This is a genomic window from Palleniella muris (assembly GCF_004792655.1).
GTDB classification, from domain to species: Bacteria; Bacteroidota; Bacteroidia; order Bacteroidales; family Bacteroidaceae; genus Prevotella; species Prevotella muris_A.
The window spans coordinates 173,014-230,684 of sequence record NZ_SRZC01000002.1; the positions used below are offsets into that span (position 1 = coordinate 173,014).

At 44.6% G+C, this 57,671-nt stretch carries 56 protein-coding genes (2 of these 56 only partly in view); 31 read left to right on the forward strand and 25 right to left on the reverse strand.

Annotation, left to right across the window (positions count from 1 at the left end):
* The 12 genes from E5358_RS01780 to E5358_RS01835 form a co-directional block, all read right to left on the reverse strand.
* Positions 1 to 1,016: the 5' portion of an AAA family ATPase gene (locus E5358_RS01780; protein ID WP_123407895.1), read on the reverse strand. Its footprint begins 88 nt before the window's first position; only the first 1,016 of its 1,104 coding nucleotides appear in the window; the start codon lies at positions 1,014 to 1,016; its stop codon lies off the left edge, out of view.
* Positions 1,013 to 1,465: a helix-turn-helix domain-containing protein gene (locus E5358_RS01785; RefSeq protein ID WP_160247610.1), complete on the reverse strand. Its 453-nt coding sequence runs from the start codon at positions 1,463 to 1,465 to the stop codon at positions 1,013 to 1,015. Before E5358_RS01785 ends, E5358_RS01780 begins: the two co-directional genes overlap by 4 nt.
* 15 nt (positions 1,466 to 1,480) lie before the next feature.
* On the reverse strand, positions 1,481 to 1,819 hold the full coding sequence (locus E5358_RS01790; RefSeq protein WP_123407900.1) for a helix-turn-helix domain-containing protein: 339 nt from the start codon (positions 1,817 to 1,819) through the stop codon (positions 1,481 to 1,483).
* A gap of 161 nt (positions 1,820 to 1,980) precedes the next feature.
* Positions 1,981 to 2,709, reverse strand: coding sequence for a hypothetical protein (locus tag E5358_RS01795; protein WP_135938645.1), 729 nt, complete (start codon positions 2,707 to 2,709; stop codon positions 1,981 to 1,983).
* 164 nt (positions 2,710 to 2,873) lie between these two features.
* Complete coding sequence (locus E5358_RS01800; protein ID WP_123407904.1) at positions 2,874 to 3,491, reverse strand: CatB-related O-acetyltransferase; 618 nt, start codon at positions 3,489 to 3,491, stop codon at positions 2,874 to 2,876.
* Positions 3,488 to 4,792, reverse strand: a complete 1,305-nt coding sequence (locus E5358_RS01805) for an MATE family efflux transporter (protein ID WP_123407906.1) — start codon at positions 4,790 to 4,792, stop codon at positions 3,488 to 3,490. Before E5358_RS01805 ends, E5358_RS01800 begins: the two co-directional genes overlap by 4 nt.
* A gap of 337 nt (positions 4,793 to 5,129) precedes the next feature.
* Complete coding sequence (locus E5358_RS01810; protein ID WP_123407910.1) at positions 5,130 to 5,609, reverse strand: META domain-containing protein; 480 nt, start codon at positions 5,607 to 5,609, stop codon at positions 5,130 to 5,132.
* Positions 5,610 to 5,611: 2 nt separating this feature from the next.
* Complete coding sequence (locus tag E5358_RS01815; protein WP_123407912.1) at positions 5,612 to 5,956, reverse strand: DUF3795 domain-containing protein; 345 nt, start codon at positions 5,954 to 5,956, stop codon at positions 5,612 to 5,614.
* Between the two features lie 9 nt (positions 5,957 to 5,965).
* Positions 5,966 to 6,856: an AraC family transcriptional regulator gene (locus E5358_RS01820; RefSeq protein ID WP_168354563.1), complete on the reverse strand. Its 891-nt coding sequence runs from the start codon at positions 6,854 to 6,856 to the stop codon at positions 5,966 to 5,968.
* 122 nt (positions 6,857 to 6,978) lie between these two features.
* On the reverse strand, positions 6,979 to 7,260 hold the full coding sequence (locus E5358_RS01825; protein WP_123407916.1) for a zinc ribbon domain-containing protein: 282 nt from the start codon (positions 7,258 to 7,260) through the stop codon (positions 6,979 to 6,981).
* 374 nt (positions 7,261 to 7,634) lie between these two features.
* On the reverse strand, positions 7,635 to 8,753 hold the full coding sequence (locus E5358_RS01830; protein ID WP_275441031.1) for a site-specific integrase: 1,119 nt from the start codon (positions 8,751 to 8,753) through the stop codon (positions 7,635 to 7,637).
* Positions 8,754 to 8,786: 33 nt separating this feature from the next.
* Positions 8,787 to 9,917, reverse strand: coding sequence for a site-specific integrase (locus E5358_RS01835; protein ID WP_123406177.1), 1,131 nt, complete (start codon positions 9,915 to 9,917; stop codon positions 8,787 to 8,789).
* Between the two features lie 164 nt (positions 9,918 to 10,081).
* Between E5358_RS01835 and E5358_RS01840 the strand changes: the two genes are divergently transcribed.
* The 8 genes from E5358_RS01840 (at position 10,082) to E5358_RS01875 (ending at position 15,928) form a co-directional block, all read left to right on the forward strand.
* Positions 10,082 to 10,393, forward strand: a complete 312-nt coding sequence (locus E5358_RS01840; protein WP_277821132.1) for a tyrosine-type recombinase/integrase — start codon at positions 10,082 to 10,084, stop codon at positions 10,391 to 10,393.
* A 148-nt stretch (positions 10,394 to 10,541) separates the two neighbouring features.
* Positions 10,542 to 10,862, forward strand: coding sequence for a helix-turn-helix domain-containing protein (locus E5358_RS01845; protein ID WP_135938646.1), 321 nt, complete (start codon positions 10,542 to 10,544; stop codon positions 10,860 to 10,862).
* Between the two features lie 11 nt (positions 10,863 to 10,873).
* On the forward strand, positions 10,874 to 11,188 hold the full coding sequence (locus tag E5358_RS01850; protein WP_018710021.1) for a hypothetical protein: 315 nt from the start codon (positions 10,874 to 10,876) through the stop codon (positions 11,186 to 11,188).
* A 37-nt stretch (positions 11,189 to 11,225) separates the two neighbouring features.
* Complete coding sequence (locus tag E5358_RS01855) at positions 11,226 to 12,476, forward strand: site-specific integrase (RefSeq protein WP_135938647.1); 1,251 nt, start codon at positions 11,226 to 11,228, stop codon at positions 12,474 to 12,476.
* 67 nt (positions 12,477 to 12,543) lie between these two features.
* Positions 12,544 to 13,371: a hypothetical protein gene (locus E5358_RS01860; protein ID WP_135938648.1), complete on the forward strand. Its 828-nt coding sequence runs from the start codon at positions 12,544 to 12,546 to the stop codon at positions 13,369 to 13,371.
* Between the two features lie 288 nt (positions 13,372 to 13,659).
* On the forward strand, positions 13,660 to 14,058 hold the full coding sequence (locus tag E5358_RS01865) for a plasmid mobilization protein (protein ID WP_005812832.1): 399 nt from the start codon (positions 13,660 to 13,662) through the stop codon (positions 14,056 to 14,058).
* The gene (locus tag E5358_RS01870; protein ID WP_135938649.1) at positions 14,055 to 15,293 is read left to right on the forward strand and encodes a hypothetical protein; all 1,239 of its coding nucleotides are present in this window, start codon (positions 14,055 to 14,057) and stop codon (positions 15,291 to 15,293) included. The genes E5358_RS01865 and E5358_RS01870 overlap by 4 nt, the downstream gene beginning before the upstream one ends.
* A 17-nt stretch (positions 15,294 to 15,310) precedes the next feature.
* Positions 15,311 to 15,928 (forward strand): hypothetical protein, encoded by a 618-nt coding sequence (locus tag E5358_RS01875; RefSeq protein WP_135938650.1) that lies wholly within the window; start codon positions 15,311 to 15,313, stop codon positions 15,926 to 15,928.
* Positions 15,929 to 16,049: 121 nt separating this feature from the next.
* On the opposite strand, the gene E5358_RS01880 is transcribed toward E5358_RS01875, so the two are convergent.
* The 5 genes from E5358_RS01880 to E5358_RS01900 form a co-directional block, all read right to left on the reverse strand.
* Positions 16,050 to 16,901 carry a hypothetical protein gene (locus E5358_RS01880; protein ID WP_277821126.1) on the reverse strand — a complete coding sequence of 284 codons (852 nt, stop codon included), beginning with the start codon at positions 16,899 to 16,901 and terminating at the stop codon, positions 16,050 to 16,052.
* Positions 16,902 to 17,002: 101 nt separating this feature from the next.
* Positions 17,003 to 18,046: a hypothetical protein gene (locus E5358_RS01885; protein WP_135938652.1), complete on the reverse strand. Its 1,044-nt coding sequence runs from the start codon at positions 18,044 to 18,046 to the stop codon at positions 17,003 to 17,005.
* 29 nt (positions 18,047 to 18,075) lie between these two features.
* Positions 18,076 to 19,158, reverse strand: coding sequence for an HpaII family restriction endonuclease (locus E5358_RS01890; protein ID WP_135938653.1), 1,083 nt, complete (start codon positions 19,156 to 19,158; stop codon positions 18,076 to 18,078).
* Positions 19,139 to 20,482 carry a DNA cytosine methyltransferase gene (locus tag E5358_RS01895; protein WP_135938654.1) on the reverse strand — a complete coding sequence of 448 codons (1,344 nt, stop codon included), beginning with the start codon at positions 20,480 to 20,482 and terminating at the stop codon, positions 19,139 to 19,141. The genes E5358_RS01890 and E5358_RS01895 overlap by 20 nt, the downstream gene beginning before the upstream one ends.
* A 1-nt stretch (position 20,483) precedes the next feature.
* On the reverse strand, positions 20,484 to 20,708 hold the full coding sequence (locus E5358_RS01900) for a helix-turn-helix transcriptional regulator (protein WP_135938655.1): 225 nt from the start codon (positions 20,706 to 20,708) through the stop codon (positions 20,484 to 20,486).
* Between the two features lie 271 nt (positions 20,709 to 20,979).
* On the opposite strand from E5358_RS01900, the gene E5358_RS01905 reads away from it, so the two are divergent.
* The 22 genes from E5358_RS01905 to E5358_RS02010 all read left to right on the forward strand — a co-directional run bounded on the left by E5358_RS01905 (position 20,980) and on the right by E5358_RS02010 (position 42,477).
* On the forward strand, positions 20,980 to 21,126 hold the full coding sequence (locus tag E5358_RS01905) for a DUF4134 family protein (RefSeq protein WP_277821133.1): 147 nt from the start codon (positions 20,980 to 20,982) through the stop codon (positions 21,124 to 21,126).
* A gap of 4 nt (positions 21,127 to 21,130) precedes the next feature.
* On the forward strand, positions 21,131 to 21,430 hold the full coding sequence (locus tag E5358_RS01910) for a DUF4133 domain-containing protein (protein WP_123482801.1): 300 nt from the start codon (positions 21,131 to 21,133) through the stop codon (positions 21,428 to 21,430).
* Between the two features lie 3 nt (positions 21,431 to 21,433).
* Complete coding sequence (locus E5358_RS01915; protein ID WP_135938656.1) at positions 21,434 to 22,900, forward strand: hypothetical protein; 1,467 nt, start codon at positions 21,434 to 21,436, stop codon at positions 22,898 to 22,900.
* A 5-nt stretch (positions 22,901 to 22,905) separates the two neighbouring features.
* Positions 22,906 to 25,473 (forward strand): TraG family conjugative transposon ATPase, encoded by a 2,568-nt coding sequence (locus E5358_RS01920; RefSeq protein ID WP_123482799.1) that lies wholly within the window; start codon positions 22,906 to 22,908, stop codon positions 25,471 to 25,473.
* Between the two features lie 12 nt (positions 25,474 to 25,485).
* Positions 25,486 to 25,788: a hypothetical protein gene (locus tag E5358_RS01925; protein ID WP_094399110.1), complete on the forward strand. Its 303-nt coding sequence runs from the start codon at positions 25,486 to 25,488 to the stop codon at positions 25,786 to 25,788.
* Between the two features lie 20 nt (positions 25,789 to 25,808).
* On the forward strand, positions 25,809 to 28,343 hold the full coding sequence (locus E5358_RS01930; protein ID WP_135938657.1) for a hypothetical protein: 2,535 nt from the start codon (positions 25,809 to 25,811) through the stop codon (positions 28,341 to 28,343).
* Complete coding sequence (locus E5358_RS01935; protein WP_123482797.1) at positions 28,340 to 29,080, forward strand: hypothetical protein; 741 nt, start codon at positions 28,340 to 28,342, stop codon at positions 29,078 to 29,080. Before E5358_RS01930 ends, E5358_RS01935 begins: the two co-directional genes overlap by 4 nt.
* The gene (locus E5358_RS01940; protein ID WP_123482796.1) at positions 29,077 to 29,808 is read left to right on the forward strand and encodes a DUF5045 domain-containing protein; all 732 of its coding nucleotides are present in this window, start codon (positions 29,077 to 29,079) and stop codon (positions 29,806 to 29,808) included. Before E5358_RS01935 ends, E5358_RS01940 begins: the two co-directional genes overlap by 4 nt.
* A gap of 43 nt (positions 29,809 to 29,851) precedes the next feature.
* A complete protein-coding gene (locus tag E5358_RS01945; protein ID WP_094399102.1) occupies positions 29,852 to 30,982 on the forward strand; it encodes a hypothetical protein in 1,131 nt (376 codons plus the stop codon).
* A 41-nt stretch (positions 30,983 to 31,023) separates the two neighbouring features.
* Positions 31,024 to 31,638, forward strand: a complete 615-nt coding sequence (gene traK / locus E5358_RS01950) for a conjugative transposon protein TraK (protein ID WP_094399101.1) — start codon at positions 31,024 to 31,026, stop codon at positions 31,636 to 31,638.
* A 2-nt stretch (positions 31,639 to 31,640) separates the two neighbouring features.
* A complete protein-coding gene (locus E5358_RS01955) occupies positions 31,641 to 32,012 on the forward strand; it encodes a hypothetical protein (RefSeq protein ID WP_094399100.1) in 372 nt (123 codons plus the stop codon).
* A complete protein-coding gene (traM, locus tag E5358_RS01960; protein WP_123482795.1) occupies positions 31,981 to 33,204 on the forward strand; it encodes a conjugative transposon protein TraM in 1,224 nt (407 codons plus the stop codon). Before E5358_RS01955 ends, traM begins: the two co-directional genes overlap by 32 nt.
* 4 nt (positions 33,205 to 33,208) lie before the next feature.
* Positions 33,209 to 34,003 (forward strand): DNA-methyltransferase, encoded by a 795-nt coding sequence (locus E5358_RS01965; protein WP_123482817.1) that lies wholly within the window; start codon positions 33,209 to 33,211, stop codon positions 34,001 to 34,003.
* 5 nt (positions 34,004 to 34,008) lie between these two features.
* A complete protein-coding gene (traN, locus tag E5358_RS01970) occupies positions 34,009 to 34,848 on the forward strand; it encodes a conjugative transposon protein TraN (protein ID WP_123482816.1) in 840 nt (279 codons plus the stop codon).
* A gap of 18 nt (positions 34,849 to 34,866) precedes the next feature.
* Positions 34,867 to 35,358: a hypothetical protein gene (locus tag E5358_RS01975; protein ID WP_260403742.1), complete on the forward strand. Its 492-nt coding sequence runs from the start codon at positions 34,867 to 34,869 to the stop codon at positions 35,356 to 35,358.
* Positions 35,359 to 35,493: 135 nt separating this feature from the next.
* A complete protein-coding gene (locus E5358_RS01980) occupies positions 35,494 to 36,153 on the forward strand; it encodes an Lcl C-terminal domain-containing protein (RefSeq protein ID WP_123482815.1) in 660 nt (219 codons plus the stop codon).
* Positions 36,154 to 36,166: 13 nt separating this feature from the next.
* Positions 36,167 to 36,940: a hypothetical protein gene (locus tag E5358_RS01985; protein ID WP_135938659.1), complete on the forward strand. Its 774-nt coding sequence runs from the start codon at positions 36,167 to 36,169 to the stop codon at positions 36,938 to 36,940.
* Between the two features lie 3 nt (positions 36,941 to 36,943).
* A complete protein-coding gene (locus tag E5358_RS01990) occupies positions 36,944 to 39,130 on the forward strand; it encodes a type IV secretory system conjugative DNA transfer family protein (RefSeq protein ID WP_123482792.1) in 2,187 nt (728 codons plus the stop codon).
* On the forward strand, positions 39,120 to 39,641 hold the full coding sequence (locus E5358_RS01995) for a glycoside hydrolase family protein (RefSeq protein WP_123482791.1): 522 nt from the start codon (positions 39,120 to 39,122) through the stop codon (positions 39,639 to 39,641). Before E5358_RS01990 ends, E5358_RS01995 begins: the two co-directional genes overlap by 11 nt.
* A 222-nt stretch (positions 39,642 to 39,863) precedes the next feature.
* Positions 39,864 to 40,469 carry a TetR/AcrR family transcriptional regulator gene (locus tag E5358_RS02000; protein WP_123482790.1) on the forward strand — a complete coding sequence of 202 codons (606 nt, stop codon included), beginning with the start codon at positions 39,864 to 39,866 and terminating at the stop codon, positions 40,467 to 40,469.
* 79 nt (positions 40,470 to 40,548) lie between these two features.
* Positions 40,549 to 41,685, forward strand: a complete 1,137-nt coding sequence (locus E5358_RS02005) for a beta-ketoacyl-ACP synthase III (RefSeq protein WP_123482789.1) — start codon at positions 40,549 to 40,551, stop codon at positions 41,683 to 41,685.
* A gap of 285 nt (positions 41,686 to 41,970) precedes the next feature.
* Positions 41,971 to 42,477 carry a hypothetical protein gene (locus E5358_RS02010; RefSeq protein ID WP_123482788.1) on the forward strand — a complete coding sequence of 169 codons (507 nt, stop codon included), beginning with the start codon at positions 41,971 to 41,973 and terminating at the stop codon, positions 42,475 to 42,477.
* Between the two features lie 661 nt (positions 42,478 to 43,138).
* On the opposite strand, the gene E5358_RS02020 is transcribed toward E5358_RS02010, so the two are convergent.
* From E5358_RS02020 to E5358_RS02045, 8 genes are all read right to left on the reverse strand, one after another.
* Positions 43,139 to 45,328 carry a peptidase domain-containing ABC transporter gene (locus E5358_RS02020; RefSeq protein ID WP_123482786.1) on the reverse strand — a complete coding sequence of 730 codons (2,190 nt, stop codon included), beginning with the start codon at positions 45,326 to 45,328 and terminating at the stop codon, positions 43,139 to 43,141.
* The gene (locus E5358_RS02025; protein ID WP_123482785.1) at positions 45,325 to 47,640 is read right to left on the reverse strand and encodes a TonB-dependent receptor; all 2,316 of its coding nucleotides are present in this window, start codon (positions 47,638 to 47,640) and stop codon (positions 45,325 to 45,327) included. Before E5358_RS02025 ends, E5358_RS02020 begins: the two co-directional genes overlap by 4 nt.
* Positions 47,641 to 47,648: 8 nt before the next feature.
* Complete coding sequence (locus tag E5358_RS02030) at positions 47,649 to 48,956, reverse strand: radical SAM/SPASM domain-containing protein (RefSeq protein WP_123482784.1); 1,308 nt, start codon at positions 48,954 to 48,956, stop codon at positions 47,649 to 47,651.
* Positions 48,957 to 49,023: 67 nt separating this feature from the next.
* The gene (locus tag E5358_RS15015; RefSeq protein WP_160246868.1) at positions 49,024 to 49,185 is read right to left on the reverse strand and encodes a hypothetical protein; all 162 of its coding nucleotides are present in this window, start codon (positions 49,183 to 49,185) and stop codon (positions 49,024 to 49,026) included.
* A gap of 17 nt (positions 49,186 to 49,202) precedes the next feature.
* Positions 49,203 to 49,364 carry a hypothetical protein gene (locus tag E5358_RS15020; protein ID WP_160246869.1) on the reverse strand — a complete coding sequence of 54 codons (162 nt, stop codon included), beginning with the start codon at positions 49,362 to 49,364 and terminating at the stop codon, positions 49,203 to 49,205.
* Positions 49,365 to 49,827: 463 nt separating this feature from the next.
* Positions 49,828 to 51,141, reverse strand: a complete 1,314-nt coding sequence (locus E5358_RS02035; protein WP_160246870.1) for a BSAP5b family pore-forming toxin — start codon at positions 51,139 to 51,141, stop codon at positions 49,828 to 49,830.
* A gap of 82 nt (positions 51,142 to 51,223) precedes the next feature.
* Positions 51,224 to 51,589 (reverse strand): hypothetical protein, encoded by a 366-nt coding sequence (locus E5358_RS02040; RefSeq protein ID WP_123482781.1) that lies wholly within the window; start codon positions 51,587 to 51,589, stop codon positions 51,224 to 51,226.
* Positions 51,590 to 52,318: 729 nt separating this feature from the next.
* A complete protein-coding gene (locus E5358_RS02045) occupies positions 52,319 to 54,403 on the reverse strand; it encodes a hypothetical protein (RefSeq protein ID WP_277821127.1) in 2,085 nt (694 codons plus the stop codon).
* A 432-nt stretch (positions 54,404 to 54,835) separates the two neighbouring features.
* Here E5358_RS02045 and E5358_RS02050 point away from each other — a divergent pair, with 432 nt between their 5' ends.
* On the forward strand, positions 54,836 to 57,671 hold the 5' portion of the coding sequence (locus tag E5358_RS02050) for a T9SS type A sorting domain-containing protein (RefSeq protein ID WP_123482778.1). Its footprint extends 140 nt past the window's final position; the window shows 2,836 of its 2,976 coding nt (coding positions 1-2,836); it begins with the start codon at positions 54,836 to 54,838; its stop codon lies off the right edge, out of view.

A 57,671-nucleotide genomic window follows, 5' to 3' on the forward strand; every position in this document is an offset into this window, starting at 1 on the left:
AACCACATCACAAACGAGGTGCGTCCGCGCCTGTAGCCGGTTTCCGCATACATTTCCCGCAATTTGCCGACCAACGCATTGTAGCCTTTTACCGGACCTTCGGCAAATACCTTGTCAAGAATCTCCTTGTGCTGCGATACGGTGATATTCTCGAATGTCACCCGTTCCTCTTCATCGCTGCTGAATCCCGGTATATCCTCCGGCAAACCGTCTTCATTGATACGGAAGGCAAAGTTTGAGAACTCCTTTTCCCTGGTTATCATCGGACGGACTTCGCTCACATCAGGATTTATCTCGCTTTTAATAATTTTCATCACGGTCTCCGCCTTGTTGTTGAGTTCCGTTCCGATATGACCTCTCGTGTTGTCATCGCTCTTGTTAAGGTGCAAGACAGTATGAATGTGGATATTGTACATGTTGGTCCACCGCATGAGGTCGTTGATTATCTCAACGGACTCTCCGGGAGAATTGATGTCATTGATAAGGTCACGGATGCCGTCGATAACAACGAAACCGATCTTGTCATCAACTTCCAGAGCGGAGTCTATGATATTACGGCGTTGCTGTGGCGTGAACTCCCTGAGCATAAGGAAATCCAATGACGACACTTCACAATCAGAGGGCAGTCCGGACATTCTGAGTATGCGGTGAAGCACCTTGAAACAATGCACGCGACTTTGCTCTGTATCTATATACAGCACCTTTGTCTTGCCTTCGGGCAGTTTAGCACGATAATGCAGCACTTCTTTCCCTGAAATCAATGCAGCGACTATCGCACTCACATTGAATGTCTTTCTTGATTTCGGCTTGCCTACGGACGCGCTGAAATTGCCTACTGTTGCCACCGTGATCTCATCGACCGTCAGTATCTCCGGAGGAAAGACATAGCGGTCTGTGGCACGGATGCGGACGTATTCAAGGAATTTCTTGAACTTATCCCGGTTGGCTTTTTCCTGTGGCGTCAGCTCCTTCTTTGCCGGAAATATCCTGTCGAATGGGATTTCTTCTATCTTCATTTCCCGGTCCCTTTCTTGGCTTTACGGTTTCCTTTGGATAAATCCGCCATGGTTTCGGCTGCCGCCCTGCGGTTCATCTCATGTTTGGAGTAGATGACATTGCGACGAAGCACGTCATCAAGTTCCTTGCGCTCGATATAGATGAACTTGCCACGGGGCTTGAAATGGGTTATCTCCCTGTTGGAAGTCATAAGATATATCTGGCTTTTTGATACCCCGATATATTCCGCCGCTTCTTCGACGGTAAGCATCTCACGGCACATGAAGAGCTTTGACTCCAGTTCCTTGAAATGCTCGAATATCTCACCGAGGTCGCCATAACGCTCCATGAACGCACAGATGGACTCGATACGCTGTACCGCCTCGTCAACAGTGCTTTCTCCCATTTTGGAGAGCAGATGGCTCACGTTTTCCACCCGTTGGAGAGTGGATATAAATTCTGATGTCATAACCATTTCCTCCCTTTAATAATAGCACTCATGTTGTGGTTCTGTCTCATTGATGAGGGCTGTTTCAGTCTCGATGTCCATGCGGGACTTCACCCATCTGTCAAGATCTTCCTTGTTGAAGAAAATGCGTCCGTTGGTCGGACGGCTGTGAGGAATGTCATATTTGCGCACCAGTTTATACAGGTGGCTCGGGGTGATGCCAAGATACAAGGCTGCATCCTCTACCGTAAACGTGCCCTTCAGATGGAAAAGCATCCCTATGAGCTGGTCAACACGCGACAACAATTTGTCGAGCTTGACGGAACACCGTTCTCCCCATTGGAAGTCAGTGACAGTTTGCTGTTGTTCATTCATTGTTTCTTTGCTTTTTTGATTCTACATTCAGAGCCGTCGCCCCACATGTTGAAAGCTTTCGACTGCAAAGGAACAATACAAACGGGTATTGAAAGCAATATTTTGAATGACACTTGCAAAGTCTCACTCAAAATATCACTATCACTTAAAGATTTGACCGTTTATTGGACATATTTCTCACGAATATGCTTCATAAGGATGTCTATGTCATCCTTATGGGTGAATATGCCGTTACTCCTTGCACGGCTTAGTGCGGAAGAGTAATTTGAACGAGACTGTGGCTTGTTCTTTCCTTGCAGCAGGATGGAGCCGCTGCGTCCGAGGACTGTCTGCCAACGGTGGTTAATCAGGTTCATGGCACTGAGACAGTCGAAGAAATAGGAAATGCACATGAGATTTCCCGCAACCAACGGCATGTCCAGCGTACCGCTCATAAGGTCGTTCATCTCCTGTACCGTGACTTTCCTCTGGAAGAAACCGGCACCATTGGCACAATCGGCAAGCAATGGCATATCTTCGGCTCTGATTACACAGGACAGCTTCAGTTCCGGCACTTGTCCGATATATGTCGTTTTGAATGTTACATGATCGGGATTTTCGTCATCATGACTTTCGGTATAGACAAGGACTATCATCTTATCTATGTCCGAGACATCCAGGGAAGGTTCGGAAAAGAACCGTTTTACAAGATCGGCCCTTTCCTGCAAGAGGATACCAATGGCTCCCATTGCCTTGCGGTGAATGTTGTTGCCGGCTGCATCTTTTTCATCGGTATAATGATGACCGTCGAGGAACTGCATAGCGAACACTCTCGGTGTCATTACACCTGTGACCACATAGTTCTGATACTCCCTGTGCGCTTCCAGCAACAGTTGGCGCAGGTAGTCCAATCCTGCATTACGATTAACGGACTGTCTGGAAAACTCTTTTCCTGTAAAAAAAAATAAAGAGCTTCCGGATGAGTGTATTTACTTCCATACTTAGGATGCTTTACCGATAGAACGGCGCGACTGTTTCCCCGTAAAAGGGAACAATCACGCCGTTTCCATTCTGTTTATAATTGATTCCAGTTGCCATCCATTATGTATGGTAACTTGTTCTTGATTTCTTCCATCGGCCAGTCCCACCATTTCAAAGCCTGCATCCGCTTTATTATTTTAGGACTGAACCGTTTTCGTATCTCCTTGGCCGGAACACCACCCACAATAGTATAGGGCGGCACGTCTTTCGTCACAACCGCTCTTGTGCCAATTATAGCTCCGTCACCGATATGGACACCAGCCATAATTACGGCTTCATAGCCTATCCACACGTCATTGCCAATCACGATGTCGCCTTTGTTGTCCCAAGCGGAGGCCACATCTGCCTTGTTCAATTCCCAGTCTTCATAGAACAGCGGGAATGTATAAGTGGACAACGATTTCAGTCTATGATTGGCACAGTTGAACAGGAACTTTGCTCCACACGCAATAGAGCAAAACTTGCCTATTATCAGCCGTTCATGGTTAATGGGGTAATGATACAACACGTTGTTATGCTCAAACAGGCGAGGATCTGATACAAAATCATTGTATATGGTGTAATCGCCAACCTCAATGGACGGATCGTTGATTACGGCATTAAGATAGACGGTTTGATTGTCGCCGGTACGGGGATATATCTTAGTCATCATAAGTTCGTATTTTTAGTTCTGTCGTTCTTTAGATAAAAGATGGACTGAATGCCAAGCAATGTCACAAACAGGTATTCCATCAGCCAATAAGTTGCCAGCGTTACATTGCAATGGCTTAATCCCCATAACCCCAACAGATAAACAATAATAGTGCTCACATGAAAGACAAACACCGCCCGTGTCGCCCCGGTTCCTACCACTGCGTTCAGATAGACATAGCTGGGCAGTGCAAGGAAATAGTCGAACAGCATGACGGCAAACGGCAGGCATGCGGCCTGCACAATGACAGGGCTATCCGTATAGGCTCCAATGACAAACCTGTGGAAAAGCAATGCGAGTATAATGAGGGGAATACCTATTGCATATCCCAGACGGGTGATTCTGCGGCAAAGAGGAAAAACAGCATCCCTTTCACCAGCTCCAATCAAATTGCTCACCAAAGAGCCGGTAACCGCCGATAACGCATTGACAATAACTGCAAATAGGGTGGAAACACTCCTTACAATATTGGAAATGGCCAATTCTGTCTCACCAAGACGCTCGATAGCCAGAAAGAAAACAAACCAGGCGGCCACACTTGTAAAGAACTGCAACATGCTCCATATCGAAACAGAAAATACCTCTTTCAGTATCTTTACATCAATACGCCAGTACAAGCCATACGCCTTTTTGTCAATATGCCGATACATATATACGGACAATATAGCCAGTGAACACAATTCTGCAAATGAGGATGCGATGGCAGCTCCGGATATTCCCATGTCAAAGCCGAATATCAGAAGCCAGTTCGTCGGGATGTTTACCAATACAGCCATGAAGGCTGCCACATTCAACGCTTTTGTCTTTGTGATACCCACCAAGAAGGAACGTAAGGCGAGGAAGGGGAAAGAGAACAGCAATCCCCACATACGCCAATCCAAATAACGGATAACCGCATGATAGATGTCTTCAGAAATTATCAGGTGCTTCAGCAAAATTGGAGAAAGAGTCTTGGACACCAGACAGACGGTCACTGCAAACATCGACAGGAAGAACAGTCCTTGAATGAACGCTTTCCCGGTTTCCTCATACCTCTGTTCTCCGTTACGACGGCCTATTACCACTTGCAACCCCATGCTGAATCCGAGACCAAGCATATAGATTGCCCAAAACCAAATTCCGGCAAGGGCGGATGCACCAAGTTCCACATCACCTACATGCCCGAGAAACAGGGCATCGGTAATGTTTATCAGTTGTTCGATAAGGATGCTCATCATTACAGGAAAAGCGATGAGCCAAATTTTCTTATATGTATAATTCATTTGTTCAAATCAATATGACACAATATGCCATGCCGCTTTACGCAGCGCGACAATCCTATAATTATTTGATAAGGGATAATGACAAAACAATAATTGACAAGTTTAAGAATATAAACCTGTCTATTGCTGAATAGCAATCAGATGTGCTATTCGTTGAGCGTAGCTATATGCACAACTGCCATTTCATATTGTTGAACAACTTTTCTTTTCTATGTTAGTTCTACAAAGGTAGCCCTTTTCCCTTAGAATCTATCCTAAGACTGCCTACGCCTCATGTTTTACACATATTATTTAGTCATATTTTACACATTTTAATCAAAATATCAACCTATGAGGCTTAATTTCCTATTTTGCTAAACACAGCCAAAGTCCTTCCATCACCATTCTGAAGGAACAGGAAACCTGGAGTCACTGTGTACTTTTTTATTCTCGGCAAGATGATTTTCATATCAATCTCTATGGTCATATCGTCACATGCCATTTCCGTCCATGCCATATTTTGGAATGACAGGAGAGAATCATCAACAGCAAAGTCCCCTGAAATGGAATTACAATCCGTCTTGCAGGAGAATGTACCGGTATCAAGAAACTGGAGCTGGCAACTTTTGTCACTTTTTACTTTAGCCAAAAACATGGATGAATATTCAACCGGATTATATTTTTCAAGCTGCCAACACCCATAGATGCTTCCAGAGACAATCTGCGTCAAATCAGATTCCATGCTACTGCCATCGCTATCTTTCACAGTGCGCTGTCCGCATGATACGATGAGCAGTGTCAATGCCAACATCATAAATAAACCCTTGCTCTTTTTCATGCTTATTTCTTTTTGATGGTTTGACTTTTACGCATGGACATTTCATCGGCATAAGCCTGTTCTCCATGTTCTTTGATATAGCGGATGCAGGCGGGCCTATCCGACTTAAACAGAAAGGCGAAAACCTTTGCTATCCAATTTGAAAACACTTTGCACTCTTGAACATTACGGGAACACTCGGCACAGGTGTTGAACTTGTTTGCCATACAGCACGAGCGGATTTTGCACCAGGTCGCTTTGTCGTTTTGTTTACATCCGGGACATTTCCCGTTTAGGAACTTGCGGCAAGCTCCGCAGTATAGACCGCAAGCGGCGACATGTCGCGTATCGGTTGTTACATTTTTCATAAGTCTAATTTATATATTACATTTTGATATTACAGGAACACATATATCCACCGTCAGCTTCTTATCCGGATGTTCTTCGGGATTATTCATATAAATCTCAAAGGCCAGCCCGCAACACTTACTGCCGTATTCATCTATCAAGTGGAACATACATTCCCATGCGTGATGAATCTCATCCCATGTGATTTCAAACTTCCCCACAGCGTATTGTCCGGCAGGAATGGTGTATGAGCTAATTTCTCCGTCGGTCTTCATAGGTTCCTTGACTACCAGACAAGCATCTGAAATGAGCTTCCCTTCTTCTGTCACACTCGGATTGTTATGATAGATGGATATTAAACGGGAATCGTGCATCGTGACCAATCCCTTGGAGTACGCCCAACGCATCAGCTTCTCAAATGCCTGTTGCATGTTTGAGTATGCACCATAATGGCGGCAATACACCACATGGATAGCATCCAAACGCTTGATCTCGAAACTGCAGTTCATGTTTATGCCTCCTATCTTGAATGTTTTTTGTGTGCAAAAATAGTGGGAATAGGAACGGCTTTGTGGACTCATTATGTGTTCTAATGTACGTTTCTTGCTATTCTCCTGTAGCCACTTGCTCCTGTAGGCCTCTGCGGTCATGCCAAAATGCTTCTTGAAATTGCGGCAGAAAACATTGACGGAGTTAAAGCCACATTCAAAAGCAATGTTCATGATGGGCTTTTCCACATCGTTCCGCAGCTGTATCGTCGCAAGTTCCAAACGCCGGCGCATGACATATTTAGCCAACGATTTGCCCATTGCCGCCGTAAATATACGGTGAAAATGGTACGTTGACAGATAGGTGTTCTGCGCCAATGATTTAATATCAAGGTCTTCGTTTATATGGGCATTGATATAATCAAGGACCATATTCACTTGCTTTGTATATTTGGCATAATCACTCATTGCGTATCGTCATTTATCACAATGGGAATAGATGTCCGTACTCATTTCCGAAACAGAGATATTCCCAAAGTGTTGTCGTTATTATCTCATGGACATTTTCTCCAGCGTTTGAGGGTTGGATAAAACTGTCGAAGCCAATCCTTCATCTCTTTCACGGTCATGTTTGTTCCTGACCACTCGTTTATCTCATCAGTGAACTGGGCACTGTGCTCGACCATCTGCTCCATAGTCATCTCTTGAGTGAACTTGCCATCTTTGTAGCAATCGAGACAGTAATCCTCATTGGGACTACCGTCAGCGTTTGTTCCTTTGTACTCGCCAGTCGGTGGCATTGGCATTCCACAGCTTTGACAAAATTTCTGTTCCATATCCTATATTATTTCTATTAAATGATTTAGCCGGCAAAATTAGTGAGAATATACTTTTTCCTGTGGACACATATTGTGCTTCAATGTACGTTTCTTGCTATCTTATTGCCGTTTTTTGCTTCAATGCGTTTTGGTCGCTATTCTATATGGCACAACGGGCATTAACTTCGGATGTAGTTATTATGGCAACCGTATTTATGCGAATGGTGGAGGATTATACCAAGCACCAAGCCACATATCTACAATGAACCGTCAGACACCTCAGTCGGTATAAATATATATGCCCCTTGACTGACTGACCTCAATGGCCCGCCCGCAATTTTTCGGTTAGTCGCTCTAAATATATACACCCTTTGACCGACTGACCTGTTTTGCTATTCAAATACGCCATCGAACAAAGAAACCGCCTCGTCTTTCTTTGTGTTGATAATCCGGGCATAACGCTGGGTGTGGCGGATGGTGGTGTGCCCGAGCAGCTGGCTGGTCGTGTAAATATCTATACCCGCAGTAAGACAGAGTGTTGCAAAGCTGTGCCTCCCCGCGTGAAAAGTGATGTCCTTTGTGATTCCGGCGTTCTTCATCCATGTGCCGAGGGTCTGACCGTAACTTCTTGTAAGCCGGGGGAACACCTTGTCTTCCGCCGTGGCATTCTCCGGTCGTTCGGGCAGCCATTTCCGGGCATTCATGTTCAGCGGCAGAAACAGTTCGACACCGGTCTTGTATTGGATAATCTCAACCTGCCAATGGGTAGCGGTCTTCACTATGTCTTTCCAATGTAGGCTCATGATGTCATAGATGCGGAGTCCGCTGAAGCAGGAGAACAAAAACGCGCCCTTGATGTCCTCTCTGTGGCATGGGGTAGCGATAAGCCGTTTGATTTCCTCGACCGTCAGATACTCACGCTTGTGCTCCTTGATGGACAGCGAAGATCTGGTTATACCTTTGAACGGGCTTTTGGGTATCACACTTTCACGTACTGCGTAATTCAAAGCAGCCCTGACATAGCACAGGTATAAGAACACTGTGCTTTTCGTTATTTTTTTTCGGTCTGTATTAAGAGCGGAACGGCTGGCAAGGTGTTCCATAAAGCCCGTAATGAATTCCTTATCCACATCACCAAGTGTGATTTCGGAATCATAACTGGCAACTTCTTCTACAGAACGGTCAAGCCATCTCTTCGATGATTCTGCACAGCTTTTCTTTGCGTTCTCGGCATAGATTCCCATCCATGAACAGAACGGCATTCTGGCTTTATGAGACTTATCTTTTATGCCTGCAATACGGTTGGTAAGGTCAAGTATCATTTCTTCCTTGATGGCATTGGCCTGCGCAAGGGTGTTGGCGTTCATGATCTTTGACGACATGTCTGTCTCAGGCACAAGATACAGCTTGAGAAAGTTGTACGTTCGCTTCCCATTATGGTATATATCCAAATATAATGAGCGGTTGCCGTTTTTCAACACCTGCTCGCGGAGCCTTATTGGTTCCTTCATTACTACTTGTTTCTTCGGTCTGCCCATTGTCTTTTAATCGAATAGTTTGTCAATCATGTAAACCGCATCCACTTTCTTCTTGTCGATAATTTTAGCATATACTTGGGTCGTTTCTACATCCGAGTGTCCCAACAACTGGCTTGTGGTATAAAGATCCGCACCCATTGTAAGTGTCATCGTCGCAAAAGCGTGGCGGCTCACGTGGTAGGACACCCGTTTGGTAATGCCGGCCTTTGATGTCCATGTCTTCAGCACATGGTCACAATCACTCAATGTGGGGACGTCGAAGACGGAATCGTCTGTATTTCCTTTTTCTTCCGGCATGAATTTCTGTGCCTGTTGACTCAAGGGTAGGTAGATGACCTTCCCGGTCTTTTGCTGGCGCAGTTCCAGATGGACTTTACCATTTTCTTCGATTACGTCTTTCCAGCGTAATCCTTTGACATCACTGTAACGCAGTCCACAAAAACACGAAAACAAAAACGCGGTCTTTACTCTTGGGCTTCTACATGGAGTATTGATGAGCGTCTGTACTTCTTCGATGGTGAGATACTCACGCTTTCTACATTCTCCTTGTATAGATGCCCAGTCAAATGAAAGCAGCGGATTGTCACCAAGGATTTCCAAGTCCACGGCATAATTAAGAGCGGCACGTATGTATCCACAGTAACCGGCTATTGTTTTTTTCGCCAATGGCTTTTTCGTTGTTCTTGCCTTGCGTGTTTCCAAATATTCTATGAATCCCTGCAAGAAATCCTTGTCAACCTCGTAGAGCTTTATACGAGGATTGTGAGCCTTCAGGCAAACCGACACGGCGTGTACATGGTCAACAAGGGAATTGCGTCCTTTTTTTCTTCCAAATTCAGCATATTCATTGAGCCAGTCGATAAGCGGCATTTTGGCTTTGTCCGAGAGAACCGCCATTGGCTTCTTGTTGGTGATGTCAAGAATACGCTGTGCTTTGATGGCATTGGCGGCTTTGAGCGTATTGGCATTTCTCTCCTTTGCCTCCTGCGATATTTCAGGGACGAGGAAGAGCTTGAGAAATTCATACCTCCGTTTACGGTCGGTATAAATATCCAAATAGATAGACTGGTTACCGTCCTTAAGCTGCTTGAAGCGGATGCGGACAGGTACCGATTCGGACTTTTTTGTTCTTGCCATTAATTGTCAATGCTTTATTCGTGTGCAAAGGTATAAAAAATAGCCCAAAATGACTAACAAAAAAGTAACATAATTGACCGAAATAACAAAAAATAACCATCCCGTCTTTAGAAATAAAGCAAAATCAGACATCCGCAAACCATTGTAAATAAAGGCTTTTATTCATACTTGCTTATAAATCCTCGCTCACAAATTCACCTTTTCACTTTACACGTCATACCTTTGGCACGTTGATCCAAGCGGCTACTGGTGACATCGAGACCACCAAGAAACTCATGGGTCACAAGTCGCTCAAATCAACCGCAGTCTATGCAGACGTGCTGACTGAAGAAAAGGTCAAGGCTATCTCCAATACCAAGACGGTATTCAGGAGTCGCAAGCCACACACCGAGAACAAGAAGATTCCACGAACCAAGCGAACGGCAGCGACCAACACGCACCCTCGCAAGGTCATAGATATACAGGATAACGAATAACGGCTAACGAGCCGATTCAGGATAACAACCAGTTTCATTTCATCAAAAGCAGTGCCCTGATTCAAGGTAGTGGTTTCCGCTACCTTTAGGGGCTTGCTATCTCAAAACCAAGCATTCAGGATAACGTAAACAATTAAATATCAAGATTATGAATAAGACTATTGACAACGAGACTCTTCTTTTGAAGGTAGAGTCATTTGAGCATCGCATCGAGGTTCTGGAGAACACTCTCAGCGCAGCCAAGGAGGTATTGACACTTGAAGAAGCAGCCCTTTTCATGGGTATATCAAAGAGCAGTCTCTACAAGATGACCCATCGACATGAGCTTCCTTTCTTCCGTCCAAACGGCAAACTCATCTACTTTGAGAAGGCTGAACTTCTGAAGTGGATGCGTCAGAACCGCAACATGTCAGAGGCTGAGACCAAGGAGGCAGCAGCCCAGAAGCTGAACGAACTCGCCAACCACTAATCAATGAGTATATGAATCAGGATTTCAACCAACAGCAGTACAACGACAAACTGGCTCAGGTAGCCAGCCTTGCCGTTACCTATGCCAAGGATGGCACAGGCTATCACAGTATGAAGGATGCTTTCAATGAACTGTGCGAGTTGTCTCATGCCAACAAGGGCATAGACCAAGAGAACACTATCGGCAGACGAACCCTGCTTGTGCAGAGTGTCTGCATCAAGGCTATCCATGCGCTCACTCCATACCAGAACGAGCGACTTGAACAGCAGCTGAAGGACATTGCTTCGGACTATCCCGAGCATCGTCACCTGCATTTCCGCAGATAGTTTCTTCTTTCCCTTTTGTCATATCATAGACATATCAATGAGAGTTACCGCTTACATACGTCAGAAAGATACATCGAAGAACGACCTCGACAGCCGTGCTTCGGTGTACTTCCGTGTCCGTGACAAAGGGCTTGATGTCAAGTGCGCAAGCGAACTTCAGATCAATCCCAATCACTGGAGCCAAGAACGACAGGGCTACAAGAGCCGTGTCAATCTTGTGGATGACGATACCAGAAACCTCTTTGACTCACAGGTCAAGGAGATTACAGGTATCATAACCAGGGAATACTATATCGGAGCAAACTCCGACTGGCTCAGACGACTGATATTTGCCTATCACCACCCCAATGCCTATTGCATGGGCAGTGGCATGGAGGTAAGCAAATCCTTTGTCATCTGGGCAGAGAGATACCTTCAGAACAAACATTTTGGCAAGCATCAGGAGTGTAACACCCGATGCCTGATTGACAAGGTTACTCGCTTTGAGGATGAACACAAACACCCGATGAACATTGACAGCATGACTGCCGATGATCTTCGTGCGTTTGCGGATTTCCTGTCTTCTGACTATGACATATCTATGAATACCATCGTCACTAACATGACCTTGTTGCGTACCGTCTGCAACTGGGTACGAAAGCAGGGAGTCACAAACAATGACCCCTTCTTTGGATATGACATGCCCAAGGCTCTCTATGGCACTCCATATTTCCTGACCATTCAGGAGCGTGACCAAGTTCTGGATGCAGACCTAACGGATGATGCAGAACTTGCTGAGTATCGTGATATGTTCGTGTTTCAATGTATGGTCGGATGCCGTCATAGTGATCTTGTGACCTTCACCCCCAAGAACATTATTGACGGTGTTCTGGAATATATCCCCATCAAGACCAAAGGCAAGTCTGGTGACGTTGTAAGGGTTCCTCTTATCCCCAAGGCTATGGCTATCCTTGATGGCCATGACCATGGTGATGATGAACCAATCTTCCCCAAGCATTATAACTTCAAGTTCAACGATGCTATCCGTAGAATCTTGAAGCGTGCCAAGGTAAATCGTGTTGTCACTGTGATTAACCCTAAGACACGGCTTGAAGAGAAGAAGCCAATCTCTGATGTGGCTACCTCTCATCTTGCACGAAGGACTTTTATCGGTAATCTTTACCGCATGGTCAAAGACCCTGATTTGGTTGCTTCTATGTCAGGTCATGCCAAAGGCAGCGTTGCTTTTGCCCGATACCGAGTCATTGATGATGACATGAAGAAATCCCTGGTTGAACTTATCCAGTGATTATCTTCTTTTTGATGGCAAATTCCTTTTCCCTTTATTAGGTTACATTTTTCAAATATCATAGACTATGGACGATAAAAAGTTACATCGTTGCTTCACTTTCTCAGAAGAGCAGTTGAAGCATCTTCGAAGCAAGAAGTACAAGATTGACCGTATGGAATGCTTCATGTCGCTTGTGGATCTTGCTGAGCCAGTTCCAAAACTTGTGCAAATCAGCAAGACCAAGCAAGTAGAAATCTTGGCAGGTCAGGTTATGGTTGACAATACCCAACTTGCCAAACTCTGGGATAAAGACCGCAAGACGGTTCCAAAGCTGTTGGATGCTATGGAGGCTGTTGGCATTTTCTCTTCACAGGAAGTGGAAGATAACCGCATCTACACCCTTCATTGTCTCTCAGGTTGGTACGTTGATGCCAAGTTCGTGTCAAATACCTTTGCCCTGAAGCGCAACAATGACAGCACGGCAATCATCCATGCGGAAGTTCCTGCCTGCAAGGTCATCATCACTGAGGATCCTGATGACAAGAAGAAGGACAAGGAAGGTTCTGCTTCGGGCAGTGACAAATCCAAGGACTCTGCCGAGGGCAACAATCCTCAGACAACTGGCAATGTGTCGCACCAATCACCACAATCTAATGATAGTGGCAATGTGGGTAAGTCTGGAGCAGATAGCAACAAGTCACCATCACCTCCTGAAAACAATTCCCCTCAGTCTGCTGACAGCCCTTCGCCCCAAGGTGAAGTCGATGGCAAGCAGAATGAAGGGAAGGTGAACGAGCAGACTCCACCAAACCAAGGAGGACAGCAGCCACAACAGCCTAACGGCAATCAGAGACCGCCTTTCAACGGCTATCAGAAGCCTAACGGCTACTACAACCAGAACGGCAACAAATAGCCGTCTGAGGACTCAGGAATGCGACCTGCATCGCCAAACCATCCCAAAGGACGTTTACCGATACAGAACGACACGGCAAGCCGAAACGACCTTCTAAGCCCTGACGGGAACTTAGCAGGTAAAAGGACCGATTTTTAAGAGGTACTTTTCGAGAAATCCTTTTGTACTACATTATTTGTGACCAAATTTATGCAGTCCTAAAAGTTTCTCGGGCTACTCGCAGGCTCGCAGACCTATGTCCTTCTTTTTAACTGATTTATTTTCATCCCTTTAATCATATTCAAAGATATGGCTAAGAAAAAGAAGATTATCAAGAAGACACCCACAAGGGTGCATTCCTTCCGCTGTACCGATAAGGACTGGAAGGAACTGAAAAAACTCGCTAAGGAATGTGGTATGAGCATAGGCAAGTATCTCGTTGAGACTGGCAAGAAGCATCACCCACGTCAGCGACTCACTCCAGAGGAAAGCAAAGCCCTGAACTCTCTGACTGAGGCACGTACCGACTTGATAAAAGTCCGCAGTAAGTTGCACGATGCTTCACCCGAGGAAAAGCAAAAGATGTTCAGATCTCCAAAGTTCATGAAGTGGTGGATTGAAGCCGTTGAACGACTCATCAAACACTGGTATAGCATTGAAGACAACCTTACTTCTCCTGTACTGACCAAAGTTCAAGAAGACGAATGATCATACTCGCACGACCAGTAGCCTATGGCGGCAATGCCGCAAGGTACGCAATGGAAAAGGAGGATGCAACTGTGGTCAAGGTAAACCACATGCCTGACTATCTCGATGCCACCGAAATTTGGTATCGAATGAAGCATCACTGCCAGTTGCATCAACAGGACAGGACTGTTGGGCGAAAGTTGACTCGTTTCATGACCACGTTTGTAATTTCACCATCCAAGGAAGAGTCTGAGAACTTCACCATGGATGACTGGGCGAACCTCGCTGATGAAGGTTTGGAAGCTCTGGATTCAGTCGGACTTTTACCCAAGGGCATGAAGAAGGAGGTCAAGACCAATTTCCGCAATTCCATGAATGTCGCTGCCCTGCATCGGGATTCCAAGTCAGGAACCCTGCACCTGCATCTTGACTGTTGCCGTGTGGATAATGATGGCAAGACCAATGATGTTCACGATGTTCACATCAGAGCAATCAAGGCTGCGGAGATTATCAACGCAAGGCATGGCTGGGAGCAACCTCAGGAGGTTCGTGATATGCGAAAGGATGAGATTGCGGAGTTTTGCGAATATACCCTTCAGAAGATGGATAGTTTCGACATTGATCGATACTTCAATTTGCTTCGCATGAAGGGTTATGATGTCAAGCCCAAGTATGACAATACCAATGGCAAACTTGTGGGCTATACCATCGGCAAGAATGCCTCAGTGTTCAAGGCTTCTGCCATCGGTCGAAAGTTCATGGTATCACAGCTTGAAGCCACTTGGAAGAAGATGCATCCCAAGCCTACTCAGGTCAAGATGCGACCTGCTTCACCTTCCATCACTCCGGCTCGCCCTGCTCGCCCAGTTGCTCAAACAACGAAACCTACCCAGTCCAATTCTAAGCCATTGCCTGTTGCTACCAAGACTGCTTTCAGTTTCAACGTTGGCGGTGAAATGAAGAGAATCTGGATTCCGAACACGGTCAAGGACATCTTCCTCAATGAGGTTCAGGTTCCTGATTCTGATATGACTGCATCAAGAGAGGACATTTCTCATGTAGGTATGCTTCTCTTCCTTGATATGATTGATGCAGCAACAACCGTGTCCGAATCTTGTGGCGGTGGTGGTTCTGCTACTTCCTCTGGTTGGGGTAAGGATGATGACGAAGACGAGCGTGAGCGGGCTCGCCGTTGCCTCCAGATGGCTCATGCCATGTGCAAGCCACCGCAGAAAAGACGTTCATTCCACCGTTAGACAAATCCCACATATCAATGAGAAGAACAAAACATGTAGAAGAACTCATCGAAGATGACGAGCAGAAGCCTGACTTCGATGATATGATGAACGAAGTCCAGGAAGAGATTGAAGAGCATGATGCCGAGGATGCTGTTGTCAGTCGTGCGCCTGAACTCAGGCAGTTGAGTGAGAACATTGACAAAGCGACCAACACTTGGATCAATGCAACTCTTCAACTGGAGTCTGCCATCCGTAAGTACAATTCGGCTCAGACTGCCCTTGGCAATGCCGTTGACACTATCAGTGGTAAGGTTGATACAATCAACACGCACATCGACAATGTGCTGAAGGAAGCCCCAACCAAGTTGCAGGTTTCAGTCAGAGTCAAAGATGAAGACTGGAAGAAGATTCAGGAAATGCACACCAAGCAACAACAGTGGATGACCACTCAGATGCAGAAGCATATCCGTGAGGTCAATCAAATGTTTTATGAAGAACGTAGAAGGGTTCAGGAAAGGTACAAGGAGTACGATGGAACCTACCTCGGACACTATGTGCAGTATTTCTTCTGGTTCTTCTTTGTCCTTGGACTCGTTATCTTTGGCTTGGCTATCTTCCTGATACTCGATAGCAACTACCACTGGACGAAGTAATCTAATGTTCCCAACATGGCTTGTGGGATTCATTTTGGGAACAACAAACCCACTGACAATCGGCATTTATGCTGAAAATCAGTGGGTCTGCTTATTCAGTTGTCAATCTTGAAAAGATGAATTATAAGAAAGATGCAGCTTTGTTATAACCTGTTACATCAAGTTTGAAGAGGTATGTGTCAGGGGTAGAATATGCATGTCTCTCCCTTACAGAAACAGTAATAACGCCTCCCTTATTGAGTATTTTCTTCATAGTCTCTTTATTTTCTGATGACCACGAAGACATTTGACCTGATTCTTCACCATTATACAAAGTCATTTCATGAACTTCACCTTCGGAATCCTTAATTCTATAATCATATGAATCATCTGATTTAACTACACTTGAGCTATATTCAATCAACTTAAATGAGAAGTCTCCAGTTTTTTCCATAAATAGAACCGCAGTCATTTTAGAATTAGTTGTTGCCGAATTACTAAAGACTCCGCTTCCCATTAAGACAAGGTATTTAGAAGCACCTTCTTCTCCAAACTCATCCTTATATGATTTCATTTCCCATGAGCCAGTTCCTGTTGGAACAGGAATTGAAAAACTCTCTCCTTCACTATTTCCAGCCTCACGTCCATTTCCGTTAACGTAGATTGCAGCAAGATAACGAAGACCTGGCTCATAATCAAGAGTCTCATAAATTGTGCCTTTCTTTTCCTTATTATACTTATCCTGTGAAACAAACACACCATCCTCTTCTTTGGCAATCTCTTGATAAGATTCATAGTTTTTGCCGTTTGAAGAAATGAAGATATACTCACAACGATCCTTTATTTCATTACCAAGACCATTCTTTGCGGCAAAATCAACATGAATGATACACAAAGAATCATCAGAATAAACTGTTTCTAAATTGGACAATTTTACACTCTCTGGATCCTTGGCCATTTCTTTGAATGTTTTTTCCATTTGATCCTTAGCCATTGATTCCAACTTGGATTTCTGGCTACATGAACAAAGTGCAAGTACACAAAGTACGATAGCAGTAATTAGATTTAATTTCCTCATAATGTTATATTTATTTGTTAATTTTGTATTGCTGTTAACTTGTTGCCTTCAAAATACAAGTAACTTCCTCCATAAACCCATTGTTCGTGTGTTCCCCAAGAACCGATGGATTTGTTTATGTCATCAGGATAGCCCCAAGATTCTTCACACATTGCCTTAGTCATTCCAATTCTAACCTTTCCTTCAAGAATCAGGTTTGCATTAGCAGCACCAAATTTCTTGGTCAGTTCAGTTTTCCTTTTTGCTTTATTGGCAGCCGTGATTGCTTTAACATTATCATAGTATGATTTGATTTGGAATCTTCCACATACATATGGAAGGGCTTCATCAAGCAATGTCTTATAAGGTTTGCCATCCTCGGCTTCCAAGTAACAATAGTGCTTGCCATAAGTTGGGTTATCAAACAAAAGAACAATCGGACTTCTTTTATCAAGTTGCATGTCATCATTCATATTGTTCCCCTTCTTTCTGGGCTTTACTTGAACACCAGTACAAGTCCAAACGGATTCCTTAGGAATTCCTGTTGTTACTGTATCGGTTTCTAAGTTTATCAATCCATTGGCTTTTTTCCAACTATAGTTAATGAAAACATTATCAGTTCCGACATAGACGTATTCTTTGTTGGTATACATAGCTTTCATCTTCTCGTAGTGACCAACAGCAACCCAACGAGCATTGAAGTTGCTTGTTGACAAATCACCTTCTTCTTTTTTTTCACCTGTTTCGACATCTTCAAGGGTCATCCTACAATATAAGCCCCTTCCAACATCATCAGGCAGTGTACCAGTCACCTTATAGTAAGAACCAACCTTAAAACCTCTATTCCCTTTGTAACTAAAAGGATCGCCACAAAACATAAGGGTTTGTCCTATCAAATGGTCAAATGTATATTTGTACTTTTCTGATGTGCCAAACTTTTGGGTTTTCATATTACTAAGGCTATCATAAGGGAGCCCTTTTGGCTCCTCAACCTTTTTAACACTCTCGTCAAACATTTCTATTTGAGCAGAAACTGTTTGGAAAGACAAAATACATAATAATAATACAAACAATTTATTCATAAGCGTGTAAATTATTAATTACTAATGAATTACTTTTTGAATCGTATTTGAAGATTAAGTCTAATATACGTTTCTCCGTTATTTCCTCTAAAAAGAGTCCCGAAGTTATGTCTGGTTCGACTACCACGTTCAAAGCGAGTATTATGGTAGAGATAATCTTCTACATCGTTTCGGTTATAGAAATGATAGCAAACTATCTCGCCATCCTTTCTTACAACAAGATAGCCACCATTGGCATCATACCGACCTTTCCATTCTTTTGAAGGTGTCATGCCAAGTGCAGCATCAAGAAGAAGAACCTTCATCTTATGCTCATAGAATGCGACAATATCATTTCCAGTAAAGCCAAAAGGATTCTTTGCTGCAACCATTTCAACAGCCTCCTTTATCATTGACGTTGCATTTGGCATACTGTCAACGACAAGACACTCTGCAATAAATTCAGGCATACAACTATCAAGGAACAAGAGATTGTTCTTGAATGTCTGATGCTCCACATCACTATAAACAAATCGTCCACCACGGTCAACGATTTCCTTCATGCGAGGTAAATGATCCTTAATGGAATTGATGCTTGCAATATCCTCATCTGACAAGTTAACTCCTTCAATCTTGTACAGTATGTTTGTTGGCAAACCTGCATTGAGCAAAGTCGATGCACTACCGAGCTGCGACTTGATGCTAAATCCCAGATTAGGAGTCATGTTTGTACGAAGGTCATGGATAACAATATGAATGTCAGCCTTATCGCTTGAAGGAGCTTTCAGCAATGTGCATCCAATCTCGTTCATAAATGCTTCAGAAGCAGGTATCTCAAAAGAACGAGAACCCCCACTTTTAATCTCTGCTAACAACGACTCTGATTCTTGGACGAAACGATTCATTGATATGCGAGCATACTCATGACCGTCTTCATCTATGACCACAATGTGTTGGTCTGTGTTGGGACGATATTCGTATCGTTTGCTTTCTTCTCTGATGATATTGAGTATAGGATAATACAACTCAAGTTTGTTCATATCGGCATCACCGGCATGAACTTTACCGTCACCAAGAAGTTTGAAGAGCGTATAGATTTCGCTCCATTCACCTTTATTTCCTGATAATGCCATAGTCATTTAAGGTTTTAAGTAACTGTTCTGCTGTCGCCTGAATAGCTGGTACGGCAACACTATTGCCAAACTGCTTGTATGCTGAAGCATCAGCAACAACAATCTTGAAATTGTCTGGATAACCTTGAAGGCGAGCCCATTCACGAGGAGTCATCTTTCTGATGCCCTCTTTGTTAATCTCACCTTTTATATTTGTTGTTGGTGTAAGGTCAGTCTGACGGAAGTCAAGGACTAAGTTACACTCTCTTCCCATGCCACCGCATACAATGGCATTGGCAACTGCATTGTCATCAATGATTTTGTAGCCGAAGCCGTGACCTGCTGCTTCATGTCTGGCTCTATGTCTTCTCAGTGTTTCAACATAGGTTTCTGACAAATAGTATTTTGCAGGTACAGGTTCTTTCTCACGGACATCAAGCCAACATGGAATATCCTTATGCCTTTCTGGATAAACAAAATCTTCCTTCTTGATACCCAAGTCCTTGCGGAAACCAACGATATAAATTCGTTCACGATGTTGTGGCACACCATAGTGCATGGCATTGAGAATCTGAGGATCAGGTACAACATATCCTACTTCATCAAGGGTGTTCAGAATAGTTTCAAGTGTCTTGCCCTTATCATGAATAGCCAAGCCCTTAACATTCTCCAAGAAGAATGCTTTAGGCTGATGACGTCTAAGTATCTCTGCTACATCAAAGAACAATGTTCCTCTTGTCTCTGCAAAACCTCTTCGTTTACCTGCAAGAGAGAATGCTTGACATGGGAATCCTGCACAAAGAATATCGAAATCCTTGGGAATCTTATTCTTGGTGCTTTCCTTGGTAATGTCACCAAATGGAACATCACCATAATTTTCGTAGTATGTGCGCTTAGCTTGTTCATCCCATTCAGATGAGAAAACGCACTCTCCACCAAGGTTTTGGAAAGCCATTCTAAAGCCACCAATACCAGCAAAGAGGTCTATGAATTTGAATTTTGGATTCTTTGGTCCAGGGAATGGAGCTTGAAACAAGTCTGGAAACAAGTATTGCTGAAATGCATTTGCAGAATCAGCAACCATGCCTTTGTAGCTCTTTTTCTCAGACTTCTCACCACGAATGAATTCATACCAAAGGTTGAGAATATCTTCAGCTTTGTCACGATACGGCAAAATAACTCCCTTCCTGTCAAGTTGCAGGTAGTGAGTAATCAATGCTGCTTGTTCAATGAAAGGAATGATGTTACCCTCTTCATCAAGGGTTTCTTCACCATAGATTTCCATTTTGCCAGCTTGCTTCTTGCAGAAGTCAAACAGCGAGAATTTATTTGTTGTACGTGACATTTTAATCTTTGAAGGGGTTATGTTCTGGAACTCTAATGAGATCTTTCACATCAACATCCAAACATTGTGCTATCTGGATGAGAGTTTCTAATGGAGGCTGAGCAGAGTTTGTGACCCATTTTGAAATGGTTGCTTGGTCTCTGCCTAGTTTCTCTGCAAGGTACTTGTTTGGGAGATTCTTTTCCGCAAGTACTATCTTAATCCTGTTATAATTCTTATCACTCATTGACATGTATATTTGGGTGCAAAATTACAAAAAATAATCCATATATCTTTTGTCTGGAGTGAAAATTATAAGTTTCACAAGAAAATATTTGGTCAAATTAGAAAATTTGACATGTTTGGCAGCCCTTTTTAGCGTGGTTCATCCAACTTTTCAATCGTTATCCTGATGAAAGAAAATGAAAATTTCGCTTGTTTTCCGTGTTAAGATATGTTAAGCAGATGTTTTCATTTTGGGGTTTTTGAAATTTTTGTTTCCAGTTTGTTTCTTTTGGTTGTTTTTGCTTTTGGGGAGTGTTGATATTCAGCACTTTACAACTCGGAAGCAGATTCTGAAGAAGAAGATCATGATGGTGGTCGGAGCCTGCATCTTCCTGATTGCAGCAGCCCAGGCACTGCCTCTGTTCTTCGGTATCTCCTGACCTTATGGCAGAGAACGCAGACAACGGCTATACTGCTTACCCGGTTTTCAAGGGGCTTCAGAAGCCTCTTGAATTCCTGGGTATCCAGGGCCGCTACATTTACTGGGCTGCCGGAGCAGCGGGCGGTGCGATAGTCGGATTCATCATCGGTTACTGTGTGCTGGGCTTTCTCGCCGGACTTGTCGTACTGGTTGTGGCAGTCGGCACGGGAGCCGGCTTAATCATGGTAAAACAGCGCAAAGGGCTTCACACCAAGAAAACAGACAAAGGGATATTCGTTTACACCTGTTCAAAAAAGATTTGAAAAATGAGACACTGCGGATTGATATTGTTTCTTGCCTTGTTCCTTGCCGGATGTTCGGGGAACACCCGTAACGGGGACGCACTGTCCGCCCACCAAACGGCGGAAAAGGTAAAAGACAGTTGGTCGAAGATGTCCAAGCCCATTGAGATAGAGGTCACGGGGCGGACAAAAGACGAACTGGAAGCTATAGGCTCGCTTGCCGTATGGCTTGACGGCATGGAGGGCGGCAAAGCCGTGGAGTTCCGTTTCGACGGCAAGGTGTTCAAGCCCACTGTCCCTGTTCTGGCTGACAGCACGGTATTACCCCTTGTCTGTTATCCGTTCCTTCCGTCACTGCATCCGGCCGACACTGTTGCGGTCAGCCATCCGCTCGGCGAAAGACTCGCCGGACAGATCCAATCCGTGACACAGACAAATGACAAAACAAAGATTACAATGAAATTAGAAGAACTTACCGCACTGCTGCGCCTGATACTGAAAAGCGACAATATCAGTGACGTGATGCAGATTCTGGAGATACAGGGGGACTGCGTTTCAACAGCAGCCTTCCTGATTCCGCTTAAGGGGAAACTGGCCGGGACACGTGCCGATGCCGGCAATGTATGTTCTCCCAACAAGGATTGCCTGTTGAACAACGGCATCCCGCATGACTTCAACCTCATTCCTACGGAGGATTCTGGAGAAATACAGATATTCCTCAAAGTTAATGGGAAAAAGTTGTCCATATCCACCACGCTACCGCCTCTGAGACGAGGAAGCATCACCGAACTGCGCCTTCATGTCAGCGATGGCAAACTTTCCGTAGGCAGCAGCTGGGTAGATACCAAACATCCGTTTGAGAAACCGTCCGTTTCCGGCACGGACTCTGTCCGCATCGGGCATTTCCTGCAAAGGGATGGGACTCTGACCTCCAAATTCGATGAGAACACCCTTGCCTGGGTTATCCTGACAGATGGGCGACACGGCAAGGCCGTCGCCATGGATGATAACAGTACGAGCAACTGGTTCAGGAAAAAGTCTTTCCGAACCGGCCATATCTTCGATACGGCTGACGGCAAGTTGCGTGAGGGCTATTTCGGACAGCCGCAAGAGGATGAGGAACATATCGTGTTCAGTCCCCGAATCCGATATCCGGGCAGTTGTGCATTGGGATTCGACGACGGAGCCGCACTCACGCAGGGCATACTCCGCCATGCGGACAGCCATGCCCTTAAGAACTTCCAGGACAAGCGTGTGCTGCCGTCGGCCTACATACCGTCGCTTGCGGAGATGGCCCGGCTTGCCTACCATCTTGAAAAGCATAAGGACAGCATGCCTGCCTTTTTCAAGATGCCGGAAGGCATCTATGCCACCTCCAGCGAATCCGGCGAGGACACCTTTTATTCGATAGACATGACCGAATGGTTTGTCACCGCCTACAATTCCAAGGAGCACAGCGATATGAAAACGAGATTGTTTTACCTATTCTGAGCATCATGACCTGGTATGTGATACTGTTTTTCGCGGCTATCCTGATAGGGATGGCAATCTCGGTGGCCGCTTTCGGTACGGGAGGCAAACGCAAGCGCGTCTTCCGTGACATCTATTTCTCGGTGGAGGATAATGATGGCATCGGGGTCATCTACACCAAGACCGGCGAGTATTCCGCCATACTTGAAATAGAGAACCCCGTGCAAAAGTATTCTGCCGATGCAGACCGCTATTACGATTTCTGCCATCTGTTCTCGGCGGTGGTACAGACCCTTGGCGAGGGCTATGCCATACACAAGCAGGATGTGTTCTCCCGTCGTGGATTCGTGCAGGCGGACGCGAAAGAAAAGGAGTTCCTGTCAAGATCCTATTTTTCCTATTTTGAAGGCCGTCCCTATACCGATACACGCACCTGTCTCGTCATTACGCAGGAATCGAAGAAAGGGAAGCTGTATTCCTTCGACATGAAGAAATGGAAGGACTTCCTTGTGAAGATACGCAAGGTGAAGGACCAGTTGCGTGACGGAGGCATGAAGGTGAGGTTCTTGACGGCCGACGAATGTGACAGCTATGTTGACCGGTATTTCACGCTGGATTTCAACAGTCCGATTGTCACCATGAGCAATTTCAAGGTAGATGACGAGGGCATTGGCATGGGCGACCGCAAATGCCGCGTGTTCTCCCTTGTCGATGTGGATTGTGCCGGGCTTCCGTCCCTTGTCCGTCCTTTCACGAATGTGGAGGTGAACAACACAGGGATGCCACTTGACCTCATGTCCGCCATCGACAGCATCCCGGAAGCCGAGACTGTCATCTACAACCAGATGATTTTCATTCCCAACCAGAAGCGGGAACTTTCCGCCCTTGAAAAGAAGAAGAACCGTCACGCCTCCATCCCCAATCCGAGCAACCAGATTGCCGTGGAGGATATCAAGCAGGTGCAGGAAGTGGTGGCACGCGAGGGCAAGCAACTTGTATATACGCACTTCAACCTCGTTGTATGCTGTCCACGTAATGCGGATATGCAGAAGCCCGTGAACCATCTTGAAAACATGTTCGGGCGCATGGGCATCCATATCTCCAAGCGTGCCTACAACCAGCTTGAGCTGTTCGTGAACTCGTTTCCCGGCAACTGCTACAACATGGATCCCGAGTACGACCGCTTTCTTACCTTGTCGGACGCCGCCACCTGCCTTATGTATAAGGAGCATGTGCAGCGTAGCGAGGACACTCCGCTGAAGATATACTATACTGACCGGAAAGGGATGCCCGTAGCCATAGACATCACCGGCAAGGAGGGCAAGGTCAAGATGACCGACAACTCCAATTTCTTCTGTTTGGGGCCTTCGGGCAGCGGCAAGAGCTTCCACATGAACAGTGTTGTAAGACAGCTTCACGAGCAAGGAACGGATGTCGTGATGGTCGATACGGGAAACTCCTACGAGGGACTATGCGAGTATCTCGGCGGCAAGTACATCTCCTATACCGAGGAAAAGCCCATCACCATGAACCCGTTTAAGATTACCAAGGAAGAGATAAACATCGAGAAAATCAACTTCCTCAAGAATCTTATCCTGCAGATATGGAAAGGCTCGGAAGGTATTGTGACAAAGACGGAGGACAGGCTTATCGGACAGGCTATCGAGGAATACTACCGCAGTTACTTTACGGGTAAAATTGATGCGCCGCTTTCGTTCAACTCGTTTTTCGACTTCGCCGTCGTCCGCATCCCGGAAATTATCACCGAGAACGAACTGAAAGGCATTGATACGGCAGATCTCAATTACCAGCTTCGGGATTTCTATAAGGGCGGAAGCCACGAGACCACGCTGAACGAGAACATGGACAGCACCCTGTTTGATGAGACCTTTATCGTGTTCGAGATTGACGCAATCAAGGATGATGCCACGCTGTTCCCGATAGTCACGCTGATTATCATGGATGTTTTCCTGCAGAAGATGCGTCTGAAGAAGAACCGTAAGGTCCTTGTGATCGAAGAGGCGTGGAAAGCCATCGCCACCCCGCTCATGGCCGAATACATCAAGTACCTCTACAAGACGGCCCGTAAGTTCTGGGCTTCGGTCGGTGTCGTGACACAGGAGATACAGGACATCATCGGCAGTGAAATTGTGAAAGAGGCCATCATCAACAATTCCGATGTGGTGATGCTGCTCGACCAGAGCAAATTCCGTGAACGCTTCGACAATATCAAAGCCATCCTCGGACTCACCGATGTGGACTGCAAGAAGATTTTTACCATCAACAGGCTTGACAACAAGGAAGGACGCTCCTTCTTCCGCGAGGTGTTCATCCGCAGAGGTTCGACCAGCGGAGTGTATGGCGTGGAGGAATCGCACGAGTGCTACATGACCTATACCACCGAGCGTGCCGAGAAAGATGCCCTCAAACTCTACAAGTCGGAATTAGGGTGCAGTCATCAGGAGGCTATCGAAAGATATTGCCGTGACTGGGACAACTCCGGCATCGCCGCCCCGTTGGAATTTGCCAGACGGGTATATAAGGCCGGTCATGTGCTCAACTTGCCCGCAAGGAACGATAAAAATAACCCATAAAAAACATTCATTATGAACGAGAACAAACTTATCGAGGAATTTTGGCGCGATTGCGACAACAACAATTTCAGCAAGGAAGCCACCGTGCTGTTCTTCTACCTGCTTTACCGTCACAAGCGTGACCGCCAGGAAACGATCAGCATCAATCCGGCCGCATTGCTCAGTCTTGTCAGCGGTTACAGCGTTACGGCGATGAAATCCGCCAGTGAGGAATTGCAGTCACGCGGATATGTCGAGTACACACCCGCCAACGAGAGCTGTACTTCCGGAAAATACCGTTTCCTCAAGACGGGGACGGTGAAGAAAGGGAAATAAGAAACGACCAGTCAACAAGTATGCACCGCCTCCTGCTCATATTGACCGTACTGCTGGCTGTAGCGTCCGACGCTGCGGCCTCGGTGTGGTATTCCGTCAACTACGATAAGAAAACGGTGGCCGCCATGACCGCCGCTTTCGGCACGGAGACCGCGACGGAAATGTATTACAGCGAACAAGTCAGGAAGATACTTGACCGTTACAGTGCCGCCGAAGTCGCCACAGCCAGTATCTTCATGTCCAAGTACCTTGACCGCAAGGCACTGACCGACCTCGGTATCTGGAGCAGTGCAACGGAAAACTATTATTACCGCCGCATCTATTCACTGGTAAGCGCGAAAATCATGCCGAAGATATGGACTGTCGCCGGCATGATGCTTCGTTCACCACAGACTGCACTCTACTGGGGAAGCTACCTGTTCAAGGTCTGTCATGAGGTGGAAACGCTCTGCATGCAGTTCGAGTCCATCGTCACCAACAGCTCGCTGTCGTTCCGTGATGTGGTATTCCTGCAGATAGCCCCGCAGTTCCAACCGCTGTTTGACCTTGCCGGCAGTGGCAATGTGGACTGGAAGAGTTTTTTTGATGACCTCGGCAATATTCCCAACCATTTCAACAAGGAGAATCTTGAATCCGACATTGGCACCCTGTATGACATGGGAGTCAGCATCGCCGGAGCGGGAACCGAGAACATGATGGAGACCCTGCTCGGCGGCAGTTCGTTCAATGACATCGCCAAAGGAAATGTGGCGGCGATTGTGAACGCCGCGGAGAGCAGTTACGGATTCTACAAGTCCCTTGAGCAAAATCTTGGAGGCACCTTGCTCTCGATGGTCGGCGGACCGGAGAATGTCTCCCGACTTTTCAATATAGACAGTTACAACATGACTTCATGGATGACCGACTATCTCCGTGAGACTATGGGACAGTATTACACCCAGCGGTGGTACATCTACCGCCGGGACAGCGGCAGCGAGATACTCTGTGACTATATGCCTCCCACCGATGACAACAGCATCCTCTACGGCGGTGCCTGGACACGTTATAACACGACCGACGCGAATTTCTATCCCTCGTCGGCACAGACGGAGCAGATACTCTCCAATTCGGAGAGTTATGCCGGATGGTCGAGGGCGAAGGTGAAGCAGTTGAACGCATCTGGAGACGGGTACCTTTATAACCTGTCCTATTCCCGATACGCCTATATCCTGTCAAAGAAGAACAAACAGTACGCCAAAGCCTATGCCTATTCCATCCGCGCCACCAAAAGCTGGAACCGGACAGAAGAGGTCTATGAGGATGTCTTTGATTCCTATTCCATGGATCTGGGTATCTTCCAAAGACAGATGCAGGCACGGCTGTCGGAGTACAATGACAATGAAGAGGGATTCGTCTATTACATCGGTTCGGATGCCCGTAACTATTACCAGGCGACCGATGAAGCCAAGATGAAAGGCACGGAGAGCGTGATTATCTCCGTGACCTGCCATGACGGATTTACCATATCACAGGGAAGTACCCAGTATAAATGCCGCAGTTGCGGCGGTTCACTAAACGCCCATTCCAAGGAGTGCGCCATGCAGACCACGCTGACTGACAACAATCTTGACATGTCGGAGTTTGACCGCCTTGAGACAGAATACAACAACCGCATAGCGGAGCTTCAGACCCAGATAGATGTGCTCAACAGCGAGAACAGGACGCTGATAAAGCAGATTTCCACAGCTACAGTGGAGGAAGCGGCCGTGCTCCGCCAGCGGTACAATGCCAACAAGACCCGGATAGATGAGCTGACAAGGGAACAGGAAAGTGTCAGGAAACAGCTTGCTGACCTGCGGGCAGCGCGTGAGGATGCTGCCGGCGGCGAGGAAGTGCCTACTGATGACTATTACCGCATCCCAGCCATCATGAATGACTGCAAGACCGCTTTCGACCTCACCTGGCAGGGAGAGGAACACTGGGAGGGCTACAGCTACGTGCGTACCGCCACTTCCGGGAGCATGGATGCCGTCATCACGTTCAAGGCGACGCTGAGCATCGCCCGCAAACCGAAATATTTCCTCGGCATCAAGATACACAGGGCCATCATGCAGATAGAATGGACACTGACGGCGGATTACAGCAACACCCAGGTCGTGGATGTGATGCAACTCGACCCGAACAAGAGCGACCGGGAGAATGCCGCCGCCGTGAACAACCGCATCTCAGAGATTGCAAGGGATTATCCGTCCTGCACAATCAGCACCGAATACATCAAGAACGATCCGATGGAACAGGACAACAGCACGGACACCTACCACCTGCTGTGGTCGTCGGACCGGTTGGAGATTGCGCGTGATGTGGATAGCCGCCTGACACGCATCTATGCCGACCTCGTATGTCTGGAGAAGATGATGCACTATAAACTGTCTATCATTGATGTGTTGAAAAAGGCCGCTCCTTATGTCAATGACGAGCAAGGACGCAGACGCACGCTGCTTGACGAGAGTTTTGCCCGATGGATGAACAGGGCCGGAAGTAGAAATTACAAACCTATGGAAGAAACGACAGAATGAGAACACCTATCCACATATTGATGACGCTGCTGATGCTGGCCATGCCGGTCATTGCCAAGGCGCAGTTCGGTTTTGATGTAGGCTCGGTGGAAGCTTATATCTCAGACCACAAGAACCAGCGCAGCCTGCTTCTTGCCCGTGCCACACTGGAGCAGAGCAACAACCTCCTGCATGAGTACAGCGCGAAGGCCGCAGAAGACTACAAGGTGCTGAACTTCGACCTTGACAAATATACCAGGGCTTTCGATGTGATAGACGTGCTGTACCAGTCGTTGCGAACCTCCATGAACGTGTATTCCACCTACCAGACGGTCAGCGACCGCATCGGTGACTACAAGAAATTGCTGAGTGATTACAACTCCAAGGTGCTGAAGCGTAACAAACTCGCCCTTCAGGACACCATCATTATCCGGATAAGTCTCAGGTGCATCGACCGCATCTCGGCCGAAGGAAAGAGCCTGTACCGCTCGGTCAGCGACCTGGTGCTGTATGCTACCGGAGCCGCCGCCTGTTCGACATCCGATCTCATGCTTGTGTTGGAGAACATCAACACCAGTCTTGATAACATCAAGAAACTGCTCAATGCCGCCTATTTCGACACATGGAGGTATATCCAGGTGCGGATAGGCTATTGGAAAGAAAGTATTTACACACCCCGTTCACGGTCGCTTATCATCGAGGATGCTTTCGGACGATGGCGGCAGAGCGGGCTTAACCCATATAGAAACAAGAAATGAAACGGCTGATACTCTATCTGATGACAGGACTGTGCATGGTTTCGGCCACCGCACAGAACGTGACCTACAACCATGATGCCGCCAAACAGAACCAGTTTACCGTGGCGGAGATCGGTTCCGGCTCCCTTACTCCGGACTTGTACTACACCTTGCTGCACAGCAACTACAGGAAAACCGCTGCTGCGAAAAACAAGCTGTCGTTCCGCACGACGGTGGGGATTGCAGGTTACTGGCAGGTGGATGATGCGGAGAAACTAGACTCCGCTATGACTAAACGTGCCGAGATAGAGGCGTTGAACGTGGCTGACCGTACAGGCGGCGCACTGGATGTCGCATGGCTGGCGGAGGGTGACAAGCTCAACTCCAAGATGGCGGATTTCAAAAAGAATATCGACCGCATCCTGCAACTGGGTGGCACTCCCGGACAGCAGACGGTGTGGAAGGAATACTATAACGTGTTCAAATCGGCCATCAAAGCGACGCAGGAAGCCTATATGCCCAACTCGCAGCGCAAGAAACAGTATCTGAGCATCTATGCCGACGTGTCGCGCAAGAACGAGGAACTGGTACGCTATCTCGTCTATCTGTCTAACAGCAAGACGACCGCCTCGCTGCTGGCATCAGGCTATGAAAGGGAAAACAAGAATGCCGTGTATGCGGCGGAAGCACTGGCCCGGTGGCGCGATGCGTGCTGGAGTGCGATGGGAAACTGTGTCAATCAACCATAGAAACAGACAGATTCTGAAATAAATAACTAATAAACAACATTCAATGGCAGACAATATTCTTAGCGACTTTGGCATCAACCTGCTTGAGGAAGAGGTGGATGATGTGATTTTCCAGACCAACGAGTTCCTGTGCGATGCCACGTTCACAGGGTCACAAGGTCCTTTTTGGTGGATTCTTCAGATGTGCATGGCACTGGCTGCACTCTTTGCCATCGTGATGGCGGCTGGCATGGCTTATAAGATGATGGTAAAAAACGAACCGCTCGATGTGATGAAACTGTTCCGTCCCTTGGCGGTGGCCATCGTGATGACATGGTGGTATCCTCCTGCGGACACCGGGATGCACAACAGCGGCAGCAGCTGGTGTGTGCTTGACTTCCTCTCGTACATCCCCAATGCCATAGGCTCCTACACCCATGACCTGTATCAGGCGGAAGCCGCCCAGATCGGGGATAAGTTCGAGGAAGTGCAGCAGCTCATTTTCGTCCGTGACACACTCTATACAAGCTTGCAGGCACAGGCGGATGTGGCCCGTGCCGGTACGATGGATCCCGCACTGATAGAATCGACCATGGAACAGACCGGTGTCGATGAAGTTACCAACATGGAGAAGGATGCCAGCAAGTTATGGTTTACTTCACTGACCTCCGGTGCGGTGGTCTGCATAGACAAAATCGTGATGGTTATTGCGTTGATTGTCTTTAGAATAGGCTGGTGGGCAACCATCTATTGCCAGCAAATCCTGCTCGGTATGCTCACAATTTTCGGTCCGATACAGTGGGCGTTTTCACTCTTGCCCAAATGGGAAGGAGCCTGGGCGAAATGGATGATACGTTATCTGACGGTGCATTTCTATGGAGCCATGTTGTACTTCGTTGGGTTTTATGTGCTGTTGCTATTTGATATTGTGCTTTGCATACAGGTGGAGAACCTGACCGCCATTACCCAGAACGAGGCGACGATGGCAGCCTACCTGCAAAACTCCTTCTTCTCGGCAGGCTATCTGATGGCTGCAAGCATCGTTGCTTTGAAATGCCTGAATCTTGTGCCTGACTTGGCGGCATGGATGATTCCCGAAGGAGACACGGCTTTCAGTACGAGAAACTTCGGCGAGGGTGTGGCACAGCAGGCGAAGATGTCAACGACCGGCGCGATTTCATCCATGATGCGATAATATATAATAAGGTATAGGAAACCAATCAAATAAGCAAAACAATGGTCATTAAAAATTTAGAGAACAAGATCAAGCTCGTGATGATAATCTGCGCCCTGTTTCTGGCAGGTTGCGTTGTTATCAGCCTGTCGAGCATCTGGACAGCCCGCTCAATGGTAGTGGATGCCCAGCAGAAAATCTATGTGTTGGACGGCAATGTGCCCATCCTCGTGCAACGCACCACGATGGACGAGACCCTCGATGTGGAAGCCAAGAGCCATGTGGAGATGTATCATCATTACTTCTTCACCCTGGCCCCGGACGACAAATACATCAAATACACGCTTGACAAGGCGATGTACCTTGTGGATGAAACGGGACTTGCCCAGTATAACACCCTCAAGGAAAAAGGATTTTACAACAACATCATGGGCACCTCGGCGGTATGCTCGATATTCTGTGACAGCATCAACTTCAACAAGGAGAAGATGGAGTTCACCTACTATGGCAGACAGCGCATAGAACGCCGTACCTCCATCCTTACCCGAGAACTGGTGACCTCCGGGCAACTGAAACGAGTGCCGCGCACCGACAACAACCCCCATGGGCTGCTTATCGTGAACTGGCGCACCCTGCTGAACAAAGATATTGAACAGAAAACCAAAAACAGCTATTGATTATGGGATGGAAGAAACTGATACTCGGAGAGAAGATGCCGGACAAGAACGACCCCAAGTATGCCGAAAGATACGAGAAGGAGGTCAGTGCCGGTCGGAAATGGGCCAAGTTTCTGAAAATTGACAAGGCCGCCGGATATGCGCAATGCTTCGCTTGCAAATACCCCAAAGTGTTCCTCACGCTGGTATTCGGCATCGTCATCGGATGCCTGACGCTGAATATCTGCCGCATGGTACAGATATACAACCGTCCGAAAACCGAGCAGACGGTCACGGCGACACAACATCAGGAGGAGCTGTTGAGACAGAAACGTAACAAACAAATCATAAATATAGAGAGCAATGACGCTGAAAGAACTTACAAGCAGGATTGACTGGCGTGCGCCTAAATACAGGCTGCCGGCTATCCTTTATCCCTTACTGCTGATTGCCGGGTACCTCATTTTTGACGTATTCGATGTGGAACTGGCGGAAAAACCGTCCCACATGCAGACCACGGAGTACCTTAATCCGGAACTGCCGCAGGCGCAACTCCGCACCGACGAGATTGGCGGCAAGTATGAGAACATGGCCAAGTCATACGGCAAGATCCAGGACTATTCGGCCGTGGAGAACATCGACCGTGAACGCGGTGGCGATACGGAAGCATACGATTCCAAGTACACGGAACAAGACCTTGCCATGCTCGATGAAGAGGCAGAACGCCGTCTGCAGGAGATGCAGTCCCGGCTGGACAAGAGCCGTGAGCGCGGCATGGAGATGGCAAACGACTCCCTTGCCGAGCCGATGAGCGAGGATGAACGTCTCCGACGTGGCGCACAACGCCAGCAGGAAGCCCTCGACGAACTGAACAAGGCTTTGGCGGAAGCACGCCTGAACGGACAGAAAGGGCTTGAGGATGTAAAGGAACCCCAGGTACCTGCCGAGGAAACACCCAAGACAACAGGCAATGTGACGGAAAACGAGGATGCCGTCACGCAACCACCCGAAGATGCCGCCACACAATCCGTGGTAAAGGCCAAGAAGCCTAACTCCGCCTATTTCAATACCCTTGCGGAGAATGAGCCTGAGCCGAACCTTATCAAAGCGATTATCGACGAGGATGTGAAAGCCGTTGACGGTTCGCGTGTAAGGCTGCGTCTGCTCGACGAGGTGGAGATAAACGGTGTTGTCCTTGCCAAGGGATCGTACATGTACGCCACTATGAGTGGATTTGGGCAGCAGCGTGTGAAAGGCACGGTCAAAAGCCTTATGGTGGATGACGAACTCCTGAAGGTGAGCCTGACACTCTACGACACCGACGGCATGGAGGGGCTTTATGTGCCCAATTCCTCTTTCCGTGAGACCACCAAGGACATAGCATCCGGAGCAATGAGCAGCAATATGAGCATTAACAACGGCAGTTACGGCAATAACTTCACACAGTGGGGCATGCAGGCCATACAGAACGCCTACCAGCAGACCACTGGGGCTATCTCGAAAGCCATCCGCAAGAACAAAGTGAAACTCAAATATGGCACCTTTGTCTATCTGGTCAATAGCAGGGAAAACAACAAAAACAAGTAGGATGATGATACAGATTGACAACATCTATAACGAGGACTGCCTAAAGGGGATGGCACGGATAGCAGACAAAAGTGTCGATGCCGTCGTGTGCGACCTGCCTTATGGCATCCTGAACCGTCGCAATAAAAATGCCGGTTGGGACAGGCAGATACCGCTGGAACCTCTATGGGAACAATATCGGCGCATTATCAAGCCGGACAGTCCCGTCATCCTGTTCGGGCAAGGGATGTTCACTGCAAGACTGCTGATGTCGCAGTCTGAATTGTGGAGATACAACCTTGTCTGGTATAAGGACAGGGCCAGCGGTCATCTGAACGCCAACCGTATGCCGTTAAGGAAGCATGAAGACATCCTTGTGTTCTACGAGCATCTGCCCGTGTATCACCCGCAGATGGTTCCTTGCGATAAATCGCAGCGCAACCACGGACGGTGTACCAGTCAGGCATTTACCAACCGATGTTACGGCAACATGCGTATGACCGATGTCCGCATCGCCGATGACAAATACCCGACCTCTGTCATTCAGATTCCTAAAGAACATAAAACCGGGACTTTCTTCCACCCGACGCAGAAGCCCGTTGCCCTCGTGGAGTATCTTATAAGGACATACACTGACGAGGGAGATGTGGTGCTTGACAACTGCATCGGTTCGGGAACCACGGCGATAGCCGCCATCCGAAGCGGACGTCACTATATCGGCTTCGAGACCGATGTCGGTTATTGCCGGATAGCCGAGGAAAGGATAAAGGCCGAGAGACTCACGGAAACAACAAACGAAAAACAAGAATATCAACAATGAGAACAATGCTTTCAAAAATTCTTGCGGCATTCTTAATCACCGCCGCATTTCAGCCCATCAAAGCGCAGACCACCTATCAGGAAATGGAGCAGCTGACCGTCAATGAACAGGTGACGACCGTCATCACCGCCTCCGAACCGATACGTTTTGTGGACATATCCACAGATTTGGTTGCCGGCGACCAGCCCATCAACAACACCGTCCGTCTGAAACCCAAGGAAGCTGGGCATGAAGACGGCGAGGTACTTGCCATTGTCACCATCGTGACCGAACGCTACCGCACCCAGTACGCCCTGCTATATACCACACGACTGACGGAGGCCGTCACCAGCAAGGAGATAGAACTGTCGGAGCGAAACGCCTACCACAATCCCGCCGTGTCGATGTCCACAGAGGATATGTACCGCTATGCGCGTCAGATATGGACATCGCCTGCAAGGTTCCGTAACGTGGGCAGCAAGAAGCATCGCATGACCATGCGATTGAACAACATCTATTCGGCCGGCGATTACTTCTTCCTTGATTTTTCGGTGGAGAACCGCACCAACATCCGGTTTGACATTGACGAGGTAAGGCTCAAACTCTCCGACAAAAAAGTGTCGAAAGCCACGAACTCGCAGGTTGTGGAACTGAAGCCGGAGCTGATACTGGAACAGTCCCGGTCGTTCCTCCACGGTTACCGCAATGTGATTGTGGTGAAGAAACTTACTTTCCCAAACGACAAGGTGCTGACGGTGGAGCTGACGGAGAAACAGATTTCCGGACGCACCATATCCTTGAACATCGACTATGAGGATGTGCTGTCGGCCGACGGATTCAGCAACGCATTATTGAGGGAGGAATAAACCATGAAGAAGATACTGATGATTCTTGTCGCTGTGCTTGCCATATCATCCTCAGCTTTTGCCGGTGATCGTGACGGACGGGTGTCTTTGGGTATCGGTCTCTTGTATGAGAACGGTCTGGATGCTACTCTCAGCTATGAGCGTGAGAACGCCTATCACAATGCCTGGGAGTTTTTCGCCAACGGTTATCTCAAGTGGGATAAATGTGCCTCATGTGGCCATGTCTGCCCGGATTCTTTCTGGAAGAACTACCGTTCATGGAGCGTCGGTGTTGCCTACAAGCCATGCGTGGTCAGAGGTCGCAACCATTACGGCAGTTTTCGCTTCGGCGGTTCGCTCGGCTCGGACACCCACAAGGTGCTGGGCGGCATACATGCTGGGTATGAGCACAACTACCGGCTGCGTGGCGGTTGGCAGGTGTACTGGCAGGTGAAGTCAGACCTGATGATAAAAGGCAAAGACCTGTTCCGCACAGGCATCGTGTTAGGAGTCAAACTACCTGTAAAATAAGAAGTCATGAAAACCAATTATGTGAAAATACTGAACCGTATGAACAAGATAATCAATCGAGTCAATGCCCGTAAGCAGACGGAACTCCGTTCCAAAAGCAAGGGGCTGAAAGTGAAATGGAACCGGGCGTGGAAGATGTTACGATGTAACTACTTCTGTCTGTTTTCGCTTGTGCTGTCTGTGGCACTCGCATCCTGTGACGGGCATCACGAGATTATCGACACCTCGATGCAGGTAGGCCATGTGCTCTGTACCGACGGTCGTGTCATGCCTTTTGAGGAATGTGAGCGTCTGGATAAGGAGCCTATTGCCGTGGTGTTCCATCTCGGCTATGATGAAAAGACGGAAGGGAAAGGATATGCCGTGTATCTCCGCGATTTGTCGAACGAAGCCTTTGCCGACAGCGTGGGCGTGGCACAGGGAACATCCGCAGACCTGTACGCACATGACGGCAATGCCAACACCTACGAAATGTATGCCTGTAACGGCTGCGGTTCACCTGCTGCCAATGCCGTATTTGCGATGTGGCGTTACGGACAGAGTGCCTATATTCCCTCAGTGGCCCAGATGCGTCTGCTGTATGTAGCCAAGCCGTACATCAACCATATCATTGAGAGATGTGGCGGAGAGCCGTTGCCAGACGAGGCGGACGAAGTATGGTACTGGACATCCACAGAGGTGTCAGGACAGGAAACCTCGAAAGCCTGGCTCTATTCGCTCGGCAGCGGTGCTGTGCAGGAGACGCCCAAGCTTCAATCCCATAAAGTAAGACCCGTGGTAACATTGAACGACTAAAATGAAGAACAATATGAACATCATACATATCCTTTTCGGCATCGTACTGATATTGCTGGTGCTGATACAGACTTACAACTCCGTGAAGGCGGAATCCCATCGTCAGGAGTTACAACAGATTTGTGATTTCCTGCAATCACGGAAAGACACCATGGATTCCCTGCTCAGCCGCTTTGACGGCATCCTCGGTGACATGGCATCCGACAATGAGAGAAACACTGTCCTGAAAAACCATGCGACAGAGCTGGATAAACTTGTCAAAGAGCTCAGATATGAACAGTCTTGCCTTGAATCCGGGAACCGGTCAATGAAATCGAAACAGAAAAGGCTGCTGACCATCAAGGGAAAACTCATAAACGAGACCAACGAAATCAAGGAAAAGATACGGCAGAGGAAAAACACGATAGCGCAGCTTGAAATCAGGATTGACTCGTTGAAGAGAATTAAGGCGGGACTTGATATAGAAATAGACAATAGCCTTGGGAACGAGATGGACTGTCTCTCAGAACCAGTATCTGGTCTGAATATTCCGCCGTCTATTAAATCAATTCTGGACTCCCAAGGGATTACATGCATCGGCGAGTTGTCCAGTCTTGACAGGGATTACTTACAAGGCATCAGTGGTATCGGTACGATAAGTATCGACCGTATAGATGCAGCCCTTCAGGAAAAAGGTACGTACCTCGGTATGGATGCGGTCAAGGTCAACGGTCGCTGGTACAGGATTGAGGAAGAGCAGACTTCAGAACAGTCACAGGAATCAACACAGGAACAGACAACAGAGTAAACTATGGAAGAAACAAAAGAGATACAAGGACTTTACAAGATATTCCGTGCAGCGGTCTATATCTCGCTGCTGCTGGAATTTTTCGAGTATGCCGTCGATCCGGAGACCCTTGACCATTGGAACGGGGTACTCGTGGACATCCATGACCGTATCAAGACATGGTTCATCTACCATGACGGAAACCTGATATATGCCAAGGTGACGACCTTCCTTCTTATCTGCATCACCTGTGTGGGAACGCGCAACAAGAAACACCTTGAGATGGATGCCCGGAAGCAAGTGCTTTATCCGTTGCTCGGCGGTGTCGGTCTGGTCGTACTGTCCGTGTGGCTCTTCGGTTTCTCGATAATGCCGCGCATCTACACGCTGAAGGTAAACATCTGGCTTTACATGATACTGTCCGTTGTCGGTGCGGTGCTCATCCATATTGCTCTTGACAATATCTCAAAGTTTCTGAAGGAAGGACTGTTGAAAGACCGCTTCAACTTTGAGAATGAAAGTTTTGAGCAGGCAACCGAAGCGGTGGAGAACAAGTATTCGGTGAACATCCCCATGCGTTTCTATTACAAAGGGAAATTCCGCCGGGGCTGCGTGTCCGTTTCCAACCCTTTCAGAGGCACATGGGTCGTTGGCACTCCCGGCTCGGGCAAAACATTCAGTATCATCGAGCCGTTCATTCGTCAGCACTCCGCCAAAGGCTTCGCTATGGTGGTGTATGATTACAAGTTCCCTACCTTAGCCACCAAACTATACTATCACTATCTGAAAAACAAGCGACAGGGAAAGACACCGGCAAACTGCCAGTTCAATGTCATCAATTTCGTTGATGTGGAGTATTCCCGGCGTGTAAACCCGATACAGGCGAAATACATTCCGAACCTTGCAGCAGCCAGCGAGACCGCCGAGACCTTGCTTGAATCTTTGCAGAAGGGAAAGAAAGAAGGCGGTGGCGGTTCTGACCAGTTCTTCCAGACCTCGGCCGTGAACTTCCTTGCCGCTTGTATCTATTTCTTCGTGAACTATGAGAAAGAACCGTATGATTCCTCCGGCAGACAACTTTACGCTGACAAGGTGCAAGACCCGGTGACAAGGATATGGAAACCGACAGGCATCGTGCGTGAATACAAGGACGGTCCGGTGACAGAACCGGCCTATTGGCTTGGTAAATACAGCGATATGCCGCATATCCTCTCGTTTCTTAACCAAAGCTATCAGACCATCTTCGATGTGCTGCAGACCGACAACGAGGTGGCACCGTTGCTCGGTCCGTTCCAGACCGCTTTGCAGAATAAGGCGATGGAGCAGCTGGAGGGTATGATCGGTACGCTCCGTGTCTATACCTCACGTCTCGCTACCAAGGAATCGTATTGGATATTCCATCGTGATGGTGATGATTTCGATCTGAAGGTTAGCGACCCTAAGAACCCGTCGTATCTGCTGATAGCGAACGACCCCGAAATGGAGAGCATAATCGGAGCGTTGAACGCCCTTATCCTTAACCGCCTTGTCACGCGAGTGAATACCGGCCAGGGGAAGAATATCCCGGTGAGTATCATCGTCGATGAGTTGCCGACCCTGTACTTCCACAAAATAGATCGCCTTATCGGTACTGCCCGAAGCAATAAGGTAAGCGTAACGCTTGGTTTTCAGGAATTGCCGCAGTTGGAGGCCGACTATGGCAAAGTGGGCATGCAAAAGATCATCACGACTGTGGGAAATGTGGTGAGTGGTTCGGCAAGAAGCAAAGAAACGCTGGAATGGTTGTCGAATGACATCTTCGGAAAGGTGGTGCAGCTCAAGAGAGGCGTCACCATAGACCGTGACAAGACGAGTATCAACCTGAACGAAAACCTTGACAGCCTTGTGCCTGCAAGCAAAATATCGGATATGCCGACCGGCTGGATATGCGGACAGACGGCAAGGGATTTCGTCAAGACCAAGACTGGGCGCGGCGACAGCATGAATATACAGGAATCGGAAGAGTTCCAGACCACCAAATTCTTTTGCAAGACGGATTTCGACATGGCGGAGATAGCCAGGGAGGAAGCCGAATATGTGGAGCTGCCCAAGTTCTATACTTTCCCGTCGAAAGAAGAAAGGGAACGAGTGTTGTATAAGAACTTTCTTCGTGTGGGAATCGAAGTGAAGACGATGATAGCGGAAATACAACGGAGAGCCCATGCGAAATAAATTCAGAATACTTGTCATCGTCCTGTTTGTCTGTATCTGTATAGAGTCAGGTTCAGCCCAGCCTACGGTGCGGCGGCTCATGGAGCTGCCTCCGTTTGAGCGGGCTGTACTGATTATCAAACATTACGAGACACTTCATCGCCCGGAACACTGGCCGACCATTGGCTATGGTCATGTTGTCCAGCCGGGCGAATCATACCGTAAAGGCGTGCAACTCACTGAACGTCAGGCTGACGCCTTACTTAGAAAGGATTTACGGAAATTCTGCGCCCTGTATCGGTCATACGGGGCGGACAGCCTGTTGCTTGCCTGTCTGAGCTATAACTGTGGTCCGGCTCCAGTTCTTGGAGGAAAGGGATATAAGAAAAGTCGTCTGTTGCGTAGGATAGAAGCCGGTGACAGGAATATTCTGGCTGATTATCTTTCTTTTTGTCATTACAAAGGCAAGCATCATTCCGGGATTTGGCGTCGGCGATGGATAGAATATCAGTTGCTTTGTGCAGATTTGTAATGGATATAAATGATAACAACTGTATTGAAAAAGGCAGTCCAAGGCACATTCCACAATCAAAATTTCCACATTTTCACTGTTATGCCCCGGGCTGCCATAAATTAGTTTACATTCGTAATGTAATACAAAGGTACATAAATATAACGAATTATTTGCCCTCTCCTAATTAATTTATTAATTTTGTGCAGTAATTACATGTCGAATCATCTGAATCAGAGCTAAATGAATAAAAACAACCGTAAAGAACAGCTCTATCATGAAGCGTTTAAGCTGTTCCTATCCAAACCATTTGAAGCCGTAAGCATAGCTGATATAGAAAATGCTTCCGGCATGACGCGCGGTGCCATAACATATTATGCCAAAGACAAATTGGGCTTATTCTATTCCGTAGTAAAATACTATTTGGTTGATACGCAGAATTTGAAACAGAAAATCACTCAAACGGAATTTGATTCACTGAAAGATTTTATAGAGGCTTATGTGAATGGCTGTCAAGAGACTATGAATCGTTTTAACGATGTAGGCAAAAACGTGCAAAATGCAAGTAGAGCATATATGTCATTGATTTTGCAAATATGCAAATATTTCCCAGATTTACACTCTCAGTACCTTGAAAACAGGAATCAGGAGGTTATAATTTGGATTGGAGTGTTGCAAAAAGCCATTGAACATAAGGAAATAAAGAGCGATATTGATATAATGAATACTGCTCGTAATTTTATGAACCTCTTTTATGGACAATCATATATAGACTCATTGTCTGTCGGATTGAACACAGTTGAACTGAGAATGCAGTTGATGAATCTCTATAAGTTACTCAGGATTTAGATTTTAATTACGGAAATATTTCTCTAATTCATAAAAATGCCATACCTTTGCCAAAAAGATAACAAGTATTATGTAATTTATGAGTTTAGAAGTATTTATTACCAAAACCTCTTCATACTTCCCGAACAATCCGGTAGGGAATGATGAAATGGAAGAGTATCTTGGGCTGATTGATGGCCACCCGTCACGTGTGAAATCCATTATCCTGCGTCAGAACGGCATAAAAACCAGGTATTATGCCTTGGATAAAAAGCATCGGATTACACATACGAATGTTGAGCTTGCCAGTTCAGCCATTAACAAATTGTTTATAAGCGAAGACGAAAAACACAAAGTACAGTTTCTGTCATGCGCGACATCAATGCCGGATCAGTTAATTCCTTCCCATGCGTCAATGGTTCATGGAGCAACATTTGACCACTCCTTAGAAACAGCATCATTGTCTGGTGTTTGCATGACAAGCCTTATGGCACTTAAGACGGCATGGATGTCCGTCCTCTCAGGGAATAGTGACAATGCCGTCTGTGCTGCGTCAGAGCTGATTTCCCCGACCATGCTATCACGCTTCTTTAAGGAAGAGATGGAGAGCAAACATTTAATAGAAGAACATCCACATCTCGCTTTTGAGAAAGATTTTCTTCGCTTCATGCTTTCAGATGGTTCCGCTGCACTTCTTCTAAAAAATGTTCCTGACGGAGAAATCAATCTGTCAATAGACTGGATTCATACATTTTCGTATGCGAACCGTCAACCGGCCTGTATGTATATGTGGGCTGATAAAAACGATGATGGCAGTCTGACCGGATGGAAATCATTTGATGGTCGTGAGCTTGGGAACAAATCTATATGGAGTCTCAAACAGGACGTTCGCCAACTCAATGAATATGGAATACCGTATTTTGTAGATGCCGTTGAAGCGGCCTTTGCAAAAGGTGGAATTGATCCAGGCGAAATAACCTATGTTATTCCACATATCTCATCCATGTATTTCTACAAGCGACTTGACGAGGAACTACAAAAGCGAGATATTCAACTGCCGACCGACAAATGGTTTACGAATCTTACTTGGGTGGGGAATGTCGGCTCGGTATCACCTTTTGCCGCACTTGATGAACTAATCAGGACAAAACCGCTAAAAAAAGGAGACAAAATCGTGCTTTTAGTCCCAGAAAGCGGTAGATTTTCGTATGGAGTGGCCTTATTAAGCTGTATTTGATATATTATTTAAAAAATATTTGTTACCTTTGCAGCTGTAAAATAAGAATTTAAGGGTTCATATTTGTCTTTCTCTGTGAAAATGTGGAAGTTTTTAACTATGGAAGCAGATAGGTATGATGACTCTTCGTACATAAAAGTACGGGGGCGTTATGTCTTTTCCATAGGGTATCCACAACCTTCACAGTAAGACGTAATAGTTCCCGTACCCTTTTTATGTATGAACAAGCCACGGCCACAGACCCAACAGAACCGAATAGACATTCTAAAGCAATGTTATCGCCTAATGGCTCAGGGCACATGGGATGCCATATCAGTCACTGAGCTGGAGAAGAATATCTCTCAAACGAGAGGTGCGATATTCTATTTCAATAAGAACAAGAAAGATTTGTTCTTGAATATGATTGATGAATTGTTCTTTCCGGTGTTTGTGTTATCTGATGAAGAAAAAACGAGATTGTCTGCGTGTTCCGTGTCTCAGTTTCATGCAACCTATAAAACTCCATTTGACAGACTTAAAGAAGATTTATCCTACAACTATTGCTTGCCTAATGCAGCACAAGCTGTATTCAATATAATTGTCCAGGCACAGAAACATTATGCAGGCTTCAGTATCATGCTAAAGAAGGCTATGGATAATGAATTAACTTTTATAGATGAACTGACTGGTGCTTCCAATCACGAGTTGTTGAGTTATAACAACTTCATGACACAAAACATTGGGAATCTATTTGTGGATTCATTAGAGGTATTTCAAGAGGATAAGACCTTTCAGGTGCAGAATGCCTTATAGTCGGAAATAATTGCACTAATTCCAACCAAATTTCAATGACAGAAATATTATAGTTGTTGAAGTAGCATTTCAATGTTGATGTTTCAGTGAAGTTTTTTCTGCAAACTGGGAAAACGAGTTGCTTTAGAGATAAAGATAGTAAACATGTCAGATTCTTCTCCAATTCTCTGGAAAGGAAATTGTTGGAAAGGGATAAAACCAATGCCTTTGCAATCTATGAATCCGCTACACTCCCCGTAGGACAGCGAACCAAAACGGATTTTTTATTTTATATACTTGAGATTTGCAAATGCAAGTTCTAAAAGGTAGAAATAACAACCTACAAATATAGACAACTTAATAATCCCGGATTCATCACCTACAACTTGGTTAGGCGATAAATCCGGATTATGATGCATAAGGTGCGAAATTACATCAATAAAATATGTTGTAAGATGCTTTCTCCTTGTGAATGAGGATAAGGTATGAAACATACCACTAATAATAATATCAGTAATATGGCAATGATTATTACTGTACCCCATCTAACAAGCGATGAAGGAATCTCGCCTAAAAGATTGCGGACCTTTTCTGAACGCAGTTCTATATCACTATTCAGATTCTTGCGAATTGTATCATTCTCTTTCATGTCATAATTTTTATATTGTTGATATTAAGCTTTTCAATTTCCAAGTTCAAGCTGATTCTTGACCAAATTATAATATGGACCTCTCTTTTCAATGAGCGAAGTATGATTTCCAATTTCAACGATTTTTCCACCGTCAATAACAATAATTTGGTCAGCGTTTCTAACTGTAGATAGCCTATGCGCAACCACCACAACAGTGCGGCCTCTGTAAAATTCATTGAGGTTCTCAACAATAGCTCTCTCGTTTTTAGCATCAAGAGCATTTGTGGCTTCATCTAAGAATATATATGAAGGATTCTTATAGACAGCACGGGCTATGAGGATGCGCTGCTTTTGTCCTTGACTTAACCCGATACCATCCCTACCGATTTGTGTATTATACTTCATTGGAAGCATCATTATATAGTCATGGATATTTGCTATTCGAGCGGACTGTTCCAAACGTTTTACATCCACTTCTCCATCATCCACCGCGATATTTCTTGCTATTGTTTCTGAAAAAATCACGCCATCTTGCATGACTACGCCACACTGCCTACGCCACCATTTGAGATTGTAATCACACAAATCTGTTTTACCAATGTATATGGCACCATTCATAACAGGATAATAACCTAATAGCAACTTTATCAAAGTAGTTTTTCCACTGCCTGATGCGCCTACTATTGCAGTTACTTTTGATTCTGGTATAGTAATGCTTATATTGTCAAGAGTTAAACGGGAGCTATGTTTATTATACTTAAAGTTTACATGATCAAAATTCAATGAATTGGATGTATTTCGGCAGATAGTTAATTGTTTTCCAACATCCTCTTCATTCTCCATGTCATGTATTTCATTAATTCGCGACAAACTAATCTTTACATCTTGTAAGGAGTATAAGAAATTCATTAGTTGCTCTACTGGACTATTTAATTGTCCTATTATGTATTCTATGGCAAGCATCATTCCTAAAGTCAGACTCCCTTGAATTACCGAAGTTGCAGCCACCACCGTTATGACAATGTTTTTAATTTCATTTATAAAAATGCTTCCTGCCTCTTGGCTTTGCTGAAGCTTTAGACTTTTCATTTGAATTTTAAACAAGTCTGCTTGAATATCCTCCCACTCCCAACGACGACGCTGTTCGCAATCCTGCAATTTGATTTCCTGAATGGCCGTTATAAATTGATATGTTTTATTATTGTTTTCCGATTGCTTTTCAAATAATTCATAATCAAGACTTCTTCGTTTTTTCAAAAATGTGATTATCCAAATTGCATAAATAATACTTGACAAAACGAAAATTGAAAATATTAGCACATTATAATAGAACAATACACAGCTAAATACGGCAAAGCTGAACACAGAGAATGTAACACTTAACATTTGAGTAGTGAGAAACTTTTCTACTCTACTATGGTCATTCATCCGTTGCATCAAATCTCCTATTAACTTAGTGTCAAAAAAAGACATAGGAAGCTTTAATAGTTTTATAAAAAAGTCGGAAAGCAAAGAAATGTTTATTCTCATACTAATATGCAGTAAAAGCCAACGACGTATAAAATCAATTGCGGTTCGACTGATAGTTAGCATAAGCTGCCCTAATAAAACAAGATAAATAAAGCCAAGATCTTTATTTGTAATACCTAAATCCACAATGGATTGTGTCAAAAACGGAAAAATCAGTTGCAATAAACAACCTATCATGGTCCCTATAACAATCTGTCCCCAATACCGGTTATAGCGACGTACATAACTAAACAAAAGTCCAAAAGAGTGCTTTTGTTTTACTGTATCATCTTTTTGTTGATAGAAAGCATTTGTGGGTTGCAAAAACATGACAATTCCTTTCTCTATACCCTGTGAACAGGTACTAAGCCAATGGTCCTCAAATTCTTCTCGTGAATATTTCATCAACCCCTTTCCTGGATCTGCAATATAAAAACGATTCTTCTTTACCTTATTCAGAACTACATAGTGATTCTGATTCCAATGAAGAATACATGGCAAAGGAGCATTTTCTAATTGTTCAACCGAAATTCGTCCGCATGTGTTTTGTAATCCCAACTGGGTTGCAGCTTCACTAATGCCTAACAATGATACCCCTTCATTCGTGACATAGCAATATTTGGAAAGGGTTTCGATTGAAAACTCCTTTCCATAATATTTGCATATTATCCGCAAGCATGTGATTCCGCATTGCATCGTGTCATGCTGATGGTAAAAAGGGAATTTGATCATAATCTGTCAATTTCTTGTTTTATTGAAGTCTTTCCACGATATTTCGTCTTAATTTGGTTCAGGCGATAAATAATACTGATGGAATAGTTCCACAAACAATAATCCTCTGTTTGCCGAAAATGAATATTCTTCATTTTCTCAGTCTCTTTAAACTTCATCGTATGGAATATATCCTGCGCCTGAAGACTCACACTTAACTTGCCATCAAAAAAGCTTTTCTGCACACCCATATTTAGCATTTGGTATGGCTTAAATGTGACTGCTCCCTGATTGCCGCCGCTATTAAAATAATAATAAACAGAAATCAAATAGGATTTTGGTAATTGAAAATACTGATTAGCAACAACATAAATCTGCGGTTTATTATATGACATCTTTTCTCCAAGGTATTCGCTATAGAAAAAAGGCTGTGTTATTCCCAATGATAACGATGGTTTCCACCATGCTATATTCTTTTGTAAAGTAAAGTAGGCCTTAAAATACTGAATCTTGTCATAATTGGCATAAGAACTGATAATCTGATTTTGTTTGTCGTCAGAAACATAAAAGTCAGTTGAGATAAAGTCTTTCACATAAGTATAACTTGCAGAGAGACTGAAAATCTTATATCCTGTGCTCAATTGAATGATGTACGAATTCGACGGTTTCAATAACGGATTTCCGCATTGATACATGAATTCATTTGAATAGTAGCTGGAATTGCTCAATTGCCTGAATGTGGGACGAGTTGTTCGTGATGAAAACGACAAACTGTTTGCCCATCCGCTTTTATTATAAGACACAGACAAAGATGGATAAATATTTCTATAATGACGATGTACATCCCCATTTCTATCAATATAATTGAGATAATCAGAAGCAAGATCTTCGTAGCGAACACCTCCGTTAATCATTACGGCACCAAGGTTTGCCATAATCTCCGCATAAGCGGCATACTTGTCTTCTTTGTTTTTATAGTCTGAAGGTGGAGTGTTCTCTGAATCACAAGTCAGAATGCCGTTCCCACTTATGTGATTATATTCAAAACCCCATGACAAACCTATCTTATCATTAAATTTATAATCAAAGGCCAATTTCCCTGCATATATATCAAGGGCATTATTTCCATTACTAATTGTCATATCTGAAATATCGGCAGTCGTTTCGTCCGTTTCTTGATGGTATTTATTTTTGTTATTGGCATAATCCAAGTTAAGCTCTGTTGAGAACCGTTCACCCCATTTCCCGTTATGAAAAAGGTTTAGATGGTTATAATGCGTCCTATTCGAATAATTATTGAAGATGTCTGTATTTTGCATAGCCTCTTCGTTCAAGAAATAATCAAGTATGGAGTTACGTCGTTCTTTGTCTGTGTTATCCGACGCATTCCATTCAATACCGATATTATGCTTGTCATTGATTTCATAATCTATCCCCAATTGCCAGTCGTGGCTTGTGAGATGTCCTTTAGCAGTTTGATCTTGAGCATAACGATGAATGTTTTCTCCCAAAAATAATTCTTTGGTTTGTGGCAGCAGGGATTGGTTTCTGGTATTGTCATAGCTATAATTGGCAGAAATACTAAGCCCTTTGTACTTGTAGCCCAATTTCATGTCTCCACCAAAACTTGACTGGTCATTTTGTTTGAATTTTCCTCCAACCTGTAGATTCAATCCGTCCTCTCTTTTTAGTGTGATGATTTTCAACACAGCTTTTCCTTCTGCATCATATTTTGCTCCCGGATTGCTGATTAGTTCAACACTTTTGATGTCTTTAGGTGCAAGCTGTTCCAGCTCCGCCTGACTTTGTATTTTTCTATTATTTACATAAATAACAGGAGCACCCAAACCAAAAACTTGAAATCCGCCATTAGCAGTCTTTACAATACCTGGAAGTTGGGCTATAAGTTCTGACATTGCATGTGTTTGACTCAATACAGAACCGGCAACATCAGTTATCATTGATCCATTTTTTTGTTTGAATAACGGTTTGCTTGCGGTTACAGTAACATCCGACAACATGGTAGCCTTTGTCTTCATTGTGAGAATTCCAACATTATCTGTTGCCTCTGTTATTGTTAAACACAAATCCTCATAGCCAATGCATGACAGTTTCAAAAGATTCCCTTTCTGTTCTGTATTCTCAAGTTTAAACTCACCTTTTTCACTTGTTATGCAGCCTGCAACAAAAGAAGAGTCAGTTGAATTTATCAATACAACATTTGCATATCCAACAGGATTTTGCCCTTCATCCATTACTTGTCCTGTAATAGTCTGTGCGTATGCAATATAAATATTGCAGAATACGGTTAATATGATAAATAATAGTCGCATTTTAAATCTTATTTAGTTACTTTTTCCTTCATATAATTAATCTCCATCAATGACAGAAAGTCATCTTCATTGATTGGACATGGATCATATGGTACATTATAATGTTTCTGATTATATCTCCTTACAATACAACCACCATCGCATATAGGCATAAAGACACAGTCCTTACATTTTGCGTCTGAAAACATATCCGCACCCACGGTATATGAAGGCAATATGTAATTGGATAGTTTCCCATCGAAAACATTACTTACAATCCTTTCTTTTTTGCCAACATCTACCCAACACTTATATATTTCCCCTGAAGGACCTATCACATAAGAGTTCGTACAAGAAGCTGTACATCCTCCTATTTGTGGTTGGGTAGAGATATCAATGTCTTTAATACCATAAGTTTCATATAGTGAACGTGCGAATGATATTTTTCCCTTATCCGCCAAACATGCAACCTTACATGAATTATTTACATCATTGACAAAAGCTACATTAATTGAATAGTTTTTATTTCCCCATCTCTCTTTTAATTCCTTATATAAAGCAGGGAAAGTGTCTTTATTCTGCGAATGAAGATTTACCCGGAGTATCACTTGACAATTTGGCATATATTGAAAAACATTTTCGATATTCTGCATGATTGTATCATAAGTAGGTTTCCCGGACTTGTGAATTCTACTTTTATTATGGTATTCCTTATTTCCATCTACGGTAATTTGGATTTTTTGTAAATTACAATCGTTTAGAAACTTACATTTATACTCATCCAATAAAAAAGCATTAGTAACCATTGAATGAGAACGCAATGATAAGGATTTATCATTATGTATTCTATTCAAAAATGATGCAATTTTGTCAAAAGCAATTAAAGGCTCGCCTCCATGCCAACACAAATCAATACAGTTTTGTCCTTTCTTTTTAATAAAGGAATATACTGCATCAAGCACTTCTTCTGTAATTGTTGTTTTAGGCAGATTGTCTTCATAACAATAAGGACATCTAAAATTACAAGAGAAAGTGGGTACCAATACGATGCCAAGATGATTTTGGGCAAATGCTTGTTTATATCTTAGAAACTTTTTTAATTCATAATAATCGTCGTCTTCATTTTGACCAACAAAAACTTTCCCATTAATTAGTTGAACTAAGATTTCAGGACTTAAATCTAATGTATCTACTTCAAAGTCTTTCAATATCGATAGTTCCGTTATCTTTGAGAAAAGCTCTGATGACAAGGATATGAAAAATTTAGTCCGCGTATTAAATAACAACGCACCATACTTTTCAGAGTTTCTTAAATAATTATATCTGGAATATCTCATATTTGTTTTTTTTAAGGGTGCGACAGTGATTAAACCGTCGCACCCCAATAATTAGTCCTTGTTATCGTTAAAACACAGTAAGCATCATGGTGGCTTTTTCTGGGTTTGTTGGAACCTCAACGATACCGTCACCTTTGCACTCAACCTTTATAGGTTCATTGCCTCCAAAGATTGACTCCAACTCTGAGTTCAATACATCTTCAAAAGATGTCAATGTTCTAATATCCATAATACATTATTTTTTTGTTAAAACACAGTCAGCATTGTGCTGGCTTTTTCCGGGTTTGTTGGAAGTTTTACAACTCCGTCACCTTTACACACTACTTCTACAGGTTCGTTACCGCCGTAGATACTTTCCAGTTCAGACGTCAATACATCCTCTGCTGCAATCAATGATTTAATATCCATTGTTGTTCTTTTTTTATTGTACTTACTCTATAAGCTTTTCAGTTTCCGCTCCTTTGAACAGTTTGGTCTGTGGGATTATTGTCGACTTTAATCTTTCGTGTTATAAATTCTATCTTTAAAAAGAACTTTTGTTGAATCGCAGTATATCACACTCTCGGGCACGAAGAAGTCACTTTGAGAGATGGATTTTAATTTATTATTAACGAATAGTAGTTTCGTTGATACTATAAATTCACAATTAGCTACCGGCTTGGGTGATTTGTATGACAAAACCACTATAGTATCATTGTCTGAAATCTGAGCATCGAACGAAAACGGTTGCCCGTATTTGGTTAGAACAGATTCTTTATCCATTCCAATATTCAGTTCTCCAATAGAGATAGATGCAGATGCACTATTCCTATATACACTACATGATGCCAACCCAATTACAGCAATAATAACCAAGCTCAATATTCGCATATTAATCGACTTTGACATAGCCATTAGAATTTGAAATCATCTCATCGGTAATTTGTATCTTTCTACTTGCTGATTTCGTTCCATTGATTGGAGTCAATGTTAAAAATGCATCTGATTCTTGAACATCAACACCTTTCCAAATACCCCTAATATTAATCTTTCTACCAGAAACCGTTCCTACGCATACAGCACAATATTCTACGTCCATTGTATATTTTGATAGAGTCAATGTCATTTGTGCTATGTAATTTGAAGGCACTGTGATTGGATAGGTTCTGTTGATAGAAACACTATGCTCTTCTGTTTCGCCATAAGTAAAATCCTGTCCCTCTGAAACTGAGGTGCTTATTTCTCCATTAGCAATAAACGGAACTCTAACTTTGAACTTAGTGGTTACATTAACATTATAGGATGTCCTTTTATTAAAAGATGACGTTTCTCTATAGCTGTCAGAAATCGTAAAAGTATGATTCTGATCTATTGGACCATTATTGGTAAATTTATCCGAAAAAATCACATCCGGTATGTTGGATAATGTTGATGCATTAGTATCAAATGTGACACTTTCAATTTTAAAATCTTCTACGGGTATAATCGAAAACTCCTGTCGTGGTAATTTTGCATATTTTTCTAAAGACACCTTTGAATCCTTTGCCGTAATCACACTATAATAAACATCATACAAAGATCCACTATTGCCCTGCCGTGGGTAATCTTGATTTTCAATGATGAATGATTCATTTGAATATTCACCATAACGAATATCCCAAGATGCACCAAAAGTAGATGTGTTACTAGATGGTTTAGCATACACAACTTTTACATCAGGGTTACTGGAATAAGCTCCAAGACTGATAGGTGTATTGGTCTTTTTTGAATATATCAAATATGGTATTCCTGTGTAAGCCGGTAAAGTTTTAATGTAAAATTGTTGAGATACATCATTGTTTTTATAATTCTCAAAAGTCAGTTCCTTGCCTTCTCCGCTAACATCAAGAAAATGTTTTGTAGAAGTATTACCTTTAATCTGTAAATAAATAGGAATCTGATCTAATTGGTGAAGTTCTTCATACAAATCTGAGTTTGAAGATGTAGAACGTGTTTTGACCTGCAACTTTCGCATCGTTACACTATCTCCTTCCAATGGGATGATGGAATCAAGTTCACAAGATTTGATCAAACTTGCACCGTACTTAGTTGACAATAAGTCTTGTGAATTTACTTCAGATTCTGAGATTGGTAAATCTTCATCAGAACATGCAGAGATAAAGCAGCATATAGCCACAAAACCGAGTAGTGAAAGAATTTTCTTCATATACATATAATTTTAATGTTATTTGAACGCCAGTTTATTAAACCGATAGATTTGTTTATGTAAAGTCTTATGATGACTTGCTCTATATTGTTATGCAACCAATAGCAACCCAATTATCACATTCTATACTGATGGAAAGTCGTCCATTATAACCTTCCGGAATATCCAATGTGGTATTAGTAATTGAAGAATAGGCAATAATATTTCCATTCTCATCACATAGGTATATTTGTACATCAATATCCGTTGAACCGGAAATCTCTATTTGACGTAATTCGTCGTCATAATATACATCAATAGGGATTCTCATAGGAGAACGATGAACTGTTGTGTTTTTGCCTTCGTGACCATACTTGTAAAAGTCCATATAGACTCCAGATTTTTCGGCATTGGCTTGAAGACATCCAATAATAATTAAAACTCCGAGGAGTGAGAGTAACTTTTTCATTGTTATTGCTTTAATTGATTAAACTGATGCAAAATTACTGTAGAAAAAGTTTTCAACCAAGGGTAAAAGTTTGACAGTCAAACTTTTTATTATGCTGATAATCAATATATTATAAACGGGGGGGGCGATTGATTTCTGCACAGGAGTGTCAAAAGTTTGACGGTTGGAGACAATCGGTCTATAAACGCTAATTAATTACAGTACCCAAGAATTATATCTTATTGTTCTCAAATCCTCCAAAAGAATAAATTACGAACTATACTTTTCTCATGAGAACAAAATACCGGACTTACTCTATCGTTAAACGAAAATAGTATGAACAGCGAAAAAGCTCATGATTTTCAGATTCCGTTCAAGCGGATAAAGGGTCAGGATGCTCGTCATAGAAAAGACAATAGTATGCAACATACAAAACAATATCGTATCATTTATTTGGGTTTAATTATGAGGTTCGAGAACTTATGCTCCTTAGTCCTTTATTGATGGTTTCAACTATATAATGGCGTAAAGATACTATAATCTTTATTTTCAAGCAATAATAAAAGTTTGACGCAGCAATTTTATATTATACTGAATGATAGTATATTACCAATAACAAATAGACCACTTTCTACACACTTGCCAGTTTGACACTTTGAATTATATATAGGGACAAACTACAAAAACAGTCCATTTACCAGATTGGGTAGATAGACTGTTCGGAATATGTGAAGTGATTATCTGATAGAACTACAGTTGTTTCATAAGTTTTCTAATGTAAATACCAATGTTGGTCTGATGTTCATCAATATCAAGTTTCTTACGTACATCACTGCTAATATGGTAATGCCTTTTTAGCTGCATATATTCACCAACTTCCTTTCCACGGAGTCCAATCGCATAAAGACATACATAATTTATCTCTGATTCACTAAGACCATGTTGTTCAAGGTATTCAATAAATTTAGGATGGGAAGCTTTAAAAGCAAGACGAGTGGTATTCATGAACTCGTCCTTATCTTGAATAATTTGATCTTTCCAAGTGCCATACGGTTCTGCGTATGAGTCATTATCTGTGATACGTGAAGCCAATAACCCATTCAACATTTCTATCCTTATTTTGATAGCATCTTCAATAGGTTTGGCTAAATCTTTTTGTTTTTCCAATACTTCTTTAAGACTTTCACTTTCATTCTCAAGTTGTACAATTTTGAGTCGAAGGTTTTCTGCGGCCAAAGATTGACGTTCACACTCTAATTGAGCAGCTTGTTTCTCAAGAACAGCATTATGCCTCTCCAATTCGAGCTTTTCATTTGCTTGTTGAAGATTATGCCTTTCCAGTTCAACTTGACGACTTCTCAATTCAAGGTTTTCATTTTCTCTTTTAAGATTCTCCTGTTCCAGTTGTAATCTTTGTTTTTCTTGGGTGTCTAACAAGCTTTTAGCCTTTCCTAGCCTATAGCGATAGTAAACATATCCGATGATAATCAGCAATACAAAAACAATACATAGACTTAACCAAATAATTTTATCAACTCTTTGTTTTTCCATCAAATTAACTTTCTCCATTTCATGGCGTTCTTGGGCAAACAGCAGATCACGAGAAAAGATATTCATATGAATAGAGTCAATGGTGGTCGAAAACTGCCGATATGCCGTTAATGCTCCAGCAATATCACCTTGTAATTCCAAAATGTCAGATTGAATTGCTAGATATTTCAAAGAAGTTCTCACTTTTGAAGTAGAGTCTATTGAATCCATAAAACGGTTGGCATTAGAAGAATCACCTATTTTGCAATATGCCTCTACAATATCTAATTTAGTCTCGTCACTCAGATTCTGCATGTGTTCATAGTAATGGAGAATATCTACAATATCTTCCTTATTACCAAATTTCAAAGCGTAAGAAAGGGCGTATGGGGCAATAACCATGCCTAATTCTGAATTTTGCTTTACTCGTTCTTGTGCGATTGACATAATACTGTCCGCCAGAGTTCTATCGTTGTTAAGAATACTTCCGTCCAAGATATTGGCAAGACAAGATATTTCATAATCCGGACGATTAATGGCTTTATATAATTTTGCCGCATCAAGATTGTTCTTGATATAATCATCTATCTTATATGTCGAATACAGAATAGTCGCCTGGGCGACCATGAGGTTTGCCATAGCCAAGGTATCGGATGCTTCTTGGCAAAATTCTTTTCCTCGCATGAAACTTTGCATAGCCAAGTCATTATCGCCTTGATTCTGATAAACTCTCCCTTGATAATAATATGTCCGTAGTTGCTCATCAGGAGAACCATACTCGATATAATAATCAATAGCAGGTTGAAGGATATCAAATGTTGTGGTATCAATACAATTCTTGTCCAACGCCATAGATTTAAGTAGTGCATACCTGGCCAATGTTTCTTTTCCTTTGACATCAGAGGCTGGGATGCCATCTAATACCGCGAGAGCTGAATCCGGCTTGATGTTCATAAGACTCTCTGCGATATCCATCTGTTTCCATGCCGGAGTGTGTCTTTCACAGGCAGTCAACATAATGGCAGAAACCAGCACAATAACAAGAGTCCTCGCATGAAGCAAACGGGCACAAGGAAGAATCTTGCTGTCAATATCAGAAGACTTACCTTCCAACGGCAGCAAAGAGTTGATATGTTGTATTCTATTTGTAATCATTGTCATTATCAAAATTAACATTTCTGTGTTCACCTTCTCTGTAATTGTATTACCAACGACGGTGATACTGAGGTGCAAAGGTACTGCAAAATCTTCACCCCGACAAATTTTTAGCCCATTAAAATAACAATCGTTATCTATTTTATTCAAATTTGCTATATAATAAATGTATAAATGTTGTTTCATTCATCATTGGAATCGTATAATACTCGCAATGTCGCTTTGGCACTACATAAGCCTTAAACACAACAGACCAGACATTATATCTCAAATGCTTTGAGTTCAACGACATTTTGATATGTTTTATATCCATAAAACATCATAATTGTCACCTATACAGGTCATATTCAAGGGATTTTATGTTAATTGATATTAAATTCAAGAATTAATTTCCATTTAGATAACGATTGTTGTGTAAATTTTGTACCTTTGCCGTAAAGTTACAGTTTGGAGGGGTCAATATGAGACATCTACTCCCCAAAAGGACTCCACGTCCTGCCATACCTCCAACGGACTTCACGCTGATAACCGACATTCAACAAAAACATCACATAATGTACAACCATTTAACACATTGCGCTTATGAAAAGGACTCTTCTCTTTTCTGGCCTGTTCGGGTTATCGGCACTCATGCTTCCCGCTCGTTCCCCTGGTGGATTCGACGATGGCGTGGATGTCTGGTTCAGGACCGCACCGGTCAGTAGCAATTTGCAAGGTCGCTACCATTGGTTCGACTTTGCGGGTGATTCATTGTCGCTTTATGCGTACAACCGCACCGCCGGGAATTACGTTTTCACGCAGGACAGGAGCCTGCTCAAGTTCCTTAACTTCAATCCAGCGATTGATTTCTCCAAAGGCGACTCCCCGAAGTGGAGCGACCTTTTCCGCTCAAACCTTACGCAAGCCACCATCATCGGTGTGTTTGCACCTTATTCCTTCACAAATGAATCTGTCATCTATAGTGTCGCCAGCGGCGACGGTGGCGGCAGTCTTGTCACCAACGACAAGATTGTACGGCCAGGCTCGGTTGCACCGCTCGATTACGGTGATACAGACGGTGAGGATCTCCGGCATACGGCCAAGGATTCCGTGACGCTGGACATCTTCAAGGAACATGCCACCAAGGTGCTGACCTATTACCGTGCGGCTGCGCCCAACACCTCGGTATGGGGTGGCCCGAACGGAACACTGACTATTGGCGGAACATACAGTACCTCCAACGAACATTTCAACGGGCCTTTCGACACGTCCACTTTTGGCAACAATGTGTTCGAGGGCTACACACCGGAGCTGCTTGTCTATAACCGCCTTCTAACTCCCGGAGAAAGACGCCGGGCGGAAAGCTACCTCGCCATGAAGTACGGCATCACGCTCAATGACTCCTATCTTGACGGAGACGGAAACCTTGCATGGGACAGGGATGAAGCTGGTGTCTATCACCACAGGGTGACCTCCGTGGCGCGAAACAGTACATGGGATTTTAGTCAACCGATGTCTGCGACGTCCTATGAAGAAGGACCGTTATACGCATCCCTCCCGGAAAATGACAGCTATCATAAGTCAAACGCATACGGACTTCCGTCAGAATCGCATTTGCTGGTAATGGGACGCGAGTACGGGAACATCATGCCGGACAAAGGCTTCCTGTTCTGGGGTGATGACGGCGGTTCTTTGGAGACATACACCTCTCCCAATGATACGCTGTGGCATATCATGAACCGTACATGGCTCGTGAAGACCAATATGCCGGTTACGGGCGACAGTGCCACGGTGCGCTGGACGGGTAATGGCATGACGGTCACTTCCAAGGGGTTCATCGACATGATAAGTCAGGACGAGGGAACGGCTGGTACAGCTGTAACGCCCAACATGATTGACAACAACGGGTTCATAGAGTTCTCCTGTCCGTATGCACATCCGACTTTCGATGTCGGCTTCAGCGGTGCAGGGAATGACGGATGCTCATACGGTTTCCGTTTCGTTAGTGACGGCAGCGTCTGGACCATCACCGACGGACAAATATCTGCAGCTTCCGTGGGCACAGATGCCAGCGGCAGCGACATTTCCGTCATGCTTTCCGACGGGGCGGTCTATTTGCGTATTGACGGCGAGGGTAATGCGGCATATTCCGTCATGCTCCCCGACAATGTAAAGTCTTCCGCACTGCACGGCATCATCAAGGCTGAATCGTCCGGTACTCCGCTGGTTCTGGCTTCCGTCCGTACTAACGGTGTTTCTGAGACCGGCTATTTTGCAGAGCTGGCTCACAACCTAACTCCCGAAAAGGAGTTCTACCATTACAGCCGCCAGCGTACTGTCATGCTCATCGACCCGTCGGGCGAAGGACACTTTGATACAGGCACCGCCACAATGGTGAAATGCTCCAGTCCCGACATCAGTAGAGGCAAAACGATGTTCCACAACATCCTGTGGGATGCTGACGGCAACGGTTCGGATGTGTTCACATTTGCCTACTTCGACGGCATATCCGCCGATGTAGAGGCGCATCCCACGACCTGCCTTGACGGTGTTCCGCAAAAAGACGGCTATCTCGACATCGGTATAAACATCGGTACACCTATATATAAATATGTGCTCACGGTAGATACCGTTGCGGGAATGAAGAAAGACGACATCGTTGCCAGCGGCAGTTTTATGGGTGACACCCATCGGATTGACAACCTGGCAACCGGTACATACACCCTGACAATCACACAGGGCGGAGGCAACGACATCCACGGAAAGGGAAATCTCCTGTATTCCACGTATTCGCATACCGACCGCAGGTTTACAGGCGGAGAGATTGAATGGACTGTTACCGAGACCGGATCATGGTACCGCATCGGAGCGGAGCCGTCAGTGGCAGAGGACATCACGCAGTGGGGCTACGATGTACGCGGCGACAAGGCTTATTTCATCATCGACGGATACACGAGCCTGACACAAGGAGTGAACATCAAGCCGGGCGACACACTCGGACTGAAGATAAGCGGCATATATGTACGCTGGTATCACAACGGTGTGGAAGTCCTCAAGAAGAGCGCATGGACACTTCGTTTGTGGAGAGTCTGCATCAAATACGGCCGTGGCGAGACCCATATCACCGACCTTACCATCAACGGACAGCCGGTGGATGACTTTGAGATAAACGGAAACGTGCAGATTGAGACTCCGAAGAGCAGCACAGTAGCCTACACGGTACACATCGGCAACGAATGTGACCCGTCAGCACCCAACGGCATCGAGCCGAAACAAGATGTAGTCATTGGAGAGGCGGATCATGGGACTCAAGATTCCGGACAGGCGGAGAGGAACAGCCAGCTCTCAGTATATAACGAGGACGGAACCACACACATCTTTGATGCTGTGCTCGACCGAGGAAAGAACGGACCGGCAACGCTTATGGTCTTTGATACTT

Coding starts and splice junctions, on each gene's coding strand:
- E5358_RS01900 (WP_135938655.1), bottom strand. CDS start 20,708: ATGAGTGATAAGAATTATAACAGGATTAAGATAGTACTTGCGGAAAAG.
- E5358_RS01805 (WP_123407906.1), bottom strand. CDS start 4,792: ATGAATTATACATATAAGAAAATTTGGCTCATCGCTTTTCCTGTAATG.
- E5358_RS01785 (WP_160247610.1), bottom strand. CDS start 1,465: ATGACATCAGAATTTATATCCACTCTCCAACGGGTGGAAAACGTGAGC.
- traK (WP_094399101.1), top strand. CDS start 31,024: ATGGTCATTAAAAATTTAGAGAACAAGATCAAGCTCGTGATGATAATC.
- E5358_RS01995 (WP_123482791.1), top strand. CDS start 39,120: ATGCGAAATAAATTCAGAATACTTGTCATCGTCCTGTTTGTCTGTATC.
- E5358_RS02035 (WP_160246870.1), bottom strand. CDS start 51,141: ATGAAGAAAATTCTTTCACTACTCGGTTTTGTGGCTATATGCTGCTTT.
- E5358_RS01860 (WP_135938648.1), top strand. CDS start 12,544: ATGGACGATAAAAAGTTACATCGTTGCTTCACTTTCTCAGAAGAGCAG.
- E5358_RS01835 (WP_123406177.1), bottom strand. CDS start 9,917: ATGGCAAGAACAAAAAAGTCCGAATCGGTACCTGTCCGCATCCGCTTC.
- E5358_RS01875 (WP_135938650.1), top strand. CDS start 15,311: ATGAGAAGAACAAAACATGTAGAAGAACTCATCGAAGATGACGAGCAG.
- E5358_RS01985 (WP_135938659.1), top strand. CDS start 36,167: ATGAACATCATACATATCCTTTTCGGCATCGTACTGATATTGCTGGTG.
- E5358_RS01845 (WP_135938646.1), top strand. CDS start 10,542: ATGAATAAGACTATTGACAACGAGACTCTTCTTTTGAAGGTAGAGTCA.
- E5358_RS01850 (WP_018710021.1), top strand. CDS start 10,874: ATGAATCAGGATTTCAACCAACAGCAGTACAACGACAAACTGGCTCAG.
- E5358_RS01925 (WP_094399110.1), top strand. CDS start 25,486: ATGAACGAGAACAAACTTATCGAGGAATTTTGGCGCGATTGCGACAAC.
- E5358_RS01935 (WP_123482797.1), top strand. CDS start 28,340: ATGAGAACACCTATCCACATATTGATGACGCTGCTGATGCTGGCCATG.
- E5358_RS01825 (WP_123407916.1), bottom strand. CDS start 7,260: ATGGAACAGAAATTTTGTCAAAGCTGTGGAATGCCAATGCCACCGACT.
- E5358_RS01980 (WP_123482815.1), top strand. CDS start 35,494: ATGTTACGATGTAACTACTTCTGTCTGTTTTCGCTTGTGCTGTCTGTG.
- E5358_RS01890 (WP_135938653.1), bottom strand. CDS start 19,158: ATGGCATTATCAGGAAATAAAGGTGAATGGAGCGAAATCTATACGCTC.
- E5358_RS15015 (WP_160246868.1), bottom strand. CDS start 49,185: ATGGATATTAGAACATTGACATCTTTTGAAGATGTATTGAACTCAGAG.
- E5358_RS15020 (WP_160246869.1), bottom strand. CDS start 49,364: ATGGATATTAAATCATTGATTGCAGCAGAGGATGTATTGACGTCTGAA.
- E5358_RS01865 (WP_005812832.1), top strand. CDS start 13,660: ATGGCTAAGAAAAAGAAGATTATCAAGAAGACACCCACAAGGGTGCAT.
- E5358_RS01915 (WP_135938656.1), top strand. CDS start 21,434: ATGAGACACTGCGGATTGATATTGTTTCTTGCCTTGTTCCTTGCCGGA.
- E5358_RS01870 (WP_135938649.1), top strand. CDS start 14,055: ATGATCATACTCGCACGACCAGTAGCCTATGGCGGCAATGCCGCAAGG.
- E5358_RS02020 (WP_123482786.1), bottom strand. CDS start 45,328: ATGATCAAATTCCCTTTTTACCATCAGCATGACACGATGCAATGCGGA.
- E5358_RS01975 (WP_260403742.1), top strand. CDS start 34,867: ATGATTCTTGTCGCTGTGCTTGCCATATCATCCTCAGCTTTTGCCGGT.
- E5358_RS01955 (WP_094399100.1), top strand. CDS start 31,641: ATGGGATGGAAGAAACTGATACTCGGAGAGAAGATGCCGGACAAGAAC.
- E5358_RS02005 (WP_123482789.1), top strand. CDS start 40,549: ATGAGTTTAGAAGTATTTATTACCAAAACCTCTTCATACTTCCCGAAC.
- traN (WP_123482816.1), top strand. CDS start 34,009: ATGCTTTCAAAAATTCTTGCGGCATTCTTAATCACCGCCGCATTTCAG.
- E5358_RS01990 (WP_123482792.1), top strand. CDS start 36,944: ATGGAAGAAACAAAAGAGATACAAGGACTTTACAAGATATTCCGTGCA.
- E5358_RS01940 (WP_123482796.1), top strand. CDS start 29,077: ATGAAACGGCTGATACTCTATCTGATGACAGGACTGTGCATGGTTTCG.
- E5358_RS01880 (WP_277821126.1), bottom strand. CDS start 16,901: ATGGCTAAGGATCAAATGGAAAAAACATTCAAAGAAATGGCCAAGGAT.
- E5358_RS02000 (WP_123482790.1), top strand. CDS start 39,864: ATGAATAAAAACAACCGTAAAGAACAGCTCTATCATGAAGCGTTTAAG.
- E5358_RS01855 (WP_135938647.1), top strand. CDS start 11,226: ATGAGAGTTACCGCTTACATACGTCAGAAAGATACATCGAAGAACGAC.
- E5358_RS02040 (WP_123482781.1), bottom strand. CDS start 51,589: ATGAAAAAGTTACTCTCACTCCTCGGAGTTTTAATTATTATTGGATGT.
- E5358_RS01910 (WP_123482801.1), top strand. CDS start 21,131: ATGGCAGAGAACGCAGACAACGGCTATACTGCTTACCCGGTTTTCAAG.
- E5358_RS01920 (WP_123482799.1), top strand. CDS start 22,906: ATGACCTGGTATGTGATACTGTTTTTCGCGGCTATCCTGATAGGGATG.
- E5358_RS01945 (WP_094399102.1), top strand. CDS start 29,852: ATGGCAGACAATATTCTTAGCGACTTTGGCATCAACCTGCTTGAGGAA.
- E5358_RS01885 (WP_135938652.1), bottom strand. CDS start 18,046: ATGAATAAATTGTTTGTATTATTATTATGTATTTTGTCTTTCCAAACA.
- E5358_RS02025 (WP_123482785.1), bottom strand. CDS start 47,640: ATGCGACTATTATTTATCATATTAACCGTATTCTGCAATATTTATATT.
- traM (WP_123482795.1), top strand. CDS start 31,981: ATGACGCTGAAAGAACTTACAAGCAGGATTGACTGGCGTGCGCCTAAA.
- E5358_RS01895 (WP_135938654.1), bottom strand. CDS start 20,482: ATGTCACGTACAACAAATAAATTCTCGCTGTTTGACTTCTGCAAGAAG.
- E5358_RS01790 (WP_123407900.1), bottom strand. CDS start 1,819: ATGAATGAACAACAGCAAACTGTCACTGACTTCCAATGGGGAGAACGG.
- E5358_RS01820 (WP_168354563.1), bottom strand. CDS start 6,856: ATGGTCCTTGATTATATCAATGCCCATATAAACGAAGACCTTGATATT.
- E5358_RS01815 (WP_123407912.1), bottom strand. CDS start 5,956: ATGAAAAATGTAACAACCGATACGCGACATGTCGCCGCTTGCGGTCTA.
- E5358_RS01800 (WP_123407904.1), bottom strand. CDS start 3,491: ATGATGACTAAGATATATCCCCGTACCGGCGACAATCAAACCGTCTAT.
- E5358_RS01810 (WP_123407910.1), bottom strand. CDS start 5,609: ATGAAAAAGAGCAAGGGTTTATTTATGATGTTGGCATTGACACTGCTC.
- E5358_RS01930 (WP_135938657.1), top strand. CDS start 25,809: ATGCACCGCCTCCTGCTCATATTGACCGTACTGCTGGCTGTAGCGTCC.
- E5358_RS02030 (WP_123482784.1), bottom strand. CDS start 48,956: ATGAGATATTCCAGATATAATTATTTAAGAAACTCTGAAAAGTATGGT.
- E5358_RS01830 (WP_275441031.1), bottom strand. CDS start 8,753: ATGAAGGAACCAATAAGGCTCCGCGAGCAGGTGTTGAAAAACGGCAAC.
- E5358_RS01965 (WP_123482817.1), top strand. CDS start 33,209: ATGATACAGATTGACAACATCTATAACGAGGACTGCCTAAAGGGGATG.
- E5358_RS02010 (WP_123482788.1), top strand. CDS start 41,971: ATGGCTCAGGGCACATGGGATGCCATATCAGTCACTGAGCTGGAGAAG.